A 57671-nucleotide genomic window follows, 5' to 3' on the forward strand; every position below is an offset into this window, starting at 1 on the left:
ATAGATTTCACCACTTAATTTTTTATTGTTTGGTTGTGTTAAGAGCAGTGCATCATTGATTTTATAGCTCTGTTGATTTCCGCGGAAGGCACGCAGACTCCTGCGGGAGTACGGGGCAGGGGAGACCCCGCAGGAGCATAGCGACGAGGAGGCTCCCCGGCACGCCCGCGGAAAGCGAAGTGCCTAGAGCGGAAATCAACAGGCCCATTAGCAGGTACAATGAATAATTAAATGCTGAGAATAAAAAATTGCCGAGAAAAATACTCTTTCTCGACAATCTGAGTCTACTCTCAATTGTGAGAGTAGGAAGCCAACCTATCGAAGTGAAGACGGAATAATTATTGAAGGAAAATACTGGTCTATTAAGCTTATAACAAAAGGTAAAGTCTATGAGAGTGAAGGAACCGAAAGCTTTCCGGGAAATTGGAATAAGTTTTGTCATGCCGTAGAAAATTTAACAGGTACACCATTTCACTAGTAGAAAAAATATGGACAACAAGCAGAATTCCCAGCTTCTTGAAAGCTAGTGATATTTCCTGTATAATGGTGTTTATACTTTATTAAGAAAATAAATTCCCATGATATTTACTTTTCTGAAACTTCCCGTTGTGGAAGTTTTGTTTGTTTTCATTAGATATGTTATTTTTCAGATAATATTAAATTTTATAAGGAGCGTAGATGATATGAAGGAAATGACGGTTGAAGAACTTTTTACGACAAAGAACCCAGTAATCATTGATATACGCTCACCGATCGAGTTTAAAGATGGCGCAATTCCGGGAGCAATTAATGTTCCCTTATTTACAAATGAGGAACGACAAGTAATCGGAACCATTTACAAACAAGAAGGGGCGGCGACTGCGAAATGGAAGGCAATGGAAATTGTCTCGCCTAAAATTCCTGAACTCCTTCAAACAATAAAAAAATGCCTTTCAGACGATACGGAACTTATTATCCATTGCTGGCGTGGTGGAATGCGAAGTAAGGCAGTTGTTACATTTTTAGAGTTTGCCGGAATTTATTCTTGGCGACTCGTAGGCGGTTATAAAGCATACCGCCACTATATTCTTGAACAATTGCCTATAATGCTTCCTAACAAAGCAGTCGTCCTCCACGGACTGACCGGTGTTGGTAAAACAGAGGTATTAAAGATATTGAAAAAGAAGGGATATCCAATCTTAGACCTTGAAGAGATGGCGGGCCATCGCGGTTCGATATTTGGAACGATTGGTCTTGGTGACGGTCATAACCAAAAAACATTTGACTCCCTTCTATTTAAAGGTCTTCAAGAAATAAAAGATGCTGATTATTTTCTGGTTGAAGCGGAAAGCAAAAGAATTGGAAAAGCTGTCCAAACTGAAGAATTAATGGATAAAAGAATGCAAGGTATTAACATCAATCTCAACACCCCCATTAATCAACGGGTAAAGCATCTTGTCGCCGAGTATGTACAGCCATACAAGGAAGAACCCTGGTATTTCGAAAAGATTTCTGATGGTATTGAAAAGGTGTTAAGACGTGTTAAAGATCCAGACATTAAAAAATCGCTCATCCAAACGTTAACAGATCGTAATTATCCTGATATGATTCGAATTTTACTTGAACATTATTATGATCCACGCTACGTCCATGCAAAACAAGAGTATGAAGGGGAATTCTTTGAAATATCTGCAGAACACCCTGTTGATGCAGCAGACAAAATTGCTTCAAAACTTAATGGGTTAGGCTTTCGGCCAATTAGAGAGTTAAATAACCAACTTTAATTTAGATTATTTCCAATCGTGATCTTGAATAAATACATGCTGTAAGCTAAATGAAGATAATTTTATTATTGAAAAACCGCTGAATCCTTTCAGCGGTTTTTTCATGGGGTTTATGCTAACGATTTTTAAATGGTTTTAAACCACGCCGTTTGATTTCATCCTTTAAGATCTTAATCCATTCTTTTTCCTTGTCAGACTTTAATGCATCCCGATACGAAACAACCAATTGCTCATTACTCATAATTTTCATTTTTTATGAATGCCTCCTTGGTAAATGGGTTGAATATTCAGTTTTTATAATTGTAATGGTTTACAGTCTTTTTGAGAACCCAAAATTAATAAAATTTGAAAAAAGTTCAAATTTCTTAAATTAAAAACAGATATTTTAGAATTGGTGAAAATAAAAAACTAATACTCTTGGAATTCACGCATGATATGGTTGCACAGAACCGGCCCGATTGATTATACTAGAAATTGGACATTGATCGAAAGGAACGGTGGCAACAATGATTCATCTATCATGGCGTGATCGTGAAACAGTAAAAAAAATAAAATGCGTTCACACGGATGCAAAAAAATACCTTGTCAATAACGCCTTAACGGCTGGGAAAGTCTATGATGTGAAAAATGAGACTGAAGAATTTTATTACATTATTGACAATACTGGAAAAGTAGGCGGCTTCTACAAGGAATATTTCCAAGATGTATAGATAAACAGGACTGTGGAGCATAGCCCGCAGTCTTTTTATATGGAAAAAGTGGTAAAGATACGGCAAATAAAGGGGAGATATTAAATAATGGATAAATTGTGGAACAACCTTTTTTCGTTACAAGGGGAAAATGTAAATTTGATTCCAATCAGTATGGACCATTTAGAGAGCTTATGGGAAGCGGCCAAACCCGATGAAATTTGGACGTATATGGCGACCAAGGTTCGATCGAAAAATGAAATGGAACAAATGATTAAAGCAGCATTGAAAGCTAGAGAAAATGGATCAGAATACACTTTCACCGTTGTAAATAACGAATATCAAGTGATTGGCAGCACCCGATTCTTAGACATATCCCCGCGACATAAAAGTGTTGAAATTGGTTCGACATGGTATCACCCAGATGTATGGCGGACAAAGGTAAATACAGAATGTAAATTCCTGTTATTAACGCATGCCTTTGAAAATTGGAACCTCACGCGCGTTCAATTAAAAACAGACTCTCGAAATAAAAGGTCCCAGCAAGCTATTGCTAGAATTGGAGCAGTAAAGGAAGGGATATTACGAAAAGATCGGATTATTTCCGATGGATACACTAGGGACACGGTCTTTTTTAGTATTCTTTGTCATGAATGGGACAATGTAAGAACTGAGCTTAAATTGAAACTGCAGTGAAGAGTAAGATGCCTAGTCAATTTGCAAGCATTTTACTTCCCGTCCCACTTTATATTACTTCGCATTAGGAAACACTCTGCGGATGGTATCGGAAAACTCATCGATAAAACCTGAAACCGGTCTTCCATTTCGAATATTTCTTGAATAGGTATTCATTCGATCATAAAAATCAGGATTAACAGAAATATAAACATTGTCAATGTCCCGATCAACAGATTTAACTGCTCGAGCAATCTTTTCTTTAATAGCTGAAGTCAATTCATTACGAGCTGAAACGTCCAATTTAGCCGCAACATAAGCATTATTATCGTTTACAATGACTGTTGCGTTGTCTACTTCAGTTAAGTTGTTTACTTTATCAGCAGCTTTGACCGCTACTCTAGTATTGGTTTGATTGCTTCCAACATTGTTATTATTGCGTCCATTGGTAATAGTGTTATAATTTCTGTTACGATCTAATTCCGGATCACTAGTATCTGCACTTGAAATAGCTGGTCCGACCTGATTAGGGTTATTAAAATTCACTCTAGTTATTTCATTTGTATTTCGTTGCCGGGTTGCTACATCACCATCGATATTATTCTTTGCACAACCTGTTAAATAAAGACTCGAAACGAGGGTGGCAATGACGAATAAGCTGTTTCTCATGTTGTATTAACACTCCTTTGTCAAAGTACTACAATTAGGTTGCCATTTTTGTAAAAATCTATCCTAACCAGTCTAAGTTGATAATTATAAAAAGGAAAATGTTTAGGGGTGTGTGCTTTGATTTATTTCTTAGTTGGATTGGGCGGAGTCGTTGGAAGTTTGCTCCGTTATTTATTATCAGTTTTTGCTGTAGTGGTATGGGGGAAAGAATTTCCAATAGGAACCCTTTTAATAAATTTAACAGGTTCCTTTGTATTGGGTTTTATGACAAATCATTTTGTTAGTTCCAATAAGCTTCATCCGTATTTGTTTACCGCACTTACCACTGGTGTCATTGGTTCGTATACTACCTTTTCAACTTTTTGCTTTGAAACGGTTCATTTACTCGAAACAGGAAAATACATATTTGGCTTCCTTTATTTAATTGTTAGTTTATTTGGAGGTCTATTTTTGGCTAAGGCAGGAATGTTACTTAGTGAACAAGCAAAAAAATCGAGGAGACTTATATGATTGAGATTATATTTGTTTCAATTGGTGGTTTTTTTGGAGCAATTAGCCGCTTTGCGATTAGCAGAAACCAAAATAAAACGGGCTTTCCCTCGGCTACCCTAACAGTCAATTTAATTGGTGCTTTTTTATTGGGGTTACTCCTCGGGCTGAATGTAAAAGGGTCATTATATTCCTTAATAGGTATTGGATTTATGGGGTCATTTACGACTTTTTCGACATTAATGCTTGAATCGGTAAAACTTAAAAGGGAAAAAAAGAAAAAGCTTTATTACAGCTATTTGCTAAGCAGTTTCACGATAGGAATCATTCTCGCCTTTTGTGGGCTATTGTTAGGAAGGTGGATCTAAAAAAAGAAGCATCAAAGGATGCTTCTTTTTTACAATCTGATTATTTTTGTTTGACTTGGACTTTTGGTGTTTTATTTATCTGATAAAGACTTTTGCTAATCATAGTTTGTACAATTAGGAATGTACCGCCAACTACCCAATAAAGAGGCAGGGCAGCTGGTGCATTAAAAGAAAACATGACAATCATTAATGGAGATAGCAAACCCATGTATTTCATTTGGTCTTGCTGTGTTGTTGGCATATTGGACTGGGAAACTTTAAACTGAAAGTAGTAAATAACCCCGGCAATGATTGTAATAATAATGTCTGGATTTCCGAGACTAAACCATAAAAACTCGTGGGTTTTAATTTCTTCTGAACCGCGAATCGCATAATAGAAGCCAGTAAGAATAGGCATTTGAATGAGCAATGGCAAACAGCCCATATTTAATGGATTTACCCCGTGCTTTTTATATAGGCCCATCATTTCCGCTTGTAGTTCTTGCTTTTTCTTAGGATCCTTTTCTGTTTTCATCTTTGCTTGAATAACGTCCATTTCGGGTTTTAATACATCCATCTTTTCCTTCATACCCATTTGATTTTTATACTGTCTGAGCATTAACGGCATTAACGCTAGTCTGATAACTATTGTAACAATAATTATGGCCAAACCATAATTTCCGTTAAAGAATTCAGCAACGGAATGGATAGATACAGAAAAAGGATTGACAACATAATGTTGGAAAAATCCAGTATTGTTAGTTCCTTTTTGTGTTTGAGATGAACAAGCCGATAGTAATAATGTTATTAAGCCAAGTAGTGAGAATAATAGTAGTGAAGATCGTTTTGTTTTCATATTTCCTCCTAGAATGTTGTAAATATATTGTTAAGTATAGAGGAAGGAAATAGGCTCTTCAGTATCATCCTGAGAATATTCTTTTCTACGAAAATATATAACAATTCTTTTCAGAATATAGCTTCCATTTAAACAACTTTTCTTACGGTAAAATGCCAATGGGTGAATAATTTCTGTCCTTGCTTGATTAGATAAGGAGCCAAGAAAAGAATATTCCACACTCCAAGCCCATAAGAATTTTAAAGTAATTCCTAAATAAATACTGACGTAAAGGGCATTTAGGGCATTGATATCTGATATATCTATAAGCAATTGAAACAAAAATTATCACCTCACTTAATTGTCAATGATATGAGTATATAGGAGAAAGGGTAAAGAATCAATTTAATAATTGTGATTATACCATATTTTGAAGACATTACTAATTGGACTAATAAGTTCTTAAAAAAACACTGATTCAGAAGTGAATCAGTGTCCAATCGGTGCCTTCCAGTTTGCAGTTATCATTTTATAAGCAAACTCGACTTTTTCCTCTGTAGGTGGTTCGACAGAGTTTAGTTGATATTCAAGTCCTAGAGCTTCCCATTTATAAACACCGAGCTTGTGATACGGCAGGATTTCAATCTTTTGGACATTTTTAAGCGTTCCGATAAATTCACCGAGTTTTTCCAGATCTCCAGGATCATCCGTAACCGTAGGGACAAGCACATGGCGTACCCAAACCGGAACTTGATGGTCTGATAAAAATGTTGCAAATTCAAGAATATGATCGTTGGCCATTCCAGTTAACTGGATATGTTTTTTTCGGTTAATATGCTTCAAATCGAGAAGGATTAAGTCAGTATACTGTAAGAGTTCTTCAAGCTGTTCAATAAAAAGCTTGGAATGGGAGAAACAGCCACCAGAAGAATCAATGGTAGTATGAATCCCTTTCTTTTTGCATTCCTTGAACAATTCTATTAAGAAAGGAATTTGCAACAGTGGTTCTCCACCGCTTACTGTAATACCGCCACCCGACGATTGAATGAAGGGGAGGTAAGACATTAGATCATCCATGATATCGGAAACAGCCATTTCTTTGCCGCTGCCGATTTCCCAAGTATCAGCATTATGGCAAAACTGGCACCTTAATAGACAGCCTTGTGTAAAAATTACATATCGGATCCCTGGTCCGTCGACTGTCCCTAATGTTTCGATTGAATGAATATTTCCGTTCATGATGATGATCCCCCTTTAATTTAATAGGAGCCCGATAAAAAGGGCTCAGGAAATTACAAAATAATTATTTCTGGAAAACACTAAACTTGTTCTCTGAATCCAGCTCCAGCGCCCAGCGGCTAGTGGACTTCGCTCTCCGCCCTACGATAAGTCAACATCGAATCGCTACGCTCTCCGTGTTTCCTTTATCTCAGGCGGAGAGCTCCAGTCCATACGCCGCTAAACGGGCACTTCCGCCTTTTGTCCTTATAATGATTCGTGGAAAGTACGATTAATAACGTCTAATTGCTGTTCTTTTGTTAATTTAATAAAGTTTACTGCATAACCAGATACACGGATTGTTAATTGTGGATAAAGCTCTGGGTGTTCCATTGCATCAATTAATGTTTCTCTATTAAAGACGTTAACATTTAAGTGATGACCTGATTTGATAGCATATCCATCTAGGATGGATACTAGGTTGCGCACTTGGCTTTCTTCTTCTTTACCTAAAGCTTTAGGCACGATTGAGAAGGTATTTGAAATTCCATCCATTGCATAGTTGTAAGGAAGTTTTGCAACAGAAGAAAGGGAAGCTAATGTTCCTTTTGTGTCACGTCCATGCATTGGGTTAGCCCCTGGTGCAAATGGTTCTCCCATTCGACGGCCATCAGGTGTGTTACCAGTTTTCTTACCATATACCACATTTGATGTAATCGTCAAGACTGAAAGTGTATGAACAGAGTCACGGTAAGTCTGGTGCTTGCGAAGCTTTTTCATAAAGGTTTTAAGAACTTCAACAGCAATCGCATCCACACGGTCATCGTTGTTTCCGTATTTAGGGAAGTCTCCATTCGTTTCAAAATCAACCGCAAGACCATTTTCATCACGGATTACCTTAACTTCACCATATTTAATGGCACTAAGTGAGTCAGCCACAACAGATAGGCCAGCAATACCAGTTGCCATTGTGCGAAGGATCTTGGTATCATGTAACGCCATTTCAATTCTTTCATAGCTGTACTTATCATGCATATAGTGAATTACATTTAACGTGTTAATATAAAGACCAGCAAGCCATTCCATCATAAGATCAAACTTTTGCATGACTTCTTCATAATTTAATACTTCAGAAGTAATTGGCTGATATTGTGGTCCAACTTGGATTTTTAATTTTTCATCAACACCGCCGTTAATGGAGTAAAGAAGTGCTTTTGCTAGGTTTGCACGAGCTCCGAAGAATTGCATCTGCTTACCAATTTCCATAGCGGATACACAGCAGGCAATCCCGTAGTCATCGCCATATTCTGGACGCATAATATCATCGTTTTCATATTGAATGGAGCTAGTTTTGATTGACATTTTTGCACAATACTTTTTAAAGTTCTCAGGTAACTGCGGTGACCATAAAACCGTTAAGTTTGGTTCTGGTGCAGCACCTAAATTATCTAATGTATGAAGGAAACGGAAAGAGTTTTTCGTTACAAGAGAACGACCATCATTTGCCATACCGCCAATTGACTCAGTTACCCATGTAGGGTCACCGCTGAATAATTCATTATAATCTGGTGTCCGCGCAAATTTAACGAGACGAAGTTTCATAATAAAATGGTCAACAATTTCTTGCACAGCTTCTTCAGTTAATGTACCGTTTTGTAAGTCTCTTTCTACGTAAATATCTAAGAACGTTGATACACGACCAAGGCTCATCGCAGCACCATTTTGTTCCTTGATCGCTGCTAAGTAACCAAAATACACAAACTGGAATGCTTCAGCAGCATTTTTAGCAGGCTGGCTGATATCAAATCCATAGCTGTTTGCCATTTCCTTCAGTTCTTTTAACGCACGAATTTGTTCAGCGAGTTCCTCGCGAAGACGCATGTTAACTTCAGTCATTACTTTGCTTGTGTTCTTTTGATCCTTGTGCTTTTCTTGGATTAAGAAATCAACACCATAAAGGGCAACCCTACGGTAATCACCGATAATACGACCGCGGCCATATGCATCAGGAAGTCCAGTTATGATTGCAGCTTTACGTGCAAGCATCATTTCATCGGTATAGGCATCGAAGACACCTTGGTTGTGAGTTTTACGGAACTCTGTAAAGATTTTTTCAATTTCAGGGTTTAATTCGTAACCATAAGCCTCACAAGCTGCTTTCGCCATGCGAATGCCACCAAATGGCTGCATAGAACGATTAAAAGGTTTATCAGTTTGTACACCAACTATTTTTTCAAGATCTTCATTAAGATATCCAGGACCATGAGATGTAATAGTAGAAACGGTTTCTGTGTCCATATCCAATACTCCGCCATTTTCCCGCTCTTGCTTTGTTAATTCCGTTACTTGATCCCAAAGTTTAGTGGTTGCTTCAGTTGGACCTGCTAAGAACGAGTCATCTCCTTCAAAAGGAGTAAAGTTTTTTAGGATAAAATCGCGAACGTTAACTTCTTTTGACCATGCACCTTTGGTAAATCCATTCCATTGTTCCATCATATTTCACCTCATATTTTTTATAAAAGCTATATAACAGTTTTGGTATTTACTTTATGAATAGAGTATAACAGATGTATTGTGAAAAAAGGTACGTATAGTAGTAACTAATTGTTAAGGTTTTGTGAAGTCTGATTTAAAGGGATATTTTTCATTATCATAGGCTGATTAGTTCTGACATTTAGATTAAGAAATATAAACTGTACTATAATTATTAAGGGTAACAGACAAACTGTTATATAGAAAAAATCCAATAATAACAAGGTGTCAATGGTATTAATTAATAAAACAGAACTACAATTGGAATAAAAAAAGCAGGAGAGAGATCTCCTGCGTTAATCTACCACAATATAAGCAATCATTGGGCCATTTTGTGACCGGTCTGAATGAATCTCACAAATCAATCGATAGGTTCCCTCTTTTTCAAACTGGAGCGGAACAATGGTTTCTTCTCCTTTTTTCACTATCCCTTTTATTTTTGTTCCTTCTATATAAAAAGGATGCTCTTCACCGTTAATCCCATTAATAAATAACCTTACTTTTTCGTTTTTTTCTAAGAAAACTGTACCAGGATCCCAGCGGTAAGCCTCCATTTCTTTTCCATTTTTCATTTTTGTACTGAATTCCGCAGTGACCATGTGAATTTCACGGATTTTTGCTTTTCCTTGCTGATTAAAGACAGTTGTATCTCCAGCTTTTAACATGAACCATGCCGATAGCGAAACAAGTACAACACCAATAGCTGCAAAAAATAGTAGTGTTTCTTTTTTAAATACTACAAATTTCATTTGCTACCCCCTCGTATATTTGTCCTACTTTATTCATATGCCTATTAGGTGAGCAAACTTGTCTCTTTTTTATTATTTTTGTACTTTTTTTGATAAATAAATCTCTTTACTCTTGATCCTCTATCGATGGTTGAACATTTAAAAAAATGTCTACAATGAGTATTAATACCCAGCAATGTGAGGAAATATTTCTTTGTTTTTCCTATAGAAAAGTTTATAGTAAAATCAGGAATTAAAAGAACACTTGCGGAGACTAGGTTGAATTAGCTGAAAAATTAGGTGGTTAGCTTGTTGGGGATTCGAAAAGAAAAGATTTTAAAAATCGCTAAATTTATTTTCCCGTTGTTACTGTTAATCTTTGCAATTATTGAAATAAAAAAATTCACCCAAAACTTAAATATGCAGTTACTGAAGGATGAACTAAATCATCTTAATATCGGACTTCTTCTATTAATAATAGCAATTACCTTTGTCGCTGTTTTACCAATGTTGCTATATGATGTGATATTAGTCAGGATATTAAAATTGAAAGTCCCAATTCGGGATCTTTTGGAACAATCATTCATTGCGAATTCCTTTTCAAATTTAATCGGCTTCGGTGGATTAATAGGGGGAATGTTAAGGACGTACTTCTTTCATAAGCTCGAACAGGACAAGCGAAGGCTTTTGGGGGTTATTGCTTCTGTATCCTTATTTTATTTAACTGGGGTATCAGTTTTATCATGGATCGTTATAATAAAACATCGAAATTTTCCACTATTTGTTGATACAAGATGGCTCTATTTTGCAGTTCTTGGGGTCGGTTTATACTTACCGATTTTTATAATCATCCATATGATTAAGTCAAATAAGGGCAGTCAGTCACTATTAAGTACAAAAATTACTTTGAAGCTTATCTTGGTTTCAATTATCGAATGGCTCGCGGTCTTTTTTGCAATTTTGATCTTATGCAAGATTTTAGGGATTTCAATTACTGCAGAAAGTCTATTTCCTGTCTATATTGTAGCTGCTTGTGCAGGCATCATTAGTATGATTCCAGGAGGGCTAGGGTCCTTTGATTTAGTGTTTATTTGGGGGATGCAAGAGTTATTTATTCCCGAAGAAAAAGTGCTTGTTTTGCTTTTATTTTATCGGATTGGGTATTATTTTTTACCATTCCTTTTAAGCCTTGTATTCTTTGTTAAGCTTTATTGGGAAAAATGGAACCAAACCTGGAATGATCTTCCTAAAGCTGTTGTCCAAGGATTTAGTCATGTCTTGTTAACGATGCTTGTTTTTTTATCAGGTTTAATCTTGCTTTTATCTGCAAGTATCCCTGGAATTATGTCCAGACTAAAGGTAGCCCAGGAGCTTTTGTCGTTTCCAATCATTAACGTATCACACCAATTATCGGTGGCTGCAGGGTTCTTGTTACTAGGATTATCTCGAGGAATTGAATATAGTGTGAAGAGAGCGTATGAGTTAACAATGTTCGCTCTAATTCTAGCGGCATTGTTCTCTATTTTTAAAGGGATTGATTATGAGGAAGCGATATTTTTAATTATCGTCGCCCTTTTACTTAGGATGTCAAAAGGTCAATTTTATCGTGAGAGTTATGTACTGACATGGGGAAAAACGATCTTTGATATTACGATTATTCTAATGATTACTGCAATGTATCTCTTAATAGGGTATGCAAACCTACCGATCTCAAAAATAGAAATCCCTTCCAAGCTTTTGCCTTATGTAATTGTCGATTATCGGGATTTATTTACGAGTGCTGTTATAGGACTTGTCATTGCTTTATTAATACTTATGTTTGGCTATTTAATCAGCTTGCCTAAAAAGTGGTCATTGGAGAGGTCCAATGGTCGAGATAAAGAAATTATTGCTCATTTAACCAAGTATCAAGGAAAGGTACTTTCCCATTTAATTTTTTTACATGACAAATTAATCTTTTGGAACAGTAAAAAGAATGTTTTATTATCCTATCAACAATATGCAGACAAGTTAGTTATTCTCGGCGACCCGATTGGGGAAAAAAACGAATTATCAAATGCAATTGAGGAATTTCAGGAAATAGCCGATTTACATGGTTTTACTCCTGTTTTTTATCAGGTAAGTGACGATATGCTTCCGTATCTCCACGGCCATGGCTTTGTTTTTTTTAAATTGGGTGAAGAGGCGTTTGTTGATCTGAAGAATTTTTCCCTTTCAGGAAACAAAATGAAGGGCTTACGGACATTAAGAAATAAATTTGCTCGAGCAAACTATTCTTTTGAAGTAGTTGGCCCTCCATTTTCACCAGGGCTGGTGGAAGAACTTAGAGAAATTTCTAATGAGTGGCTTCTAGGGCGAACTGAGAAGGGTTTTTCTTTGGGGTTCTTTGATGAAGAATATTTAAATAAGGCGCCGATTGCCATTTTAAAAGATGAAAATATGCAAACACTTGGCTTTATGAGCATTATGTATGTTTACGATGACTATCAGACGATATCTGTTGATTTAATGAGATTTAGACCCGAAGTATCATCAGGTACTGTTGATTATCTCTTCCTCTGTTTATTTGATTGGGCAAAGGAACAAGGGTACGGCCGCTTTAATATGGGGATGGCCCCACTTGCGAATGTAGGATTATCAAGGTTTTCCTTTCTAGGCGAGAAAATTGCTGCGCAAATTTTCCTGCACGGACACTTTATTTATCATTTCCAAGGTCTGAGAAAATTCAAGCAGAAATATACAAACATTTGGGAGCCTAAATACTTGGCTTATCGCAGAAAATCGTCATTACCTTTAATAATGGCTCAAATAACTTTATTGATATCAAAAAAACGAAATTAGAACTAGTACCGGCGGAAGATACCTGCCGGCTTTTCTTTTTTTCTATAATTGAACTTTAATTTATAATTTCTATTTTGAAACTATTATTTTGCAAAACTATCTGGTAATATTAATTAGGAAATAATGTAAAAGTTGGGTGTTATCTAGTGAAAAAGTTTATATCGGTGATTATTTTTATCCTACTTATTTGTTCTAACCATTTAAACACCTTTGCGGCAATAAATGGTCAAATAGAACTGAAAAGTAAGGGGGCTGTTCTGTTAGATTCAGATACAGGTGCTATTCTCTTTGCGAAAAATGCCAATCAAAGAATGTACCCTGCAAGTCTAACGAAAATAGCAACTGCAATCTATGCAATTGAAAAGGGAAACTTGGACAGTATCGTAACTGTTAGTGGTAATGCAGTTAGACAAGATGGAACAAGGGTATATTTAGATGAAGGGGAAAAGATCCCTTTAAAGAAATTGATCCAAGGCATGCTAATTAATTCCGGAAATGATGCAGCTGTAGCAATTGCGGAACATTTAGATGGAAGTGTCGAGCAGTTTGCTGTTCATTTGAATGGGTATTTAAAATCAACGATTGGCGTCAAGAACACCCATTTTATCAATCCCAACGGTTTGTTTGATAAAAACCACTATACGACAGCAATGGATTTAGCAATAATAACTAATTATGCAATTAAGAATCCCATTTTTGCTGACATCTTTGGAACAAAAGTCCTCAAATGGGAGGGGCAATCTTGGAAAACGAATATCCTAACCCATCACCGCATGCTTAAAGGAGAGTTAGCTTATCCAGGAATAACTGGCGGCAAAACAGGGTATACAAGGGAGGCAAAACAAACTCTGGCTACTACAGCTAGAAATGCCAAATTAGGGTTGACAGCAGTCGTTTTAAATTCTGAACAACAAAGAGAGAAATATGATGATACAGCCCGTTTGTTTGATTATGGTTTTAAGAACTTTCAGCATTCAATATTAAAGCAAGATGAAATTTACAAAAAGGATAATAAAGAATTTTGTCCTGAAATGGATACCTTAGTAACAGAGGCTATTAATGGAGCTACTAAAGAGGTAAATAGTGAGGGAAAACTATCGATAAAAAATAATAACGGACAAGTTGTCCAGTTAGTTACACTAAAATATAAGGAGCCAATTCCTGAGAAGGTTTCCATTAAAAGTGAAAAAGTTAGTGTGAAGAAACAACAGGTTTCCCATTTTAATGCGATATATGGGATCATTATCATCGCATTTGCGGGAATTTTTATAGGTGTAAGGAAGAAATTCATAAAAAAATACTAATCTTATCATAAAAGCCACGGAAAGGATGAAACCTTTTCATGGCTATTTTTGTGTTACATTGGTGGCAAGTAACATTAAGGACGAGATAATAATCATCGATATGACTAGAAGCCAGGCTAAATTCATGTTCCCAGATTCCATGGCTATATAAATGGCGGTGGGAGCAGTTTGTGTTTTTCCGGGAATATTGCCGGCGAACATGAAGGTTGCTCCGAATTCACCTAGTGCTCTTGCAAAACTAAGGATAAGGCCCGTAATAATTGATCTTGTAGATAATGGCAGGGTTACAAGTAAAAATACATTCAGTTCGTTTGCACCATCAACTCTTGCTGCTTCTTCTATTCCCTTATCAACAGATTGAAAACCAATCTTTACCGTTTGGTACATTAAGGGAAAAGCAACAATGGTTGAAGCAATCACCGCAGCAAAAGGTGTAAACATAATGGAACTATCAAATAGTTTATTTATTATTGATCCAACCGGACTATTCCCACCAAAAAAGAATATCAGTAAAAATCCAATCACTGTAGGGGGCAATACGATAGGAAGCAAAAGAAAAATTTCAATGAGCATTTTTCCCCTAAAAAGTCCTTTTGATAGTAATCTAGCAAATAAGATTCCAAACACAAACACCAAGGTAACAGAAATAGACGCAACCTTTAGCGATAAAATAATGGGGGACCAGAATTCACTTTGCATCAAAAAGATCAATCCAATACTTTAAAACCATATTTTTTAAATATCGCTCGTGCCCTAGGAGTTTGTAAATAATCATAAAATAGGGAAACCTCTTTCTTTTTAACAGATGACTTTATTATACCTGCAGAATAAATAATTGGTTCGTGAGATTGTTCATCAGCGACAGTAACAACCTTTACTTTATCAGAACCTTTTAGATCTGTCATATAGACGATGCCAGCATCAACACTATTTGTCTCTACATAGGTAAGTACTTGGCGAACATCTTTTGTTTGAATTATTTTTGATTGTAATCTGTCCCAAATATCGAGTTTCTGCAGTGTTTGTTTTGCATACATTCCTGCTGGTACAGTTGCAGGAGTCCCTATGGCCACTTTCTTTATACCGCTTTTATTTAAATCTTTAAAATTGGTTAACGGTGCTGGTTTGCTTTTATTTGTAATTAATACGATTTGGTTGCTCAATAAATCCGTTTGTTTCTGTTCATCAATTAAGCCCTTTATTGCTAGTTCGTCAAAATGATTTTTAGAGGCAGAGATGAAAATATCTGCTGGGGCCCCTTGAATAATTTGTTGTTTTAAAGCACCGGATCCTCCAAGGTTATATAGTATAGCAATTTGTTTATTTCTTTTTTCAAATTGAGTCTTAATTTCCATTAAAGCACTGTCAAGGCTTACCGCTGCAGAAATTGTAATTTCAATTTTCTTAGCCTGCTTGATATCTTTTTCTGGAAGTTTAGTTGAACATGCGGGCAGAAACACCAAAATTACGATAAAAAACCATATCAAACCTTTTTTTTTCATGTAATTCGTCCTTTCAAACATCTTCATTCATAAATCATTATAGCAAATTGATTTAATCATTAAAGAATAGAAACAAAAAAAAGACTAAAGTAAATCCTTTAGTCTTTGAAAAATAACCTGATTATTGTAGTCTACTTTCGACTTGTTGACATACTTCATCAGCAGACAGGCCGTTTGCGTCTATAACTGATCCTTTTGTAAAGGTATCCTGCATACCCATTACATTAGAATCTAGTCCTGTAACCACACAGCAATCACAATTCTGAGCATCCGACTCTTGCTTTAATTCAATCACATCATGTCCTTTTTCACGTAAAGCCTGTTGAACTTGTGCAAGAGATTGTTCCACACCAATTTTTGCCATACAAAACACCTCCTCCTCTAAATTATCTTGCCTAACTTTACCGTAATTATTCGGAATAAGTAGCTATAATCATCCAAAAACTAATAGGGGAGGTGTACAAAAATGGGAAAACGTAAAAAGGATCCATCGACAATCGGGTTGGCTTCCCCGCAAGTAGAAGGTCAGGGAACAACTACAACCGAAACAGGTTCACGGACTGAACCATCATCAAGAAGAAAACAGAAAAAAAGCTAATAAAACAGGCACTCACGTTACAGACCGTGGGTGCCGTCTAATTATTTATTGGTACATCTGTGCAACTTGCTTCTGAATATCATCATTTTCAAGGTATTCATCATAACTCATTTGCTTATCTACTAAGCCTTTTGGTGTTAATTCGAAAATTCGATTGGCGATTGTTTGGATAAATTGATGGTCATGGGATGCAAAAAGCAACGAGCCCTTAAAGTTAATTAGTCCATTATTAAGAGCGGTGATCGATTCTAAGTCTAAATGGTTAGTTGGCTCATCAAGAAGGAGGACATTCGCTCCATTTAACATCATTTTTGAAAGCATACAACGAACTTTTTCTCCCCCTGAAAGGACACTTGCTTTTTTCAGTACTTCTTCACCAGAGAAAAGCATTCTTCCTAAAAATCCACGTAAAAAGCTCTCGCTGTCATCTTTAGGTGAGAATTGACGAAGCCAATCCACTAGGTTTAAGTCACTGTTTTCAAAATACTCGGAGTTATCCTTCGGGAAATACGCTTGAGAAGTAGTAATTCCCCATTTAAAGGTACCACTATCTGCTTCGATTTCGCCCATAAGAATTTTAAACAGTACCGTCTTAGCAGCTTCGTTTGTTCCAACAAGAGCAATTTTATCACCCTTATTAACAATAAAATTAACGTTATCAAGAACCTTTACACCATCAATGGTTTTTGTTAATCCCTCAACGCGTAACAAATCATTCCCAATTTCTCGGTCTGGCGTAAAGCCAACAAAAGGATAACGACGTGAAGAAGGTCGAATATCATCAAGCGTAATTTTATCCAGTAACTTTTTCCTAGAAGTGGCTTGTTTAGACTTCGAAGCATTGGCACTAAAGCGTGCAATAAAGGCTTGTAATTCCTTGATTTTTTCTTCCTTCTTTTTATTAGCGTCTGAAGTTAATCTTGTAGCTAATTGACTTGATTCATACCAGAAATCATAGTTACCAACATAGACTTGAATTTTCCCGAAATCTAAATCGGCAATATGTGTACAAACTTTATTTAGGAAGTGACGGTCATGGGATACAACAATGACGGTATTCTCAAAGTTAATTAAAAAATCCTCGAGCCATTGAATTGCTTTGATATCTAAGTGGTTTGTAGGCTCATCGAGAAGTAAAACGTCTGGTCTGCCGAATAAAGCTTGTGCAAGCAGCACTTTTACTTTTTCTGACCCCGTGATCTCTGACATTTTCTTATAATGAAGATCTTCACCTATGCCTAGGCCTTTTAGAAGAATAGCTGCTTCTGGTTCTGCTTCCCAACCGTTTAATTCGGCAAATTCACCCTCAAGCTCAGCAGCCTTCATACCGTCTTCATCCGTGAAGTTTTCCTTCATATATATAGCGTCTTTTTCCTGCATAACTTGGTAAAGTCTCGTATGACCCATAATGACAGTCTTTAATACTTCGTACTCTTCATATTCAAAATGGTTCTGTTTTAACACAGCCATCCGTTCGTTAGGTCCGAGCTGAACAGTTCCTGTTTGTGCTTCAATTTCACCAGATAGAATTTTTAAAAAGGTTGATTTTCCCGCACCATTTGCACCAATTAGTCCGTAGCAATTACCAGGATTAAATTTAATGTTTACATCTTCGAATAATTTCCGGTCTCCATATCTTAAACCTACGTTACTTACAGTAATCATATTTAAAACATCCTCCAAGAACAAAATATCTACTGATTATACCATTAAAATAGTAGAAGAGCGAATTCTTTCAGATGAAGTTCTTTTTAAAAGAAAAATTTTCTAAAAAAATTTCTCTGATTTCACACTTTATTCATATTTTTGATGTAGAATTGGGATATGAAGCAAGTAAAAGAAGGTGTGAGAAAAATGACAAAAAATCAACTTACTGAACTCGTTAACAAGTTAAAAAAGGCCGGAATAAAAGCGAGTTTAACAAAACCAAAGTCTAATTACCTTTTGTCTTTACAGCAAATAAAAAAATACCCTTCATCCGTGAATTAAAGAAAAAAGTAATAAAAAGCGATTAATCCCAAGTGGACTAATCGCTTTTTTGTTTAGTCTAATTTATCCATTACTGTGTCATAAACTTCTTTTTTATTAAAGTCTTTTCCCATGGGAAACTTGTCGATGAATTTATTGTTTTCATCAACCAGGAAGGTAAAGGTTGAATGGATGAATTGACCATTGCCAGGATCTTTAAATTGAAATTGCATCGCATCCGCAACCTTTTTCATTTCTTGGCGGTCCCTTTTTATGTTTTGCTTGTCTCCTGTTAAGAATAACCATTGTTTGTTATTCTCTATCTCAAACCCCTGCATATAACTAGTTAATATCTCGGGAGTATCTCGATATGGATCGATGGTAATTGTTAAAAATTCAATATCCTTACCAAAAACACCAATCTTTTCAAAATCCTTTTTCAAGTCAATCATTTTTTCGGTGGTTGTTGGACAAATATCAGGACAATGAGTGTAGATGAATTCAACAAGTTTTAATTTGGTATGATCCTTACCAAAATTATATGAATCACCGTTTTGGTCTATCAAGGTAACTTCTGCAGGTATTTTCGCATTTGCATCGCGAATGAGAAAGAAATTCCTGCTGCAATCCCAATAAACACAGTAAGACTGCATATTAAATAGATCTTTTTCATATGTATCCCTCCTACCATTAAGATAAAGAAGTTATTCGAAAAAAGATATGGATATTTTGTGAACAAAAGTTAGTGCAAATTTAAAGTGATTCCTTTATACTGTAGTATTATTGATTATATTTTAAAAAAATTTAGAATATTGCCGATTATACTTTTTTATTCCAGAGAAAAGGAGGGGGATTTAGTGAAAAAAGTGCTGACATTTTCTAGTCAAATATTGATATTAATTGTGATTTATCAGATTGGAAATCAAATTGCACGAATTCTTCATTTGCAAATACCAGGAAATGTTATAGGTATACTACTCCTTTTAGTTTTACTCTGGACAGGTGTAATAAAAGTCGAACAAATAGACGTAGCGACCACATGGTTATTAAAACATTTAAGCTTTTTTTTCATTCCTATTGCCGTAGGATTAATGACATTGGGGCCTATCTTCATACATAAGGGCGTCATTATCTTATTTGTCCTTGTAACAAGTACTTTTATTGGACTTTTATCGGCAGGTAAAGCCACCCAATCAGTGATTATGAAAAAAGAAAAGGTGAAAGTGAATTATCATGATCACAGTTTATAGTATTTTCCTAACAATTGCTGTCTATAAACTATCTCGTGGGTTTGGCCAAAAGTATTCCTCCCCTTTAACGAGCCCAGTATTCTTAAGTACATTCATCATTATTATCCTGCTAGTAGGATCACATATTACTTATCGTGAATATATTCCTGCTAAAAAAATTATGACTTACCTGCTCGGTCCAGCAACAGTAGCCTTAGCAGTGCCAATCTATAAAAATCGGAATTTGATTGCAAAGTATAGGGTTGCTGCTTGTGTTGGACTTTTAATTGGGTCATTTACAACGATTACCACTGCCCTAGTTATTGCTAAATGCTTCTATTTCTCTAAAATGCTACTTCTTTCGTTAACGATAAAGTCAGTTACGGTCCCAGTTGCAACAGAAATAGGGAAAATAATAAAAGCTAACGTATCACTCATCGTTGCTTTTGTTATTCTTACTGGAATGATTGGAGCTATGTTTGGTCCAAAGCTTCTGACTATGTTTAAAATTCATCATCCTTTTGCTCGAGGCTTATCAATCGGGACGATAGCACATGGAATTGGCACAGCTGAAGCAGTCAAGGAGGGAGAAATTCAGGGAGCTGTTGCTGGAGCAGCAATGGGAATTGCCGCCTTATTAATTTCGTTTATCGTACCATATCTAATTCCTTATTTCATATAGAAAAACTAAAGCCTTCCATTTAACAGGAAGGCTTTAGTTTTTTTAAAATTCAAATAGAAAAAATCTCTACTTTTCTTTTTTATTATCAAGGTACATTTCTGCAAGTAGCTTCTTGACTTCATTATAACTTAAGCCTGATTGGCTATTTAACCTCTTAACTTCTTCGATATCCGTTCCAACAATTGTGTATGGGTTTTTATTTGTAAACATTATTTTTCCAACTCCTATGGAATTTATGGAAATGAAAAGCCACTTTTTTGTGCATACTAATAAAAAAGGAGGCGGTTCCCATTTTTTACGGTAAAAGAGCTAAAGAAGAAGAAATTGAAACAATCTTGGTTGATACTGAAATCTATTCTTGTATAGATGAAGCGTGTATAGGTTGGATGAGGAAAGATTTTGTGGCAGATGACTTACTCTGCCCAATGTGTGGCAATGAAATGCTACAGGAAATGAGAGAACTTCCGCAAATTTAAGAATTTATATATTTGTAAAGACTGTCATAGATAAATGACAGTCTTTTCTTATTCACCAAAATCAAAAAAATGTGTATCATATGCCTTTTTTGCTGCATCAGAGCTGCTAAAAAGTGCATCATCCTCTTCAAGGTCAAGAAATTTCTCATTAAGATATAACGCTAAGTTATCAGGGTTATTTGGATGTTGGACAATTTCGGCTGCTTTAATATTTGCGGCAGTTAAAAAAGTAGGATTCCGATAAATAATATAAACTTCATCACCCGGTTTAGCATTAACTATATCAATCATTCCCATATAATTTAACCGCCTTTCTAAAGATTTTCATTTTGCTGTTGAATCTCATCTCCGCTAATTAACGTGTTGGCTTCTTCAAGATTTCTAAGTTTATCCACTGAATCGCCTGAAACAGTTTTCGTACGACCAGCAAAATTTTCTTTTAGAGGGTCTCTAGTGTGTTCTGTTCGGGAATTATCCTTTTTAAACATTCAATTCAACTCCTTATCTAAAGGGTTTGCTTCTCTAAAAAGGTTTATGCCTTCCTAATTCTCTCCAAAACGGAAATAAATTGAATACAGTAGATATCATTAATGATTAATATCAAAAAAACTCTCCACAAATGGAGAGTTTTTTTGAACTATTCCTCTTTTTTAGCTAAACAGCGGTCACATTCCATAAAGTAACTTTCTGCTTGTTCCTCCATGTGCTGACCACACTCTGAACATTCCTTTTTTTGCAAAGTACGAAAAAACTCAACTGGACTCATTAACATAATAAAAATCCCCCTTTATTAATACAGTTTATTTGAATCGCTCTTGTTATAGTACAGTATAGCCGAAATAAATAAAAAAGTGTAGACTTTTTTAAAAAAAATCTGCCCTTATTAAAAAAATAAGTCTTTTATCACAAGAATTAATTTATTCCTTTTTTCTTGTTTTAATTGGACGGTTATTTATCGGTTAAAGTAAAGGGAAATTGACAATCTTCGATATTTGGTGCTTCCATAACATTACGATTTACATTACAATCATAGTAGAAAAGCAATATAGAAAGTGGGGAGATGCTGGTAAATGAATGCAATGATTGGGACTTTTCAACCTTATTTCATTATTATTGCCATTGGTTTAACCATCATGGCATCATATACAGCATTAGATATGTTTACCTTAATTAAGTCGTCTGAAAAAAATAAGAGGCTCCTGTTTTTGGGTGGAACATTATCTATGGGAATCGGGATTTGGATCATGAACTTTATCGGACTCATTTCAGCAGATACAAATCGGTTCGCAAGTTATCAAATTCCACTTACGATTCTTTCAATGGCTATTGGGATTGCTTTTACAGGAATGGCTTTCCTTTCATTTTATGGAAAACAAATTAAATATTATCATTTAATCGTGGGCAGTGTATTTCTAACCTTTGCAGTAATTGCAATACAGGTAATCGGATTATATGCAATGAATGTAAATATTAAATTTAATTTCCTCTTGCTTGTTTTTTCAGGACTTTTAATCTTTGGTTCCTTTTTATTTTCTTTATGGATTCTTTTTTCTTCAAAAAGCTTTACCCAAAGTAATCAGGTTTGGTTAAAACCAATTAGTGCAATCATTATGTCATTTGCAATTATCGAAGGTCATTTTCTTTTAAGGAGAGCCTCATTTACGACACCAAAAGTTCTTGGGGGATCAAGCGCTGATAGTCCATTTATTATTTATTTGGTACTTTTCGTATCAGTATTAATAATCGGCGGACTTATCTTATCGAGTACATTAATTAGTAAACAATTAATGACGGCGGATACAAACTTAAAAGACATCAAAGCTGCACTGGATGCTTCAACCATTGTTGCGATTACAAACCCAGTAGGAAAAATCATTTTTGTAAATGATAAATTTGAAGAAATTTCTAAATATAAAAAGGAAGAGATTATCGGTCAGAACCATAGAATATTAAATTCTGGCTATCATTCTAAAGAGTTTTTCAAAGACCTATGGCATACGATACAAGCTGGACAAATATGGCGCGGGGAAATTCGTAATAAAGCAAAGGATGGGGCGTTTTATTGGGTCGATACAACCATTGTTCCTTTTTTGAATAAAAAAGGTAAACCTGTCCAATATATTGCAATACGTTCAGATATTTCTGATCGCAAAAAGGCGGAAGAACATCTTAAGGAAACAATTAAGGAGAATATTGATATAAAATTTGCGCTTGATCAATCCTCAATTGTCGCATTTACAGATGCAAAAGGAATCATCACCAGTGTAAATGACAAGTTCTGTGAGATATCTAAATATAATCGAGAAGAAATCCTGGGGAAAGACCACAATATTCTAAATTCTGGTTACCACTCAAAGGACTTTTTCAAAAATCTTTGGAAAACTATTGGTTCTGGGAATGTCTGGAAGGGTGAAATTAGAAATAAAGCTAAAGATGGAACTTATTATTGGGTGGACACAACCATTGTTCCATTTATTAATGGGCAAGGAAAGCCATACCAATACCTTGCGATTCGAAATGATATAACAGAGCGGAAGAAAACAGAAGAGGTCCTCCATCGCCAGGATAAGCTCGCGGCTGTTGGACAATTGGCTGCAGGTGTTGCTCATGAAATCCGTAATCCACTAACCTCAATGAAAGGGTACGCGGAATTCTTGCAGTTAGACGAAAAAGATCCGGAGCGGATGGAGTTTTTAAGTATCATTCTTGATGAAATTGAAAGAGTTAATACGATTGTCGAGGACTTTATGGTATTGGCAAAACCAAAGGCAGTGGAGTTGGAAGAAAAAAATGTTGTTCCTGTTATTAAGAATGTCGTCTCCTTGCTTGAATTCGAAGCGAGAAAGAAAAATGTTCGTTTGACCTTTGATTGTAACCATGAAATTATTCAAATTGAATGTGATGAGAATCGCTTAAAGCAGGTATTTCTGAATTTCATTAAAAATGGAATTGAAGCTATGCCTAATGGTGGCGAATTACATGTTAAAACAATCATACATGATAATAATGTCCAAATTTCTATTCAAGACACAGGAGTAGGAATATCCGAAGAAAAATTAAAGAAACTAGGAGAACCTTTTTACACAACCAAGAAGAATGGTAACGGCTTAGGCTTAATGGTTAGTTTCAAAATTATTGAAAGCCATAATGGTAAGGTGTTTGTGGAAAGTGAACTTAATAAAGGAACAACCTTTAATATCTTATTACCGGCAAAAATTGCCTGAAAGCGGGGGATCTAATCTCTCGTTTTTTTTATTCCCAAAATTTTCATTCAAGAAAAAGACAAATATTCTTTGAAAAAGAAATCCACAATCTTATTAAATAGATTAATATGGTAATAGAGGTATTAATGTTTTTATAGGGGAGTGAAAATGGTGGGAGAAGCAAATTTTGTTAAAACGATCTGCGGTTACTGTGGTACTGGTTGTGGCTTAGTCCTTGAAGTACAAGACAACAAAATCATGAAAATCCGCGGTGACAAGGAAGCACCAGTGAACAAAGGGCAAACATGTGTAAAAGGCGCATTTGCCTATGAATATGTACATGCAAAAAATAGATTAACATCTCCACTAATCCGTAAAGCAGGAAAGCTAGTTGAAACCACTTGGGATGAAGCATATCAATTCATTGCTAGTCAATTATCCAACATAAAAACTACGTGGGGTCCAGACTCGATATCCATGTTCGCTTGCGCGAGAAATACAAACGAATCCAATTTTGTAACTCAAAAATTTATGAGGGCGGTCATTAATAGTAACAATATTGATGGCTGTAACCGTACTTGACACGCCTCTAGCGTTGCCGGTCTGGCAACTGTTTTTGGAAGCGGTTCACCGACTAATACACTAGATGATATTGATCGAGCAGAAGTCTTACTTTTGATGGGTTCAAATACAACAGAGGCACACCCCATTATTGCAAATCGTATGAAAAAAGCTGCAAAAGCTGGTTTGAAAATAATTGTCATAGATCCAAGGAAAATAGATATGGTAAAATCTTCCCATCGCCATCTGCAATTAAATGTGGGCTCAGATATTGCTCTTATCAATGCTTTCATTAGAGTCATCTTAAAAGAAGGTTTATACAGTCCAGAGTTTGTCCAACAGGTTACGCTTGATTTCGAGAAGTTAGAAAAGCAAGTTGAGCCTTTTACACTGGAATACGCTGCATCGATTACCGGTTTAAATGCGGATGACATTGCTGCAACTGCAAGAGAGTACGCCACCTCAAACGGTTCAATGATTGCGTACACGCTTGGGATTACGGAGCATCACTGTGGTGTAAATAATGTATTTGATATAGCAAACCTAGCGTTATTAACTGGGAATATCGGTAAACCAGGCTCCGGTGTCATGCCGCTTCGAGGTCAGAATAATGTTCAAGGTGCGGGTGATATGGGCTGTTTGCCAAACCAATTAACAGGTGGAATGAGCATAGCAAATCGTGATTCGCGGGCGCGGTTTGAAAAGGAATGGAATGTTGAACTAAACCCAAGAGTTGGTGACACACAAACGAGAACTTTTGATCGGATCGAGACGGGTGAATTAAAGGCCCTTTATGTCATTGGTGAAAACCCGCTCCTTGCTGATGTTCATATGAATCATACACAAACATTGTTTGAAAAGCTTGATTTATTAATTGTTCAAGATATTTTCTTAACGGAAACAGCAAAAATGGCTGATGTTGTATTACCAGCACGTTCATGGGGTGAGGTGGATGGAACATATACCAACACTGACCGGAGAGTTCAAAGGGTTCGCAAAGCGGTAGAACCACACCCTAATGTGAAAGAAGACTGGGAAATCCTATGTGATCTTTCTACGATTATGGGCTATCCTATTCACTATAACAACAGTGAAGAAATCTGGGATGAAGTTAGAAAACTAGCTTGGGAGATGTACGGGGGCATATCGTATGAAAGACTTGAAAAAGAGTATGGTATTCATTATCCTTGCCCAGATGAAAACCATCCAGGAACACTTATCTTGCACGAGAGGTTCCACCAAATGGAGTCGACATCAACAAAGTCAGCATTTGTACCGGTAGATTATACTGCACCATTGGAACTCCCTGATGCTGAATATCCATTTACACTAACAACAGGAAGACGTTATGAATCTTACAATACACATTCTCAGACGCGTCATTATGCTGCTGGAGTTAAATTAAAACAAACAGAAGAAACTGTTGATATTCATCCAAACGATGCTGCAGCTATAGGTATAACAGATGGTGAAGTGGTACAGGTTCGCTCGAGAAGAGGAGAACTACAGGTAAAGGCGAAGATTACAGAACAAGTAGTCCCGGGGCTCGTTTTTATGAGCTTCCACTGGAGTGAAACACCGACCAATGTCTTAACCTTAAATGAGTTTGATCCTATTTCAGGAACAGCCGAATATAAGGCTTGTGCGGTTGCGATATCTAGGATATAGAGAATTTTTAAATCAACGCAGTTTAATGACTGCGTTTTTTTAATGGCTGTGTTAAGGGTCATTGTTGATTTTATAGCCTAGTTGATTGGAGCGGAAAGCGAAGCGCCTGAAGCGGAAATCAACAGCCAAGTTTAATATAGCCTTATTAAAAAAACAAGTCGGAATTATCCGACTTGTTGTGTAAAGGATTTAGCTGCTGTAGCTTTTCTTTGATAGAAATACCAGTTGAGTCCAAATGCCACTACATAAAAAGCAATAAAGAAGTAAAAAGCTGTAACAGGAGTGCCCGTCGCCTTAACTGACCACCCGAAAAGTTTAGGAATAAAGAATGAACCATAGGCTGCAAATGCCGCTGAAAACCCAATTACAGGTGCTGCTTCTTTAGGAATAAAAAGGTTCGGAATCATTTGGAAAGTCGAGCCTGAACCAATACCAGATGCAACGAACAGAATTAAGAAGGATAATAAGAATCCAGCAAATTGTTTTCCATTTAGGAAATAAATAACCCCTGCAGCGCCAATTCCCATGATGACTAAAACATAGGAAGTTACCTTTGCACCCCCAAGTTTGTCTCCCATCCAACCACCAACAGGTCTTGAAGCTGCGGCCACTAATGCACCAAGAAAGGCAAGTGATATATGCTCAGGGAATTGTGATCTTAATAAAAGCGGAAATGCCGCTGAATAACCAATGAATGAACCAAAAGTCGCTACATATAAGGCTGTCATAATCCAAGTATGTTTCCGTTTTACAATCACAAATTGTTCCGAAACTGATTGCTTTGCACCTGGTACATTATCCATCTTAAACATTGCCAAAACTGTCAAGATGACAATAGGAATCACCCAAATAAATGCGGCGTTTTGTAACCAAACTTCCTGACCATTTGCCAAAACTTGTTTACCGCCAACTAATGCAAAAGTTCCTGAGGTAACGATTAATGGTGTAACGAATTGAACGACAGATACACCCATGTTTCCTAAACCGCCATTAATACCAAGTGCTGTCCCTTTTTCCTTTTTCGGAAAGAAGAAGCTAATATTTGCTGAAGAAGATGAGAAGTTACCGCCGCCAAGTCCGCAAAGGGCTGCAAGCAATAACATGATAGAAAATGGTGTTTCCGGATTTTGAACTGCAAAGCCAATACCAATCGCTGGAATTGCTAAGATTGCTGTTGAAATTACCGTCCAGTTTTTTCCGCCAATGGAGCCGACAGCAAATGTGTAAACAAAACGAAGTGTCGCACCAACAAGACCAGGAACTGCTGCAAGTGTAAATAATTGTTCTTCGGTGAAATGGAAACCGATGTCGTTAAGTCTAACAGCAACGACTGACCATATCTGCCAAACGATAAAAGCGATCATTAATGATGGTACAGATATCCACAGATTTCGTCGTGCATGTTTTTTTCCTTCTGCGTTCCAGAATTTTTCGTCCTCTGGATTCCAATAATTAATTCTAGCCATAATATTTCCTCCTAATTTGTGATCAAATTTTAATTTTTATAAAGTTAGAGTTGTTTGTGTAATTACTATAAAACAGATGGTAACATGAATTTTGTGACGTACGTCACAAAAACAGTGAAGGAACTGTGAACATAACCTAGTTGACAAAAAGTTGTAATAATTTATAACTAGTTAACGAAAAAAAGAGATCTTCCACGGGGGAAGATCTCCTTTTTTTATGCCTTTTTTAGGATTTTTCGTTATCTTCATAGAACATACCTACAAAGTTTTTTGTTTCACCTACGTCATCTTTAATGGCTGTAATAGTTAGCCATTCTCTGTAAATTTCATTGTTTTTGCGTTTGTTCCAAATATAACCTTCCCAAACCCCGTCTGTTTTTAAACTAAACCACATTTTTTTGTAAAACTCGTTGTCATGTTCACCGGATTGAAGAACACTTGGGGTTTTACCGATTACCTCTGCTTGACTATAGCCAGTGATTTTTGTGAATGCAGGATTAACGCTTTGAATAATGCCATTAACATCGGTTACACAAATACCATCTAAGGCATGGTTTACAATCTTTGCAGAAATATCCAACTTATCTTGATAATATAGCCATACTACGATAACCAGACTTGCTAAAGAAAATTCAGATAGGGACATAAAGCCAATCGCATAATGACCAGTCCAATCAAAGAGAATCGTGAGAATGATTGGAGGGAAAAAGCCACCCAGTCCTCCCATGGCAGAAACAATGCCATTCACAATACCCGCTTGATTGGAAAAATATAAAGGGACTAGTTTAAAGATAGCGCCATTTCCAATTCCCGCAAAGAAAGCAACTAATAAGCAACCAAAGGAATAAATCGGCAGCGATGGAGTAAATGACAAAAGAAATCCTGCAAAAGTTAGGCTAAAGAAAACAGCCATTAAAATAAGAAAAGGATTAACTTTATCGCCTAACCATCCACCTATGGGTCTAAAAAAGGTTGCCAAAGCAATAAAACCTGCTGTCCTGAGTCCTGCATCGACTTTATCTAATTCAAAGTGATTAACTAAAAACGATGGTAAATAAATGGTGAAAGCAACAAAGGAACCAAACGTGATAAAATAAAATAAACTTAGAAACCAAAGTTTTGGATTTTTATATACCCCTTTGATTTGTTCGAGTAAGGAAATGTTAACTTTTCGTTCCTTTTTGTCCCCAAATATAAAGTTTAAAATAGCAAAGATTAATACAACTATCAGGAAGATTTTAATGGTGTTTCTCCATCCATAGGTGGTAGCAAGTACGGGTGCGGAAAAGGAAGTGATTGCCGTACCAATATTTCCTGCCCCGAAAATTCCGTTAATAAACCCATGCTTTGTTTTTTCATAATACTTGGGAAGAGAGGTAACACCGATGGAAAAGACAGCACCGCCAATCCCTAGTAAAAATCCTCCTAAGATTAATGTTAATAAGGAATTAGCATAGCTTAACAACGCAATTGGAATGAGCAGTATAATAAAGCTGATTGTAAATAAAATTCGAGCGCCATAGCGATTGGTCCAGTAGCCAATCGGAACTCGAAGAAGTGAACCGAGGATAACAGGGACCGCCGTAGTCCAAGCAATTTGAGATGAAGTAAGTTGGATATCTACTTTAATAAACGGCATTAGTGATGATATCAGTACCCAAACCATAAAACCTGCTACCAGACTTCCAGTTTGTATAATTAGTTGTTTTGACCCTTGTTTCATAAAAATCCCCCTTCAATTCCCATGCTATTTTATTATTTCTTCAAAAAGTTGTTATATATTAAGAAAGAGTGTTAATGAACATGGAAAATTTTACTTCTTGTATTATAGAACAACATATAGTCAATCAACAGTGAGTTATGACACACATTTGACACACTCATGGTAAAAAATTTTCTAAGGTGTACCAATTCACATTTTTAATTTACATGTTTTGTTCGTAATTGTATATTTTTCCTGTATTATAGATTTACGAATATTTAAAATTAGAGGCATGAACAAGGAGAAAAAAATTAAAATCATAGATAACACATGATTATTAATTGTTTGTTAAAAATAACATTAAAGTAGTAAGGGAGAAAACTATGCTGCGCAAAAAAATATATCTAGATCCTCCAAAAATTCTTGTTCTAGGTTTTGGTTTGATCATATTACTAGGAACATTTCTACTAACCATGCCGGTTTCGACTACAAATGGGCAAGGTTTGTCATTTTTAAACGCTCTGTTCACAGCAACCTCTGCAACATGCGTAACAGGTTTAGTTGTAGTAGATACAGGGACCACATTTTCGATATTCGGTCAAGTGGTTATTTTATGTATGATTCAAGTCGGTGGACTTGGATTTATGACGTTTGCAACGTTTTTTGCCTTCCTATTAGGGAAGAAAATATCTTTAAAAGAAAGGCTTCTACTTCAAGAATCATTAAATAATTTATCAATGGAGGGGATTGTGCGGCTAGTAAGACGAATTTTAATTTTTACAGCGGTGATTGAGTTACTTGGTGCTGTGCTTTTATCTATCCGTTTTTCCTTTGACATGCCGATAGGAAAAGCGATTTATTATGGAATTTTCCATTCAATTTCCAACTTTAACAATGCGGGATTTGACTTAATGGGGGAGTTTCATAGTTTAACGAGTTATGTTGACGATCCAACCGTTACGTTGACCGTTAGTGCATTAATTATCTTAGGTGGGATCGGCTTTATCGTTATGAACGAACTTTTTGAATATCGTGTTTCAAAACGGCTATCATTACATACTAAGATTGTCTTAATGACGAGCAGCGTTTTAATAGTAGTAGGTACAGCTGGTATATTCCTGCTTGAATATTCCAATGGATTAACGCTAAAACCATTGTCGTTTTCAGGGAAAATCCTTGGGTCATTATTCCAATCTGTTACGGCAAGAACAGCGGGGGCTAACACATTAAATATTGGTGATCTAACTCAATCATCATTATTATTAATTGTGTTACTCATGTTTGTTGGTGCATCGCCTGGGTCGACAGGCGGGGGGATCAAAACCACCACTTTTACAACGCTCATTGGAGCTGTTTGGTCACAAATTCGCGGGAAAGAGGATGTTATTTTTTACCGTCAGCGGATAGAATATGAAACGATTTATAAAGCATTAACCGTCACATTTAGCGGGTTATTTCTCGTCATGCTAATGACACTCATTCTAACCATTTCTGAACACGGACAAGATTTTTTAACAATAGTATTTGAGGTAACTTCTGCCTTTGCAACAGTCGGGCTATCGATGGGATTGACACCGGAATTATCACCACTTGGCAAGGCATTGATAATTTTTACTATGTTTGCTGGCAGGGTAGGACCATTAACTATTGCTTATGCGGTGACAATACGCAGAAAACCTGATGCATTCCGGTATCCAAAGGGAAAAATCACGATTGGGTAGTTTTTTACACCAAGGAGGTACAAGGAGACAGTGGCTAATCAATATGCAGTGATTGGATTAGGTAGGTTTGGACTAAGTATTGCCAATAAGTTATATGAATCTGGGCAGGAAGTGCTTGGAGTCGATGTGAATGAGGAACGAGTTGAAGAATCCCATCCATTCGTTACTCATTCCGTGATTGCCGATTCAACAGAAGCTGAGGCATTAAAATCGATTGGCATCCGTAATTTTGATACAGTTATTGTAGCAATCGGAAACGATATTCAGGCAAGTATCCTATCTGTTTTATTATTGAAGGAACTTGGTGTAAAAAAGGTGATTGCCAAAGCATTAAATAAACTACATGGTCAAGTATTAAAAAAGGTTGGGGCAGACTGGGTCGTCTTTCCTGAGCGAGATATGGGAATTCGAGTCGCCCATCAGCTGTTATCACCTAATGTCTTAAATTTTATTGAGATATCGAAGGATTATAGTGTAGAGGAAGTAAAAATCCCCGATAGGATGATGGAGAAAACCTTAAGGGAACTAGATTTAAGGGCAAAGTTTAATTTGAGCGTCATCGCAATTCGGCATGAAGATGAAATTAACATTTCACCATCTCCTGATGAAAAAATTAATTACGGTGATGTACTAGTAGTAATCGGTGAAAACCGCAATTTGGAAAAATTCGCTAATTTAGAATAAGAAACAAACCCCTGGTTAATGAGACTAGGGGTTTGAATGATTTTTTGTTAATGGGATAGGAGAGATGAGAGATGAACTTTCGAGAAAAAGTTACATTAGATGAACGAATAGAGTTAATGAGAATACTTTCAAAACAATTCCTATTACGAGCACCTCAGGTAGATATAGAAGGTAGTTTCCCGTATGCAAATATTCAGGATCTAAAAAATACAGGTTACACGGCATTAACTGTTCCTTCGAGGCATGGTGGAGAGGATATCTCGCTTTATGAACTAATTCGACTCCAAGAAATGATTGCGGAAGGTGACGGGACAACAGCACTTTCGATTGGATGGCATATGGGAATTATTATGAATCTAAATGAAAAAAGCTCATGGGATGAGTCGATCTTTAAGTATCTTTGTAAACAAGTGAAAAATGGAGCATTAATAAATAGTGCTCAAAGTGAACCGAAGACTGGAAGTCCTACACGAGGCGGCAGACCGGAAACCTCGGCAGAAAAAAGTCAGAATGGCTGGGTTATTAAAGGGAGAAAAACATTTACTACCATGTCCCCCGTCCTAGATTACTTTATAGTTAGTGCAACAATCAAAGAAACCAATGATGTGGCCAATTTTCTACTTCCACGATCCACAAAAGGATTGGTTATTGAGGAAACTTGGGACAGTATCTCGTTAAGAGGAACAGGAAGTCATGACTTAATTTTGGATAATTGTTTGGTAGATGATGAATATCTTGTGGAAAAGTTTAGTTCGAACGGAAAAAGAGCGAATGGATGGCTACTTCATATTCCAGCATGTTATCTCGGCATAGCAAAAGCGGCCCAAAGTTATGCTATTCAATTTGCTAAGGAATATTCCCCGAATAGTATTGTTGGACCAATTATCGATTTACCAAATGTTCAGCAAAAACTTGGAGAGATTGAGTTGAAATTAATGCAGTCCGAGTATTTCTTATATGGGGTAGCAAAACAGTGGGATCATTTAAACGATCAAGCTAGGGAAAAAATGGGGGCTGCTTTAGGTGCAGCAAAATTAACAGTTACCAATAACGCAATCGAAGTTGTTGATTTAGCAATGAGAATCGTAGGTGCAAAAAGTCTTTCATTGAAAAATCCGTTACAGCGGTATTATCGAGATGTAAGAGCAGGCCTTCATAATCCACCAATGGATGACATGACGATACAATTACTAGCCAAGGATAGTATATTAAACCACTAACAAAATTTAGAACTTATTTTTTTATGTTATTTTTCCGCCATATTGGAAACCTTAACATAAAGGAGTGAGGAATAATGCCTAGAGGTAAAGAATTGGAACAACTTCCAATGTCGAATATCGCACCAGGTGCAGGAAAAGATGCAAGTCTGAACAACAGAGAAGTACTTGGGGGTATTGTCCAAGGAGAACAGCCAGAACCAAGTGATATAGAAAAAGAGAATGAAGATATGGTGTAAGGCAGGAATTCAATCCTGCCTTTTAAGTTGTAAAAAAAGACGATCTTTTCAATGAAAAGATCGTCTGAAAAAATTATTCCTCGATAAGTTCTCCAATTTCAACAACTGAACGTTCTTCCAATGGGCCTCGTAAATGTACTGTTGCTGTATGTCCATCTTCATTTAATTGGTCAATCCAAACCGATGTACCATTATATTTTACTTCTATATCAGCAGATGATGACAAAATTTGTTTTACACGGTTAATATTCATTATTATCACTCCTATAATATAGTCATTTAATGATCTTCATTTCATTCCAATAAAATACATTCGCAACCGCGTTCTTCCATTATATAATGGGCATTAAAAATTCTTACGGGTAGTTGATATGTATACCATTGATAGTTCCTGGCTTGTCATCATCACCCAAGCTATTAAGATAATTTTCAAGCTCGACTTGGAGATCTTTTGGAGCGCCAGGCTTTAAATGCCAATTTCCTGGTTCATCAACAAAATATGGGCTTTTTGTAAATTCAGGCCTAATTCTGGGCATCGTATTCTCCTTTTAAATTTTTTCTACATTCCTCTGTGTATATGCTATCCAATGTTTAAGGAGTTCATTCAAGTAATCTTTCTACTTACCGTCTGTTAAAGATAAGTCTAAATTCATATTGCTCCTTCATACGTTCGGGTTTATGATATGTAGAATTGATGCCTCAAGGATTGTTCCGACTAAGATATAATTTATGGAAGAATAGAAAATTTAACAAGAAAAAAATTTGAAACTAAAATAAAACTTATTTCGTCTTATATTATTGAAGATTGAAAACTGTCATGTCCCAAAGAGAACGGACATAAAAATAAAAGGTATATCTCAATTTTTAAGAACTGACCAAGCTGTTGAAGGTAATGATTTTGCTTGCCCGAGATGGCGGGGAAAAGTGTAGAATGTTGTAGAAAAGTATAGATAATAATAGCAAGATTTATGTTTTTATTTTTTAAAGAAATGTGATATAGTGAGTGAGGTTCGTTTACCGAAGCTTAATTGGTAAGTGAGAGGAGAATTTAAAGATGAATAAAATTAGACTACCAAAAACATTAACCAATAGTCATATTACATTCTTTATAGCAGCTGTTTTATTATTTTGGATCAAAACCTATGCTGCATATCAAATTGAATTTAACTTAGGTATTGAAAATAGCCTACAGAAGTTTTTGCTTTTAATAAATCCATTAAGTTCAGCACTTTTCTTCTTTGGATTTGCCCTGCTTTTTAAAAAGCATTCAAAATTGATAATGATATTAACCAATTTTCTATTATCATTCTTATTGTATGCAAATATTGCCTATTATCGCTTTTTTAATGATTTCATTACGGTTCCAGTTCTAATGCAAACCAAAACAAACGCTGGTCAACTTGGAGACAGTGCACTTTCATTAATGTCTCCGTTTGACATTTTTTATTTTACAGATATGTTTATTTTAATCGCGTTAGCATTAACCGTGTTCAAAAAAGTTACGGTAACGAACAGAAAGACCTTTAAGATTGTTCTATTATTTTCAATTACTACTTTTCTATTTAATTTAGGTTTAGCAGAAAAGGATCGTCCGCAGTTACTTTCACGTTCATTTGACCGAAATTATTTAGTAAAATACCTTGGAGCGTATAACTTTACCATTTATGACGTCATCCAAAATATAAAATCATCGAGTCAGCGGGCTTTAGCGGATAGCAGTGATATTACAGATGTTGAGAACTATCGTAAAGCAAACTACGCTGCACCAAATCCAAAATATTTTGGTAAAGCAAAAGGTATGAACGTAGTTTATATTTCGATGGAATCCTTTCAAAGCTTTATGATTGATTATAAAATGCCTAACGGACAAGAAGTAACACCATTTTTGAATTCATTAGCACATGACAATAATACCTTCTATTTTGATAATTTCTATCATCAAACAGGACAAGGGAAAACATCGGATGCCGAATTTCTAATGGAAAATTCATTATATCCAATGGCACAAGGTGCTGTTTTTGTTAACAAAGCCCAAAACACATATCAAGCTATGCCTTCTATTCTAAAAGGACAGGGATATAGTTCTGCTGTGTTACACGGGAACTATAAGACCTTCTGGAATCGAAATGTTATCTATAAAGCATTTGGATACGATCAATTCTTTGATGCAGAATACTACAGCATGTCAGATGAAAATACAAAAAACTATGGAATGAAAGATAAACCTTTCTTTAAAGAATCTATTCCATTACTTGAAAGCTTAAAGCAGCCGTTCTATACAAAGTTCATTTCACTATCTAATCATTTCCCATTTGAAATGGATCCGGAAGATACTAATTTTCCTGCTGGGGATTACGGTGATACGGTTGTAAACCAATATTTCCAATCTGCAAACTATATGGATCAGGCATTTGAGCAATTCTTTAATGATTTAAAAGCTAATGGTATGTATGACAATACAATAATTGTAATGTATGGTGACCATTACGGAATATCTGAGAACCATAATGATGCAATGGCGAAGGTTATGGGTGTGGACGAAATTACACCTGCAATCAATGCAAAATTACAGCGTGTACCATTATTTATTCACGTACCTGGTGTAAAGGGTGGAATTCAACACCAAGTTGGCGGGGAAGTCGATGTCCGTCCAACAGTTCTCCATTTATTAGGTATTGATACGAAAGATTATATGGAATTTGGTTCAGATTTACTTTCAAAACAACACCGTAATTGGGCATTATTCAGAAACGGTGACTTTGTAACATCTGATGCTATCCAAATAAATGAAAAATGTTACTCCTCTTTAACAGGTGAGTTATTAGAAGATAGTACTATATGTAAGGATGTAGATAGCAAAGTTAATACAGAGCTAAATATGTCCGATGAAATAGTTTACAAAGATCTGCTGCGGTTCTATAAACCAGAAGGATATACACCGATCAATCCTAACGATTATGAATATCTAGGACCAAAAGGTGACAAATTAACAGAAGAAAAGTAACAAGGTCAAAGAGAGAGGAGCATTATTAACTTCTCTCTTTTTATTTTGTTACAATAAATAAAGTAAATAATTTAAAGGGGCACTATCTATGAACAACAGAATTCTCCAATTAATAATATCGTTTATCGTAATTATTCCTATCATTCTCTCAGGGTGTTCTAGTAGCGAACCATCTAAGCAGAAAAGTGACTCTAAAACTTCCTCTGTTGTAAAAAACAATGAAGTTCATACGAATGAAACGAGCGATCCAAAGACACCTTCACTCTCTCAAACAGAAGTACCTCAATCGAAAACCGGTAATAAGAATTTACTTCCCGCAACTATCGTCAAGAATGTCGATGGTGATACTATTAATGTTAACCTTAATGGGAAGATAGAAAAGGTAAGAATGCTCTGTGTGGATACACCTGAGACACATCATCCCCGCTTAGGGGTACAGCCATTTGGACCAGAAGCCTCCGAGTATACAAAGGAAATTCTCTCCGTTGGTACTAAAGTTGAAATTGAACCTGGAATTGGAGACGGACGTGATAAATATGGGCGCCTACTTGCCTATATTTATGTTAATGGAAAAATGTTTAATGAAATGCTGTTGGAAAAAGGCCTTGCTCGTGTGGCCTATATTTATGCTCCGAACACCCAATATGTTGATGAATTTTATGCGATTCAAAAGAAAGCACAAGAAAAAGGTGTAGGAATCTGGTCGATTGAAAATTATGCTCAAGAGGATGGGTATAATACTGAAAATGTCAAAGAAACGGAAGAAAAAGGTACAAATTCAAAAGCATCTTCAGGGAACAACTATCAAAATAACCCAAGTGATGATCAAGAATCAAACTTAGATTGCAAAGGGAAGATCAAAGGGAATGCAAATTCTCATATCTATCATGTACCCGGCGGTAGTTTTTACGACTCCACCACCGACAACATTGTTTGGTTTTGTTCAGAAAAAGAAGCGCAGGATGAAGGGTACAGAAAGTCAAAACGCTAATATCATTTGTTTAAAAGAAGCGGCGGGCCTTCGAATGCCTTCTGTTTTTTTTATATAAAAAAATAGCCATGTACCATTTGTTATCATATAATAAATGAAATATATTATTTTGAAAAAGTTAGGAGAGATCGCATGAGAGACGTTAGCTTATTGAATATATTTGAACATCATATTGCCCAAAAATATTTGAACCGTTCTGGTCTTGCCCATGCGATTGCTGTAGCCTACCATGCCTTTCAATTAGGGAAGGAGCATCAACTGGATGTTGACATTGCTGCAAAAGCAGGGCTCCTCCATGACATGGGCCATTATACATGGTATAAAAATGGAAAATGGGATTATGACTTATACAAGCAAAATGACATTCACCCAATTAAAGGGGCTGAGCGGGCTCACAAGCTCCTAATTCGTCTTGGAGAAAATCCAATCAAAGCTAAGGCGATTGCACTCGCCATTTTATTTCATACTGACTCCTTTCTACCATCAAACGATATCGTTCGGACACCATTACAACAAATTGTTAAATGGGCCGATGAAAAGGATGAGGAAGAAGGCGGCATGCACCATTACCGAACCATTGAATACGAACGTGCAAAACAAAGCATTATCCGCCTAGACGAATGGATCGACAAAGAAGGTGAATAAAGAAAAGGCGGTGCAAATGCACCGCCTTTGTTCAATCAATTTACTTCCTAGTAAAGCCTTCTTCTTGCAAAAACGCCTCAGCTTCCTCATAGGTATCAAAGGTAGCATCAAGATTTAACCCAAAATAGATATTCCAGGATTCATTTTCTTCAACTAGAATAAGGACATTATTTTCACTATCGACCCAACGCTCCTCTTTTGAATCTCCAATAATGGCTTCTTCAGCAGCCGTTTTTTCGACTGATGATAGGGATTGAATCGATTGTTTTAACAATTTACGGAGTTGGTCTTCCGAGAAATCACGGATATTGACCATTCCTTTTTCATCCGTATCATAATTGTCCAGCTGTCCAGCATAAACAAATCCATTCCCATTTGGGTGTAAGTGATAAACAATGTTTTTCTTATCAGAGATACTGCCTTCGAACTGAAAATTGACTCGTCCAAGTGAAACATTCTTTCGTTCCAACTCTGAAAATGATTCGATAATCGCTAATTTTTCATTATATGTAAGCATAGTTTCCTCCGTCTATTTAAGTAAATCCTCTTATATCATACAGATATTTTACCCAAACGTAAAATCTTTAAAAAAAGTGTTGCAGAGTTCATGTTTTTTTGAGAATATATTGAAAATATTGCATAATTGTGTAAAATTACACTATAGAGGAAAAATTTGTATGATTGCCATTTTGGTATGATTGTGGGGAGATTTCATGGGTTCGAATATGAGAGAAGAGCAGAGGAAAATTTTTAGAAAAGAGTTATTCACTTTACGTGAAGAAGGGTACCTTTCTGAGGCAATTGTCGACACCGTAGCAAGGGCACATTCTCAATATCATATGGATTTATTAGAAATGGAAGCAAAACCCCCATCCACTGAAAATAATACGCCGATTAAAAAAGCTGCACCGCCAAAACCGCAAAAAGTGAAAAAAACGTTAACACCAGAAGAAATCCGTGAAAGGAATATTACCTGGTTATTAAACATTGGGGTAATCTTTTTATTAATAGGTGGATTGTTTGTTGCGACGAGCAATTGGGAATCATTGACAAGTTTCATGAAAAGTGGATCAATAGCAATTGTTGCCCTATTATTTTACGGTATTGCTTTTTTAACGAAGAAAATATTAAAAATTGAAAAGACGGCCTTTGCCTTCATTGTTCTTGGAAGTTTGTTTTTGCCAATTTTTATCCTATCGCTTGGATGGTTTGGGTTATTAGGACCATATTTTTCAATATCAGGGGAGGGACGTTATCTACTCGGAACGCTCGGGAGTTTGCTGCCAATTATTGTTTACTATTTATTTGCAAAGAACTTAGTTTCTAGATTATTTGTTTGGTTTACCTATGTCTCAATAAGCATAGGAACTGCCTTTCTCTTAGCCAGCTTCCATCTAAAAATTGATTTCTTTTACCTAGGTTTAATGGTTTTTAATGCTATCTTTATTTTTGTATATCATCAGTTAAAACACAAGGAATCATTCAAATTATTTACGAATGAATTTATTCCGTACGTCCAAGTAAATCTTGTTCTTTGTACTTTATTTATGCTTTTTTTATACGATAATGAGGTCTTATACAGCTTCAACCTGCTGTTAACAGCGATTATTTATTTATCAATGATGTATGTGAGCGGTCGAAAAGAATATCATTTCATTTTTAGCGTCATGATCGTTTATGGTGCCTATCAGTTAATTGAGCATAGCTTCCTCGATAGTTTTGGGGAGATTGTATATGCTTTAATCGGATTTGGGATTGTATTCGTTCCAAAGGCTTTGGATGATAAATTCACATTAAATAGAGCCTTCCAATATACAAGTGCTGTTATCTCAGGTTTAGCGTTTATTTACATTAGCCTGGAGGGAATTCTCCTTCGTGCAGGCAATCCATCGATTGTGCTTTTGCTTGCTTATTTTATCATTGCAGTTAACTTTATTTATTTATCCTATCAGGGTTCTGGACGATTATTTCCGTATTTAAGCGCAGTTTTTGCAGCTTCTGGCATTTATGAAACGATTGCATTAGTAAACCAGCCTTTCGATATGGTCAATTTTTCTCTTCAGTTGTCTTTAGCAGGTTTTATCCTATATTTTGGGTTAGGCATTGCGCTACTATCAAAGTACGTAAAGGTCATTCAGACTGCCTCCAGAGATGTCGGCTTATCGATAATGGTGCTGGCAATTTTGTCTGCAATTTCTTGGTTATTATGGTGGGAACTAGGCGTTATGTTATTACTATTGGTGGTTGCTTCCTTTCTACTGTACAAGAAGGAAACACGGATTTATCTTCAGGAGGCCGCTTTATGGAGTATTCCTGGTTTACTTGGTCTTTCCATCGTAGCTTTTGGAGAAGAAATTAATACAAATTTTTTTGTTTATCTTAATGAATATGGTTATGCAATAAATTTTGCGGATGGGGCAATTATGGTTTTATTATTTAGTTTTGTATGGAAAAAGGTTGGGGAAAAGGAATTAGGTATTATATCAATATATACCTCACAGGTACTCTATACATTTGCCATTTTCCATGCTTTGCTAAGTCCGATTAACCATTTATGGGTTCAGCCGCTTGTTTTGTTGGTTGGAATCGGCATGTATTTTTATTTATATAAAAAAGTTGGTACGAAGTGGGTCCCTTTTATTGTAAGTATCTCAGTACTGCTTACGTATTTTTCGATTATCCAAGCTGTTACGCTTAAATTTTCATTAAGTCATACAATTAATTCACTAATTGCTTCAACAAGTGCAGTGGTCATGATTCTAATCGCTTATCTCAGTCAGAAAAATGACTTGAATCTTTCCATTGCCTTTGCATGGGTAGGACACAGCATTTATCCACTAGCGCTATTCTTCACATGGTTTGCATATCAGTCAGACTCGATTTATAGCTTTATCTTGGCAGTGTTTGTATATGCTTTTAGTACAAAGTTTACTAAGGTAGAATGGAAGATAAAAGTTTTTCTTTATGGGAGCTTTACGTCCCTCTACTTTATTGTTTCAACTGGGTTAGATCAATTAATCAATCGATATTTTGGAAACTATGAATTCCCAATCACTAGCGGTTTCATTCTTCTATTTGCATTTTTCGCTAAGAATGAATTTAAGAAACGGACAGCTTATTTTTTCGTCCCATTTTCAACAATCGGAATTGTGTTTACATTAATTACCTATCCGTTTGATTTGCTGCCGTATCTGGTCACGCTTGCCTATATTGTTGGGACACTGTTTTATATGCATAAAATCAAATGGGATCTTTTAGGGGTAATCCCATTATTCTTAGCATTTATTGCAACGATTGAATACTCTTATCTTGGTAAATTAGATGAACTTGATAAAATGCTTCTGTCTGGCGGCTTAGGGATGGTTCTGTTGATTATTGGCCAATTCGTTTATAAAAAGCTAGTTGAATATGGATCGAACATTCAGCAAACAAAATTCGATGGATTTACGCTAGTTTCATTCTTGTTTTTCTTTCTTATGTACAGTTTCGAGAATCAATACATCTGGTGTCAGGCACTGCCAGGATTGCTTATTTCAGCTTCCTTGTTGTTGCAAAGGAAAAGGGTGCCTGTGAGGTTCTCTGCCCTTTTGACAATACTTGGTGGAGCCTATTTGTTACAACCATACTATTCCATAATGGCTATGCTTCATATTCCGTCATTATGGGAACGTGAAGTGATTGTCCTTCCGTTTATAATTCTAATCATTTTCATTCGACGTTGTTTAAAGGGAAGATATTCTGATATAACGAAGGCTGTTCAATGGGGAGTCCTAATAATCGTATCCCTGTTATTAATCCAAGATGGTTTAGCAAGCAACACGATTTATGATGCAATTATTATAGGAACACTCTCATTGTTAGCGATGATGGCAGGTATGTTCCTGCAAATTAAATCCTATTTCTTTGTTGGGGCAGGTGTATTATTATTAAATGTCTTCCTGCAAACTAGACCATACTGGGGGAATATGCCATGGTGGTTCTATTTATTAATTGCTGGTCTTATCTTGATTACCGTAGCAAGCTTTAATGAATGGAATAAGCAAAAAGTAAATAAAGGTGAATCGACATTTATCACCAGTTTCAAGGAAAAAGTAATTGATAAAATGAAAAAGTGGGACTAAAGGGGAAAGACCTCCTGCAATTAATTCTCATTGAATAAAAACATAAAGTTTGTTATAATAGTAATAATTAAATAAATCATTTATTGTTTTTGGAGGAGCCTGTCACCAAGGGATATCTATGTCCCGTGGTTGACAGGCTTTTTTTGTTTTCTCCCAAAAAGGGTCTGATTTTTATAAAGCAGACCCTTTAATTTTTTACGAAGGAAAGGTGATTGGATGGAATTAATTTTTGAATTAGCGATTATTTTATTTGCATCTAAAGTTGCTGGGGATATTTGCGTTAAATTGGGTCAGCCCTCGGTTCTAGGGAAGTTGTTAATAGGGGTTATTTTAGGTCCAGCTGTGTTAGGCTTCGTTTCAGATACGAAAACATTAGCAGACCTAAGCCAAATTGGTGTCATCTTGTTAATGTTTATAGCAGGTATGGAGACTGATTTAAATGAATTTAAACGCACGTGGAAGGCATCAACCTTCGTTGGAATCAGTGGAATCATTGTTCCTTTAGTTTCAGGTTACTTAGCAGGAATTTTGATGAATATGACAACATTTGAAGCCTTATTTTTAGGATTATTACTTTCTGCAACAAGTGTAAGTATTTCCGTTCAAGCACTTAAAGAGTTAAATAAGATGAAATCTAAAGAAGGGACCGCGATTTTAGGGGCTGCCGTCATTGATGATGTTCTTGTGATTATCGCCCTGGCCTTTTTAATGAGTATGGCCGGTGGAGAAGTGAATTTAAGCATGATGATTATTAAAAAGGTCCTCTTTTTCATGAGTGCTATTTTAGTAGCTTGGAAGGTGGTTCCATGGGTTTTAAAGAAATTTGCCCCATTAAAAGTCACAGAGCCGCTCGTCACGGGTGCATTAATCATTTGCTTCCTGTTTGCCTATGTAGCCGAAATAACAGGTGTTGCGGCGATTATAGGGGCGTACATCGCTGGGGTTGCTATTAGTCAAACAGAATATAAACTTAAAATATTTGAGAAAGTGGAAACAATCAGCTATTCCATTTTTGTACCTATATTTTTTACCTCGATAGGGGTGGCAGTAAGCTTTGACGGAATATCGAAAAATTTCGGGCTAATTATCGGTTTTAGCATCCTAGCAATTTTAACCAAGTTAATCGGTGCTGCAATGGGAGCAAAAATAGCTCATTTTTCCTGGAAGAGTTCACTTGGAATTGGAGCTGCTATGGTTTCACGTGGAGAGGTTGCCTTAATTATTGCCTCGATTGGTTTGGAGACAAAATTAATCAGTCAGGAATTATTTGCTGTTTTAGTGGTAGTAGTACTAGTTACTACCATCGTTACACCCCCAATGATGAAGTATTTTTTCAGTGAAGGTAATAAACAAACAGAAATGAAAAAAACAGTATTAAGTAAAATAGGAGGCTAGCTTAAAAACAAAAATTTTATGAAAAATTATTAGTGAAATATATCATACTTTCACTAGTTAGTTACAAATAAGTTCAAGTACTTTTTCGTTTTATAAAGATTGATTGAAATTGTACCCCCATTATTCCAATGGATTAGTCGAATATTATATTAAAGAATACAGACTAACATTCAGGAGGTTAGAAATGGGAATCGTGATCATTGATATCGACAAATTACTAGAAGCAACGTCAAATCTAACATCTGAGAAAAGCAACAATAAAATGAAAAAGGTTGAAATTGACCTCTTGCTTGAAAATACCCGTGATTGGTAAAAATAATATTATCCAGATAGTTTTCTAGAATGCCTTCCATTTAAAAGAAGGCATTTTTTGTTGTTTAAAAAGAAAATGAAGGTTTTAATAATGTCAAGATTTCCTATTAAATTATGCTGCTTTAAAGCGAAAAAATATTTTACGCATTTCTATTGCTTTTCGTGCAAAAAAATACTAGAATAATTTTTAATATATTAAATTTTATGAAAATTAGTATTTTATTATTTAAGGGGGATTTAGCTAGATGAAGAAAAAAGTTAAAGTATTGTCGATTGCCTTAGCAGGAATGATGTTGCTTGCAGGCTGCGGAAGTAAAGAAAAAGCAGGGGGTTCTGAAAAAGAAGGAGCGGATAAGGAGTTCAAAGTAGGAATTACCCAGTTTGCCCCACACCCATCTCTAGACGCTGCTACAGAAGGCTTTAAAAAAGCCTTAAAGGATAAAGGGATTAAGGTAAGCTATGATGAACAAAATGCTCAGGCAGATATGAACAACACTCAAACAATTGCCAATAATTTTGTCGGTGACAAAGTGGATTTAATTTTTGCTAATGCCACTCCAAGTGCAACGGCAGCATTGAATGCAACAAAGGATATTCCGATTATCTTTACATCGGTGACAGATCCTGTGGGAGCAGGTTTGGTAGAGGCTTTTGATAAACCAGGGAAAAACATTACTGGTACAACCGATAACCATCCAGAAGCAACGAAAAAAACAATAAGCTTTATTACGGACGAAGTGAAAGCAAAAAATATTGGTGTCATCTATAACTCTGGTGAACAAAATTCAGTGGTTCAGGTGAAAGAAGTTAAGAAAATTGCTGAAGAGAAGGGTGCTAAACTTGTTGAAGTATCTGTTTCAACTACAGCAGAAGTGAAGCAGGCAGCTGAATCATTAGTTGGCCGTGTTGATGCGATTTATGTTCCAACTGACAATACCGTAGTTACTGCTCTTGATACGGTTATTGCCGTTGCAAACAGCAAAAAAATTCCACTTTTCGTTGGTGAACTTGATTCCATGAAAAAAGGAGCAGTTGCTGCCAGCGGGTTCAGCTATTTCGATCTTGGCTATCAATCTGGTTTAATGGCTGCTGATATTTTAAGTGGGAAGAAGAAGGTATCTGAAATTCCAGTAGAACTTCCAAACAGCTTAAAGCTTGTCATTAATACGAAGGCTGCTGAAGCTCAAGGCTTAACAGTAAATGATGCTTGGAAAAGTTTAGGCGAGTTTTTCGAAGGTAAATAAAATTATATTTTTCATGAATGGAGCCTTCGTTTGAAGGCTCCATCCATGAACCAAACATTAGCTTGAAATAGGTTATTGCATCTTAGAAGCAGGCTTAATGATTTAAAGAAAGGATGATCTCAATGTTTACAGCCATATTTGGATCATTTGAAGCAGGTATTATCTATGCGATTATGGCACTAGGCGTCTATCTTTCCTTTCGTATTCTGGATTTTCCAGATTTAACGGTGGATGGGAGTTTTGTGACGGGGGCAGCAATTTCAGCTGTAATGATTGCGAATGGAACCGATCCATTTTTAGCAACAATCATGGCGTTATTCGCCGGTTTTGCAGCTGGATGTATGACAGGTCTTCTCCATACATTTGGGAAGATTAATAACTTGCTTTCCGGAATTTTAATGATGATTGCACTTTATTCAATAAATCTTCGAATCATGGGACGCTCAAATATCCCATTATTAAATACAGATACTGCTTTTACGAAAATTAGTGGATTTTTTGAAAAGACAGGAATTGATTCATTTTTCGATAACATACTCTCCATGGTGGGTCTCGGCGACAGCTTGCCGGAAACATGGGGAATTCTTATTTTTATGATTATCGTAACATTTGTGATTAAATTCTTTACCGATCTGTTTTTGAAAACCGAAATTGGGCTTGCCGTCAGGGCTACGGGAGATAATAAACGGATGATTCGCAGCCTTTCTGCTAATACCAACCTCCTTGTTGTCCTTGGCTTAGGTCTTTCAAATGCTCTTGTAGCTTTCTCAGGTGCTCTGATCGCCCAGCAAGGTGGATTTGCAGATGTAGGTATGGGGATCGGGATGATTGTGATTGGTCTAGCCTCCGTTATTATTGGTGAAGCCTTATTTGGTACAAAAACGATTGCTAGAACCACTCTCGCTGTTATTGGAGGATCGATTATTTATCGAATTGTTGTTACTTTAGCATTACGGGTAGATTTCTTGGACCCTGGTGATATGAAGCTGATTACTGCTCTCATTGTTATTCTTGCTCTTACTACTCCAAAGATTATTGAAAGTTCCAAAGAGAGAAAGCGGAAAGCCCGCAGAAGATCTGAAAGATCAAACATCATTCAGACTTCTGGCCATGCGAAGGGGGACAATCATGTTACAATTAAATCAGATTCATAAGATATTTAATGAAGGGACACCTGATGAAAAAATCGCCATTGATCATGTGAACCTAACCCTGCAGCCTGGTGATTTCGTAACGGTAATTGGCAGTAACGGGGCGGGGAAATCAACCTTAATGAATATCATTTCAGGTGTGTTAATCCCGGATATAGGGGAAGTACAGATAGGCGGAAAAAATGTCACTAATATGTCAGAGTTTAAACGGTCAAAAATGATCGGACGTGTTTTTCAGGATCCAATGGCCGGTACGGCTCCAAGTATGACGATTGAAGAAAATCTTGCCATGGCTTATTCTCGGAATAAAATGAGAACACTTCGACAAGGAGTTACAAAAAAGCGACGTGATTATTTTCGTGAGGTATTGGAATCCCTGCATCTGGGCCTCGAGAACCGCCTAAGTGCAAAGGTAGGCCTGTTATCCGGGGGAGAACGTCAAGCACTATCCCTGTTAATGGCTACCTTCACAGAGCCTTCCATCCTCCTTCTTGATGAACATACGGCAGCACTTGATCCATCAAGAGCGGAATTAATTACGAACTTAACGAGAGAAATTGTAGACAAATATAAACTGACCACATTAATGGTTACTCATAACATGCAGCAAGCCATTGACTTAGGAAATCGATTAATCATGATGGATAAGGGCCAAATTATTTTAGAGGTCAATGAGGAAAATAAGAAACAATTAACAATTGAAGGTTTACTGATGGAGTTTAAAAGGATACGTGGGGTACAAATGTCAAGTGATCGTGCCATTCTTTCCTAATAGGAAAAAATTTTTTTTGAGTGTCTATTTTAGATTTGCTTTTATAAAAAGTATTTCCAATATCATTAAAGGAGAAACTGCCTGTTTTGGGTAAGTTTCTTTTTGTATTTTGGGAAATAATTCGAAGATATCTAAATTACTTTAGTACAAAAATGCGTTATTGCTTTACTTCCCATCCTTGAAAGGACAAGATTCTTTCATTTAGAATTAATTCAGAATATTATTACTCTTAAACTAATGGGGGTTTCTAAATGAAAGAAAATAGAGTAAGGGCAGACCAATTAGTTGATGATTTTTTCCCCGTTCGAGATGTTGATTATATTGAAATTTACACAGGGAATGCCAAGCAAGCATGTCACTTTTTTTGCACTGCCTTTGGATTTCAACCAGTAGCTTACGCTGGTCTTGAAACTGGTAATCGTGAAACCGCTTCCTATTGTTTAAAGCAACGGAATATTCGCCTCGTCCTAACAGGCTCCTATACCGAAGACAGTGAAGTTTCCCAATTTGTTAAAAAACACGGTGACGGTGTGAAGGACATAGCCCTGTTAGTCGATAATGTCGAGAAAGCTTTTGAAGAGGCAGTGAAAAGAGGAGCCATTGTGATTGCTGCCCCATCTGAAATCAAGGATGAAACAGGTGTGATTAAAAAAGCCGTTCTTGGTACATATGGGGATACCATCCATACGTTAATTGAACGGAAAAATTATCAAGGGGCATTTTTACCCGGGTATGTCGCATACTCGGCGCCACTTCCGATTAAAGATGCCGGGTTAATTGGGATCGATCATGTAGTGGGTAACGTGGAGAGGATGGAGGAGTGGGTCGAATATTACGCTAAGGTAATGGGCTTTAAGGAAATGAAACATTTCTCTGACAAGGACATCACGACGGAATACTCAGCTCTAATGTCAAAGGTCATGCATAACGGAGGGCGGATTAAATTCCCAATCAATGAACCGGCAGTCGGAAAACGCAAATCACAAATACAGGAATATCTAGAATTCTACAATGGTCCGGGTGTCCAGCATTTGGCGATATTAACGGAAGATATTGTATCAACTGTCGCTATTTTAAAGGAGAATGGGGTAGAATTCCTAAATACTCCACCAGCATATTATGAATCCTTAGGTGAACGCATCGGTAAAATTGATGAAGAAATTGAAAAGCTTCGCGAACTAAATATTTTAGTAGACCGTGATGATGAGGGGTATTTACTGCAAATTTTTACAAAACCAATCGTAGACCGTCCGACATTATTTGTTGAAATTATTCAACGAAAAGGGGCACGTGGTTTTGGTGAAGGAAACTTTAAAGCTTTATTTGAGTCAATTGAACGGGAGCAGGAAAGACGAGGAAATCTCTAATATAAAGAGCAAGGGTTTAAAGGACAAAAGTATAGAGCGGAGTAGGAAAAGGGAGAGATATTACTCCCTTTTTTTAAAAGTTAACCTGTAGGGGTGAATATGTTATGGAGATCTCGCCGAAAACACTGGAATGGAGAGAGGCATATAAACTATTAGTTGGTTCGATCCTTCCCCGTCCAATTGCTTTTGTTTCGACCATAGATGGAAATGGGGTAGCTAATGCAGCACCATTTAGTTTTTTTACTGCGATTTGTGCGGAGCCCATGCTTATCTGTTTTTCACCGATGAGAAGAGGAACGGATGGGGCTAAGAAAGATACACTTGTAAATATTGAAAGCACAGGTCAATTTGTCATTAATATTGTAAGTAATAGCATGGCTGAGCAAATGAATGACTGTGCGATCGAATTCAACCCGGATATCGACGAAATAGCAGAAGTGGGTTTAACGAAGGAACCAAGTTTAAAGGTGGGTGTACCGCGTATCAAGGAATCACTCGTTCATTTAGAATGTGAATTAGATCAGGTATTACATTTTGGTAATAAGCCCGGTGCAGGGAGCCTTGTAATAGGAAAAGTAGTTCATGTCCATGTGACCGATGAACTATTTGATAAAGGGAGAATTGATACGGCCAAGCTGAACCCAATTGGACGGATGGCTGGGAACATCTTTACTGACCCGTTAGCTAAAATGTTTGAAATGGATCGAAAAAAGTAGAAAAGGTGAGTGTCGTGAAATTTGTAACTTTTGAAAAAAAGGATGGGACAATCCGAGCAGGCTGGTTACTTGACCAACACTATGCCGTTGATATGTATGAGGCATCAGGCGGGGTGCTGCCAAGTAATCTATTAGCTTTTCTTGAAAATAGTGACGCCCATCTGGAAACAGTGGCTAGTTTAATCCCATTTACAAAGGGACAAAAAGGCGTTTATCCATTGAGTCAACTTTGTTTAAAGGCACCACTACCTATTCCTAGGAGTTTTCGTGATTTTTATGCATTTGAGCAGCATGTGAAAACAGCGAGGGAGAATAGGGGCCTCGAGATGATTCCAGAATGGTACGATATCCCTGTCTTTTACTTTTCCAATCATCTTGCAATTAAGGGAACAGGAGAGGAAATAATCAAGCCCGTAAATTGTAACTGGCTTGATTATGAGCTGGAAATCGCATGCATTATTGGCAAAGAAGGCAGAAATATTTCCGCAGATGAGGCAGATGAGTATATTTTTGGCTATTGTATTTTAAATGATTGGAGCGCAAGAGACCTACAAAGGAAGGAAATGAAGGTTGGACTGGGGCCCGCAAAAGGGAAGGATTTCTCGACATCGATTGGACCGTGGATTGTCACAAAAGACGAGTTAGAACCATTTAAATTAGGGAAGGGCTTCAATCTTTCGATGAAAGCCCGTGTCAATGGGGCTCTCCTTTCCAAGGGGAATATGAAAGACTTATATTATTCATTTGCTGAGATGATTGAGAGGGCTTCTGCTGGCGTGACTTTATACCCTGGAGAGATGATTGGTTCAGGTACAGTTGGATCTGGATGTATTCTTGAGCTTGGAGAGAAGGTTCATCGCTGGCTAATGCCAGGTGATCAAGTCGAACTAGAGATTGATTATCTTGGAGTGTTACAGAATGAGATAATCGCTGAAGAGAGGTGAGAAGATGTATTACCGTCAAATGGGTAAGATTCCGCATAAACGGCATACGATGTTTAAAAAGGAAGATGGGAGTCTTTACAGAGAGCAGGTAATGGGGACTCGTGGATTCTCTGGAACCCAATCTATTTTGTATCATCAATATATGCCGACAGAAGTGGTGAAGGCAGAAGTGGTAGGAAATTACTTGCCCGTATATGAAGACCAGCAAGAGCTCAAACATCGTCATTTTTTTACAAGTAAAGTACCAACCAAAGTAGATGCCCTGAAAGCGCGGGAATATATTTTGGGTAATCAGGATTTATTAATTGGAACAGCCAATGTGACAATGCCGATGCCAAGTTTTTATCGGAATGGTGATGGAGATGAAATGCTTTTTATCCACTACGGCTCAGGAAAATTAGAAACGATGTTCGGGACTCTGTCATATCGGCCGGGCGATTATGTGATTATTCCGATTGGTACCATATACCGTGTCATACCGAATATAAATGAGGAGACAAAAATGCTTTTTGTTGAATCCTTCAGCCAAATAACAACTCCTAGACGGTACCGAAATGAATATGGTCAACTTTTAGAGCATAGCCCATTTTGTGAAAGAGACCTTCGTGGACCGGAAGAATTGACGACATTTGATGAAAAGGGTGAATTTGAGGTTTTAACGAAATCAAGAGGGAAGTTATCCTCACATACCATTGGACATCATCCACTTGATGTGGTTGGCTGGGATGGGTATTTATATCCATGGGCCTTTAACATCGAGGATTTTGAACCAATCACAGGAAGAGTTCATCAGCCGCCTCCAGTCCATCAAACCTTTGAAGGTAATAATTTTGTCGTTTGCTCATTCGTCCCAAGGCTGTATGATTATCATCCAGAATCGATTCCTGCTCCCTATTATCATAGTAACGTTAACAGTGACGAACTCCTTTATTATGTGGAAGGAAATTTTATGAGTCGTAAAGGAGTACAGGAGGGCTCTATCACGCTTCATCCAGGCGGGATCCCACATGGACCTCATCCTGGGAAAACGGAAGCGAGTATTGGAAAAAAGGAAACTCTTGAACTGGCCGTTATGATCGACACCTTTCATCCTCTAAAAATCGTAAAAACCGCACAAAAAATAGAAGATGCCAACTATATGTATTCTTGGTATGAAAAGAAGGATTAATGATTTTTCCAGAACAATCCAACGTATTACTAGTTGGATTGTTTTTTCAATCTAAGGTAAAAAGTGGTATGGTAGTAATAAGAAAAAACTGTAAATGAATAGAGGTGAAATCATGGAACTGGAATCAATAGTAACTAAATTAAAAAGCCATACTCCTAAAATTCTTGGAAGTGAGAAATTTTCAAAATATGCTGTCATGGTACCACTCATTGAAAAAGAGGATGGGATTCACGTGTTGTTTGAGGTTCGTTCCCTAGAACTAAGGAGGCAGCCTGGAGAAATATGTTTTCCAGGGGGGAGAATTGACGCACAGGATATCGATGAAAAAGATGCAGCTATCCGAGAAACGGTTGAGGAATTAGGAATTAACAAAGAGCAAATTGCAGACATTAACCCACTAGATTATATGATTTCACCATTTGGAATGATTATCTATCCTTTTGTTGGATACATTAAACATCCGGATAGGATCGTTCCAAATCCATCAGAAGTCGGGGAGATTTTTACTGTACCACTATCTTTTTTTATAAATAATGAGCCAGAGATATATCATATTGAATTTAGGGCAGAACCTGAAGAGAATTTTCCCTTTGACCTAATTGTCGGCGGGGAGAATTATAATTGGCGGACTCGAGGGGTCGAGGAATACTTCTACCGGTATCAAGGAAAAGTAATTTGGGGATTAACCGCTAAGATTCTTTCCCATTTTATTGAACTTATTCGTTAGTGTCTATAAGAGCATATCCTTGGTTATTTTAAGAAACAATGATTATAGTTATATTGCAGCTTGAAATTCAAGGATAAGGAGTTTATTTTTATGAAAATCGTAGCAATCGTTGGCAGTAATAGAAAGCAATCAATTAATAAAAAGCTGGTAGAATTACTGAAGGAACGTTATCTTGAAAAGGTTGACATTGAGATATTACCGATCGAAGACCTTCCAATGTACAACCAGGATGATGAGTTAACACCAGCAGAAGTTGTGATTCAAATCAAAAAAATAGTGGCAGCAAGTGATGGTGTATTAATTGCCACTCCAGAATATAATCATGCCATTCCTGCATTTTTGAAAAATGCACTTGATTGGTTTTCGCGAGTGGATAAAGTAATGATGAAAAAACCAGTAATGATTGTTGGCGCCACACCAGGTGTTCTTGGAACGGTGAGAGCACAGGTTAATCTTAGACAAATATTAGCTGCTATGGGAGCATTAACGCTTCCTGGAAATGAAGTATTTATCAATGCTGTCCATGAAAAAGTGGATGAAGCCGGGAAATTAACACATGAACCTACACTTGGATTCCTAGATACTGTGATGAATAACTTTATCGATTGGGTAGAAAAAACAAAACATTTGTAAACGAACATCTAAAACAGTGGATTTCGAGAGGAAATCTACTGTTTTTTTATCTCGCTGTCCACTGGTGGTGTACAAATGTCTTTGCATAAAAGAAATAACTTGATTATTTTCTGAATATCGTTAAAATTAAAATTATATTTTTAGATATTAGGGAGATGTAGGGATGAAGGTCGTAAAGTTTGGCGGGTCCTCGTTAGCATCCGGAAAACAAATTGAGAAGGTATTTAAGATAGTTGTTTCAGATTCCGAGCGGAAGGTAGTTGTAGTATCTGCGCCAGGAAAAAGGTTTTCGGAAGATAACAAGGTAACTGATTTATTAATTGAATGTGGAGAGTTATGTTTGCAAAATAAAAATCCAAGGGAAAAATTTGATGCAGTCATCGATAGATATTCCACTATCGCCGAAGAATTATCCCTACCTTTAGAAATTATTAACGAAATTCATGACGATTTAACAAAGAGGTTGAGTAGCGACAAAACAAAACCGGATCGTTTTCTGGATTTATTAAAAGCAAGCGGTGAGGATAATCACGCCAAATTGGTAGCGGCTTATTTCCAGGAGCAGGGGCTTGAGGCCTATTATGTCGACCCTAAAGAAGCCGGTCTCCTCGTCAGTGATGAGCCTGGCAATGCTCAAGCACTACCAGAAGCCTATAGTCAGTTATATTCGCTGCACGAGCGTTCTGGGATCTTAATTTTCCCAGGATTCTTTGGATATAGCAAACAAGGAGAGGTTTTTACCTTTTCGCGAAGTGGGTCCGATATTACTGGTTCAATCCTTGCAAATGCTCTGAAAGCAGACTTATATGAGAACTTTACGGATGTAGATGCTGTTTATTCCGTGAACCCTTCTATTGTAAAGGAGCCGAAGGAAATAAAGGAATTAACCTACCGGGAAATGCGCGAGCTTTCATATGCAGGATTTACCGTGTTACATGATGAAGCACTTGTTCCAGCATTCAGAGCGGGAATACCTGTTCAAATCAAAAATACAAACAATCCAAGTGCACCAGGAACGAGGATTGTTTATGAGCGAGACAATACGAATGGGCCTGTTATTGGAATTGCAAGTGATCAAGGTTTTTGTAGTATATATGTAAGCAAATACTTAATGAATAGAGAGATAGGTTTTGGCCGCAAGCTTTTAAGTATCTTAGAGGACTTCGGACTATCCTATGAACATACGCCTTCTGGAATTGATGATGTTTCTGTTATCCTCCGTGAAAATCAAATGGATGCAGAAACGGAAAAGGCGATTAAAGAACGGATTGAAACTGAATTACATGCCGATCAAGTAAAATTTGAACATAGCCTAGCTCTCATTATGGTTGTCGGAGAGGGCATGCGCCATAATGTAGGAACAATGGCAAGAGCCTCCAAAGCATTGGCGAAAGCTCGTATTAATATCGAGATGATTAACCAGGGCTCATCCGAGGTGAGCATGATGTTTGGGGTTAAAGTAGTAGATGAAAAAAGAGCAGTTCAAGCTCTTTATGAGGAATTTTTTGTGGCTGTAACAGTTTAATTTACACTCATCATTCTTTTGAAATAAAGCAGTAATTTGATAGTTCCGCTGGTATAGATGAAAAGGTCTTATTTAATATATACTACGATGCAAAGAAGAGAAATTTGAACGAAAAAGCATCCCTTTTGAGGTGCAAACATTACAAATCACATCATATTTTTTGTCACTAATATCAATGCAATTCTCAATGGAATTCTCTGAGTAAATAACATCAATAAACGCAAAGAAGGGATAGCTTAATGGCTATCCCTTAAATTCTCTAACGACTCCCGTTAAATAAATTTGTTGTCTGTTTTTATTGAGTGTCTTCGTCGCTTTTGTACACCAAAATATCACCTGGCTGACAATCCAAAGTCTTACATATCCCTTCTAATGTTGAAAAACGAACCGCTTTTGCTTTCCCATTTTTCAGAATGGAAAGATTCGCCATAGTAATTCCAACCCTCTCCGAAAGCTCCGTTACGCTCATTTTTCGTTTTGCTAATATCACATCAATATTAATAATAATTGCCATATCCTCCACCTCAGACCGTCAAATCATTTTCTGATTTTATGTTAATCGCTTCTTGTAGAAGCCGTTGGAGGATAGCAGCAAAAACGGCGATAACCAACGAAGCAAAAATGATGATGAGTCCTATTAATCCAATAGGAGGGTCAACTTTCTTCGCTATAAAACGAAAGAGTGGCAAACCTAATACATACAAACCACTGATTGCAATCGCACAGCACTTTATGTTCTTTAACGCCTTTACAGATAATTCCGAGAACGCTGTGTTCTCGTCAATATACCGTAAAAGAGTGAAAGCCTGATAGAGAGCAAAGTAAAAAGGCACAGCCGCTCCATACATCACGATGAAAACGAGATATTTCATTAGTGTAATATTTGGATACATTTTTGCTGCGAAATTCGCCATAGGGGGTACTAAAAATATACATAAAGCAAGCACTGCAATTCCAGCCAGAAAAATAATTACCTTTAAGAAAGTGGTTGAGCCTCGTTTAACATTCATTTAAAACACCTCACTTATTTAATGACAACATGATTTTAGCATATTATTTATTGTTTATCAATAAATTCGTATTGTTTTATATTATATTGTTATTGTTATTGAAATATCCTTTAATTTTGACAAAAATAAATTAATGATAGGGGACTCATTATTTGGAATCAAACATGAAATAAAGAACCCCAATTCTCCTATTTATGAGCAGAATATCATGGAAATTTTAACTATGCTAAAGGATAGAAATGGGCCGGAGCGTTTTCTCGATTTTTACCTTCGTGTCGGGCCTTACGGAGAACACTTTGGAAGAAATCCGGAAGGACTTAGCTTAACTGTCTTAGAGAATCATCCACATGGGATGGACGTTGGAGCTCTTCAATCGAGAATTCACGAGATATTGCAAACAGCTTCAGGAAAAATTGAATTGGCAGCACCAATTTTAATAAAAGATGTAGATCGTCTTCGTCAAACGCTTGATTCGAAATCCGATACGATACTTTTGGTTGGGAGAAGAGACCTACGAAGCAATAATTCCTGGCTACACAATCTCCCGGTACTTGTAAAAGGAGAAGACAGATGTTCGCTCATGATTCATTCCAGAGATGCTGAATGAATGGGCATTTTACGGGGAGATAATGCGCGGGTGAAATCTCGAACAGGAAAGATTGAAGTTCCAGTAGTAATCACGGATGATATCATACCGGGAACAGTTAGTCTGCCACATGGCTGGGGACATAATCTTATTGGAACTCGTCTAGGGGTAGCCAGCCAGTATGCGGGTGTTAATGTCAACCTGTTGACGGATGAACAAGTGATTGATCCTATATCCGGAAACGCAGTGCTTAATGGAGTACCTGTAATAGTCGAAAAGGTAAGATAAGTCAGGATAATGAACAATGCCGATAAAAGGGCTCGCCAATTAGCGAGCCTTATTTATAACTGTTTTAACTTAATCTTCGTTCGTAAACCTGCCCACACAGCGATAACAAGTCCGCCAATCGTATCAGCAATTAAATCTGTCATCGTATCCTTATTTCCGCCGCCTTGTAAGGTCATATCGAAGAATTGGTCTGAGCTAAATTCATAAATTTCCCATAATACCCCGCCGAGTGCTGCAAAGGATAACGTAAATAAAAATACAAACCACGGTGATATCTTATTTCCCGCATTTCGATGGACCAATCTTTCATATAAAGCAATTCCAGAAAAAGCAAGGATGGCCCCACTGACCACATGCATAAAGGTGTCCCACCAACCGAGTCCATACCAGCCTAATATGGAACCGAGATATTGTGAACCGACTAAGAAAATTAAATAAGAAATGACAATGGGCAAATTGAATTGGAGCTTAGTAAATAAGGCCAATAATAAAGGGACTGCTCCGCAAACAATTCCTCCAATGGCAACTGTTCCTTTAAAGGTTACATCGTTTGAAAAGTAGTAGACGGCTAATGCTGCCATAAAAATGACATAGATTAAACTGAAAATGATGACAAGCTTTCGATTCATAAATTTCCTCCTTTCATACTTTAGGCTTTCGCACAAAGGCGTAAAAGGAGACTAGGAGTCCCCCCGTAAACCCACAGAGTAAGTCATACATTGTATCTTTATTTCCGCCTCTTTGCATGGTGTGAGTTAACGTTTGATCACCCACAAACTCATAGATCTCCCAAAGTGCACTTGCTAGGACTGAGAGTGAAAGAACAAAAAGAAATAAAATCCATCTTGAAGCATCATTCCGCACATCTTTCGGGATGAATAATTTAAATAAAGTTATACCAACAATAGCTACATACATACCCTTAAATATATGAATGGTAGAGTCCCACCATTTATAATGAAGGTAAAAACTCACGATCGATCCTAAAAATAATGTACAGAAAATTAACATATAATAACCGATTATTATCGGGAGGTTAAAAGGATTCTTTTTCTTAAATATTAGTAGGAGGGGCAATCCACTCACAAGAATGCCGCCAAGGGCTACTTGCCATCTTGAGGAATCCCCTTTAATAAGGTAATAAACAAATAAGGAAGACATAAATAGAATAAAAACAACACTTAAAAGGATAATTACTTTCCGTTTCAAATACTTCACCCCATTAAACAAGTTTCCTTACAATTATGTCCAATAAATACAAATGAAATCATGGAATGTAAAACTGAGTGAAACTGAAATATTTGTTCTCGCATAGATACATCCAAAAGAGTATATTTGATAAGTAACCCTATACAGTGAAGCAGGGACTGGCCAAGATTAAGAAATGGTGGAGGAAGTTATGTTAAAGGCACAAATACCGACTTACGAGCGAATTGCGATTGATTTAGCAAATAGAATATACGATGAGAAATTTAAGGTAGGAGAGAAGATTCATGGCAGATCGACATTAGCAAGTGAATACAAGGTTTCCCCTGAAACTGTAAGGAGAGCCATTAAGATTCTTGAGGATGTTGAGATCGTCCATTCCACTAAAGGTAGTGGAATCGTCATATCTTCTCGAGAAAATGCTTATAAATATATTCAACGTTTTTCGAATCTCGCGAGTATAAAAGATCTTGAGAAGCAAATGAACTCACTTATTTCCGAAAGGGACAAGCTCGATGAGCAGCTGTTTGACACACTAAGAAAAATCATGGACTACTCTGGAAAGCTTCGTCACACGAACCCATTGGCTCCAATTGAGGTAGAAGTATATCCGGATTGTATTCACATTGGAAAAACCATTTCGGAAGTCAAGTTTTGGCAAAATACCGGGGGAACTGTTATTGGTATGAAACGGAACGGTGAATTAATTATCTCTCCGGGACCGTATGCATTAATTCTTGAAGGGGATGTCCTGCTAATCATAGGTGCTGAAGAAACTCATGACAGGGTGATTCACTTTATGGAAGAGTAAAAACGGCTTGGAATATGCGAAAAAACCGGATGTTGAGGTCCGGCTTTTT

General features: G+C 36.7%; 61 protein-coding genes. 36 read left to right on the plus strand and 25 right to left on the minus strand.

Features of this window, described 5'->3' with window-relative positions; translation table 11 throughout:
- Positions 1-683 precede the first annotated feature (683 nt).
- Positions 684-1763, plus strand: a complete 1080-nt coding sequence (gene mnmH, locus J7E63_RS00005) for a tRNA 2-selenouridine(34) synthase MnmH (protein WP_215009752.1) — start codon at positions 684-686, stop codon at positions 1761-1763.
- A 115-nt stretch (positions 1764-1878) separates the two neighbouring features.
- On the opposite strand, the gene sda is transcribed toward mnmH, so the two are convergent.
- Positions 1879-2013, minus strand: coding sequence for a sporulation histidine kinase inhibitor Sda (gene sda / locus J7E63_RS00010; RefSeq protein ID WP_088088631.1), 135 nt, complete (start codon positions 2011-2013; stop codon positions 1879-1881).
- A 256-nt stretch (positions 2014-2269) separates the two neighbouring features.
- Here sda and J7E63_RS00015 point away from each other — a divergent pair, with 256 nt between their 5' ends.
- Both J7E63_RS00015 and J7E63_RS00020 read left to right on the plus strand, forming a co-directional pair.
- Positions 2270-2473 carry a DUF6501 family protein gene (locus J7E63_RS00015; RefSeq protein WP_168244777.1) on the plus strand — a complete coding sequence of 68 codons (204 nt, stop codon included), beginning with the start codon at positions 2270-2272 and terminating at the stop codon, positions 2471-2473.
- 87 nt (positions 2474-2560) lie between these two features.
- The gene (locus tag J7E63_RS00020; RefSeq protein WP_215009753.1) at positions 2561-3148 is read left to right on the plus strand and encodes a GNAT family N-acetyltransferase; all 588 of its coding nucleotides are present in this window, start codon (positions 2561-2563) and stop codon (positions 3146-3148) included.
- 54 nt (positions 3149-3202) lie between these two features.
- On the opposite strand, the gene J7E63_RS00025 is transcribed toward J7E63_RS00020, so the two are convergent.
- Positions 3203-3796: a YhcN/YlaJ family sporulation lipoprotein gene (locus J7E63_RS00025; RefSeq protein ID WP_215009754.1), complete on the minus strand. Its 594-nt coding sequence runs from the start codon at positions 3794-3796 to the stop codon at positions 3203-3205.
- Positions 3797-3913: 117 nt separating this feature from the next.
- Here J7E63_RS00025 and crcB point away from each other — a divergent pair, with 117 nt between their 5' ends.
- Positions 3914-4306, plus strand: coding sequence for a fluoride efflux transporter CrcB (gene crcB / locus J7E63_RS00030; protein WP_215009755.1), 393 nt, complete (start codon positions 3914-3916; stop codon positions 4304-4306).
- Positions 4303-4653, plus strand: a complete 351-nt coding sequence (locus J7E63_RS00035) for a fluoride efflux transporter FluC (RefSeq protein ID WP_215009756.1) — start codon at positions 4303-4305, stop codon at positions 4651-4653. The genes crcB and J7E63_RS00035 overlap by 4 nt, the downstream gene beginning before the upstream one ends.
- A gap of 40 nt (positions 4654-4693) precedes the next feature.
- Here J7E63_RS00035 and yidC read toward each other — a convergent pair whose 3' ends face one another.
- The 5 genes from yidC to J7E63_RS00060 all read right to left on the minus strand — a co-directional run bounded on the left by yidC (position 4694) and on the right by J7E63_RS00060 (position 9966).
- Positions 4694-5488 (minus strand): membrane protein insertase YidC, encoded by a 795-nt coding sequence (yidC, locus tag J7E63_RS00040; RefSeq protein ID WP_168244772.1) that lies wholly within the window; start codon positions 5486-5488, stop codon positions 4694-4696.
- A gap of 30 nt (positions 5489-5518) precedes the next feature.
- Positions 5519-5809, minus strand: coding sequence for a hypothetical protein (locus J7E63_RS00045; RefSeq protein ID WP_088088624.1), 291 nt, complete (start codon positions 5807-5809; stop codon positions 5519-5521).
- Between the two features lie 147 nt (positions 5810-5956).
- Positions 5957-6706 (minus strand): pyruvate formate-lyase-activating protein, encoded by a 750-nt coding sequence (gene pflA / locus J7E63_RS00050; protein ID WP_215009757.1) that lies wholly within the window; start codon positions 6704-6706, stop codon positions 5957-5959.
- Between the two features lie 246 nt (positions 6707-6952).
- The gene (gene pflB / locus J7E63_RS00055; RefSeq protein WP_215009849.1) at positions 6953-9178 is read right to left on the minus strand and encodes a formate C-acetyltransferase; all 2226 of its coding nucleotides are present in this window, start codon (positions 9176-9178) and stop codon (positions 6953-6955) included.
- A gap of 335 nt (positions 9179-9513) precedes the next feature.
- A complete protein-coding gene (locus J7E63_RS00060; RefSeq protein WP_215009758.1) occupies positions 9514-9966 on the minus strand; it encodes a cupredoxin domain-containing protein in 453 nt (150 codons plus the stop codon).
- A gap of 291 nt (positions 9967-10257) precedes the next feature.
- Here J7E63_RS00060 and mprF point away from each other — a divergent pair, with 291 nt between their 5' ends.
- Positions 10258-12786 (plus strand): bifunctional lysylphosphatidylglycerol flippase/synthetase MprF, encoded by a 2529-nt coding sequence (mprF, locus tag J7E63_RS00065; RefSeq protein WP_251033283.1) that lies wholly within the window; start codon positions 10258-10260, stop codon positions 12784-12786.
- A gap of 146 nt (positions 12787-12932) precedes the next feature.
- Positions 12933-14090, plus strand: a complete 1158-nt coding sequence (locus J7E63_RS00070) for a D-alanyl-D-alanine carboxypeptidase family protein (RefSeq protein WP_215009760.1) — start codon at positions 12933-12935, stop codon at positions 14088-14090.
- 42 nt (positions 14091-14132) lie between these two features.
- Here the strand turns inward: J7E63_RS00070 and modB are convergent, their stop codons facing one another.
- The 3 genes from modB to J7E63_RS00085 all read right to left on the minus strand — a co-directional run bounded on the left by modB (position 14133) and on the right by J7E63_RS00085 (position 15956).
- The gene (gene modB / locus J7E63_RS00075; RefSeq protein ID WP_215009850.1) at positions 14133-14789 is read right to left on the minus strand and encodes a molybdate ABC transporter permease subunit; all 657 of its coding nucleotides are present in this window, start codon (positions 14787-14789) and stop codon (positions 14133-14135) included.
- Positions 14790-14797: 8 nt separating this feature from the next.
- Positions 14798-15592 carry a molybdate ABC transporter substrate-binding protein gene (modA, locus tag J7E63_RS00080; protein WP_215009761.1) on the minus strand — a complete coding sequence of 265 codons (795 nt, stop codon included), beginning with the start codon at positions 15590-15592 and terminating at the stop codon, positions 14798-14800.
- A 121-nt stretch (positions 15593-15713) separates the two neighbouring features.
- Positions 15714-15956, minus strand: a complete 243-nt coding sequence (locus J7E63_RS00085) for a YkuS family protein (protein ID WP_026563751.1) — start codon at positions 15954-15956, stop codon at positions 15714-15716.
- A 102-nt stretch (positions 15957-16058) separates the two neighbouring features.
- On the opposite strand from J7E63_RS00085, the gene J7E63_RS00090 reads away from it, so the two are divergent.
- On the plus strand, positions 16059-16190 hold the full coding sequence (locus tag J7E63_RS00090; protein ID WP_168244763.1) for a YuzL family protein: 132 nt from the start codon (positions 16059-16061) through the stop codon (positions 16188-16190).
- Between the two features lie 45 nt (positions 16191-16235).
- Here J7E63_RS00090 and J7E63_RS00095 read toward each other — a convergent pair whose 3' ends face one another.
- Positions 16236-17855: an ABC-F family ATP-binding cassette domain-containing protein gene (locus J7E63_RS00095; protein ID WP_215009762.1), complete on the minus strand. Its 1620-nt coding sequence runs from the start codon at positions 17853-17855 to the stop codon at positions 16236-16238.
- A 377-nt stretch (positions 17856-18232) separates the two neighbouring features.
- Positions 18233-18724 (minus strand): SCO family protein, encoded by a 492-nt coding sequence (locus J7E63_RS00100; RefSeq protein WP_308161853.1) that lies wholly within the window; start codon positions 18722-18724, stop codon positions 18233-18235.
- A gap of 291 nt (positions 18725-19015) precedes the next feature.
- Between J7E63_RS00100 and J7E63_RS00105 the strand changes: the two genes are divergently transcribed.
- Complete coding sequence (locus tag J7E63_RS00105) at positions 19016-19408, plus strand: CidA/LrgA family protein (protein WP_215009763.1); 393 nt, start codon at positions 19016-19018, stop codon at positions 19406-19408.
- Positions 19392-20069: an LrgB family protein gene (locus tag J7E63_RS00110; protein WP_214712620.1), complete on the plus strand. Its 678-nt coding sequence runs from the start codon at positions 19392-19394 to the stop codon at positions 20067-20069. The genes J7E63_RS00105 and J7E63_RS00110 overlap by 17 nt, the downstream gene beginning before the upstream one ends.
- Before the next feature lie 66 nt (positions 20070-20135).
- On the opposite strand, the gene J7E63_RS00115 is transcribed toward J7E63_RS00110, so the two are convergent.
- Entirely contained in the window at positions 20136-20279 is a 144-nt protein-coding gene (locus J7E63_RS00115; protein WP_215009764.1) for a hypothetical protein, read from the minus strand.
- A gap of 47 nt (positions 20280-20326) precedes the next feature.
- On the opposite strand from J7E63_RS00115, the gene J7E63_RS30030 reads away from it, so the two are divergent.
- Positions 20327-20545 carry a cold-inducible protein YdjO-related protein gene (locus tag J7E63_RS30030; RefSeq protein ID WP_251032777.1) on the plus strand — a complete coding sequence of 73 codons (219 nt, stop codon included), beginning with the start codon at positions 20327-20329 and terminating at the stop codon, positions 20543-20545.
- A 48-nt stretch (positions 20546-20593) separates the two neighbouring features.
- Here J7E63_RS30030 and J7E63_RS00125 read toward each other — a convergent pair whose 3' ends face one another.
- From J7E63_RS00125 to yhfH, 3 genes are all read right to left on the minus strand, one after another.
- The gene (locus tag J7E63_RS00125) at positions 20594-20842 is read right to left on the minus strand and encodes a transcriptional regulator SplA domain-containing protein (RefSeq protein ID WP_215009765.1); all 249 of its coding nucleotides are present in this window, start codon (positions 20840-20842) and stop codon (positions 20594-20596) included.
- A 17-nt stretch (positions 20843-20859) separates the two neighbouring features.
- Positions 20860-21033: a hypothetical protein gene (locus tag J7E63_RS00130; RefSeq protein ID WP_215009766.1), complete on the minus strand. Its 174-nt coding sequence runs from the start codon at positions 21031-21033 to the stop codon at positions 20860-20862.
- A gap of 149 nt (positions 21034-21182) precedes the next feature.
- The gene (gene yhfH, locus J7E63_RS00135; RefSeq protein ID WP_088088609.1) at positions 21183-21317 is read right to left on the minus strand and encodes a protein YhfH; all 135 of its coding nucleotides are present in this window, start codon (positions 21315-21317) and stop codon (positions 21183-21185) included.
- A gap of 298 nt (positions 21318-21615) precedes the next feature.
- Here yhfH and J7E63_RS00140 point away from each other — a divergent pair, with 298 nt between their 5' ends.
- Both J7E63_RS00140 and fdhF read left to right on the plus strand, forming a co-directional pair.
- Entirely contained in the window at positions 21616-23769 is a 2154-nt protein-coding gene (locus tag J7E63_RS00140; protein WP_215009767.1) for a PAS domain S-box protein, read from the plus strand.
- A 147-nt stretch (positions 23770-23916) separates the two neighbouring features.
- Complete coding sequence (gene fdhF / locus J7E63_RS29440) at positions 23917-25977, plus strand: formate dehydrogenase subunit alpha (RefSeq protein WP_374193686.1); 2061 nt, start codon at positions 23917-23919, stop codon at positions 25975-25977.
- Between the two features lie 164 nt (positions 25978-26141).
- On the opposite strand, the gene J7E63_RS00155 is transcribed toward fdhF, so the two are convergent.
- Both J7E63_RS00155 and J7E63_RS00160 read right to left on the minus strand, forming a co-directional pair.
- Positions 26142-27443, minus strand: a complete 1302-nt coding sequence (locus J7E63_RS00155; protein WP_215009768.1) for an MFS transporter — start codon at positions 27441-27443, stop codon at positions 26142-26144.
- Positions 27444-27669: 226 nt separating this feature from the next.
- A complete protein-coding gene (locus J7E63_RS00160; protein ID WP_215009769.1) occupies positions 27670-29166 on the minus strand; it encodes a nitrate/nitrite transporter in 1497 nt (498 codons plus the stop codon).
- Between the two features lie 362 nt (positions 29167-29528).
- Between J7E63_RS00160 and J7E63_RS00165 the strand changes: the two genes are divergently transcribed.
- From J7E63_RS00165 to J7E63_RS00180, 4 genes are all read left to right on the plus strand, one after another.
- On the plus strand, positions 29529-30866 hold the full coding sequence (locus tag J7E63_RS00165) for a TrkH family potassium uptake protein (RefSeq protein ID WP_215009770.1): 1338 nt from the start codon (positions 29529-29531) through the stop codon (positions 30864-30866).
- Between the two features lie 30 nt (positions 30867-30896).
- A complete protein-coding gene (locus J7E63_RS00170) occupies positions 30897-31550 on the plus strand; it encodes a potassium channel family protein (RefSeq protein ID WP_215009771.1) in 654 nt (217 codons plus the stop codon).
- Between the two features lie 71 nt (positions 31551-31621).
- Complete coding sequence (locus J7E63_RS00175; protein ID WP_215009772.1) at positions 31622-32770, plus strand: acyl-CoA dehydrogenase family protein; 1149 nt, start codon at positions 31622-31624, stop codon at positions 32768-32770.
- A 74-nt stretch (positions 32771-32844) separates the two neighbouring features.
- Positions 32845-33006: a hypothetical protein gene (locus tag J7E63_RS00180; protein WP_214712141.1), complete on the plus strand. Its 162-nt coding sequence runs from the start codon at positions 32845-32847 to the stop codon at positions 33004-33006.
- A gap of 73 nt (positions 33007-33079) precedes the next feature.
- Here J7E63_RS00180 and J7E63_RS00185 read toward each other — a convergent pair whose 3' ends face one another.
- A complete protein-coding gene (locus J7E63_RS00185; protein ID WP_214712142.1) occupies positions 33080-33259 on the minus strand; it encodes an H-type small acid-soluble spore protein in 180 nt (59 codons plus the stop codon).
- A gap of 103 nt (positions 33260-33362) precedes the next feature.
- The gene (locus tag J7E63_RS00190) at positions 33363-33542 is read right to left on the minus strand and encodes a hypothetical protein (RefSeq protein WP_215009773.1); all 180 of its coding nucleotides are present in this window, start codon (positions 33540-33542) and stop codon (positions 33363-33365) included.
- A gap of 518 nt (positions 33543-34060) precedes the next feature.
- Here J7E63_RS00190 and ltaS point away from each other — a divergent pair.
- From ltaS to J7E63_RS00205, 3 genes are all read left to right on the plus strand, one after another.
- A complete protein-coding gene (gene ltaS, locus J7E63_RS00195; protein ID WP_215009774.1) occupies positions 34061-36010 on the plus strand; it encodes a lipoteichoic acid synthase in 1950 nt (649 codons plus the stop codon).
- An 88-nt stretch (positions 36011-36098) separates the two neighbouring features.
- On the plus strand, positions 36099-37001 hold the full coding sequence (locus J7E63_RS00200) for a thermonuclease family protein (RefSeq protein ID WP_215009775.1): 903 nt from the start codon (positions 36099-36101) through the stop codon (positions 36999-37001).
- A gap of 132 nt (positions 37002-37133) precedes the next feature.
- On the plus strand, positions 37134-37646 hold the full coding sequence (locus tag J7E63_RS00205; protein ID WP_215009776.1) for an HD domain-containing protein: 513 nt from the start codon (positions 37134-37136) through the stop codon (positions 37644-37646).
- A 40-nt stretch (positions 37647-37686) separates the two neighbouring features.
- Here the strand turns inward: J7E63_RS00205 and J7E63_RS00210 are convergent, their stop codons facing one another.
- Complete coding sequence (locus tag J7E63_RS00210) at positions 37687-38163, minus strand: hypothetical protein (protein ID WP_215009777.1); 477 nt, start codon at positions 38161-38163, stop codon at positions 37687-37689.
- A gap of 196 nt (positions 38164-38359) precedes the next feature.
- Here J7E63_RS00210 and J7E63_RS00215 point away from each other — a divergent pair, with 196 nt between their 5' ends.
- From J7E63_RS00215 to J7E63_RS00270, 13 genes are all read left to right on the plus strand, one after another.
- Positions 38360-41767 carry a hypothetical protein gene (locus J7E63_RS00215; protein ID WP_215009778.1) on the plus strand — a complete coding sequence of 1136 codons (3408 nt, stop codon included), beginning with the start codon at positions 38360-38362 and terminating at the stop codon, positions 41765-41767.
- Positions 41768-41983: 216 nt separating this feature from the next.
- A complete protein-coding gene (locus tag J7E63_RS00220) occupies positions 41984-43162 on the plus strand; it encodes a cation:proton antiporter (protein ID WP_215009779.1) in 1179 nt (392 codons plus the stop codon).
- Positions 43163-43346: 184 nt separating this feature from the next.
- Positions 43347-43475 carry a hypothetical protein gene (locus tag J7E63_RS30035; protein ID WP_285289902.1) on the plus strand — a complete coding sequence of 43 codons (129 nt, stop codon included), beginning with the start codon at positions 43347-43349 and terminating at the stop codon, positions 43473-43475.
- A 244-nt stretch (positions 43476-43719) separates the two neighbouring features.
- Complete coding sequence (locus tag J7E63_RS00225) at positions 43720-44718, plus strand: ABC transporter substrate-binding protein (RefSeq protein WP_215009780.1); 999 nt, start codon at positions 43720-43722, stop codon at positions 44716-44718.
- 122 nt (positions 44719-44840) lie between these two features.
- Positions 44841-45872 carry an ABC transporter permease gene (locus J7E63_RS00230; protein ID WP_215009781.1) on the plus strand — a complete coding sequence of 344 codons (1032 nt, stop codon included), beginning with the start codon at positions 44841-44843 and terminating at the stop codon, positions 45870-45872.
- Positions 45847-46641 carry an ABC transporter ATP-binding protein gene (locus J7E63_RS00235; protein ID WP_214998386.1) on the plus strand — a complete coding sequence of 265 codons (795 nt, stop codon included), beginning with the start codon at positions 45847-45849 and terminating at the stop codon, positions 46639-46641. Before J7E63_RS00230 ends, J7E63_RS00235 begins: the two co-directional genes overlap by 26 nt.
- Positions 46642-46892: 251 nt before the next feature.
- Positions 46893-48008 carry a 4-hydroxyphenylpyruvate dioxygenase gene (hppD, locus tag J7E63_RS00240; protein WP_215009782.1) on the plus strand — a complete coding sequence of 372 codons (1116 nt, stop codon included), beginning with the start codon at positions 46893-46895 and terminating at the stop codon, positions 48006-48008.
- A 104-nt stretch (positions 48009-48112) separates the two neighbouring features.
- Positions 48113-48724 carry a flavin reductase family protein gene (locus J7E63_RS00245; RefSeq protein ID WP_215009783.1) on the plus strand — a complete coding sequence of 204 codons (612 nt, stop codon included), beginning with the start codon at positions 48113-48115 and terminating at the stop codon, positions 48722-48724.
- Between the two features lie 14 nt (positions 48725-48738).
- On the plus strand, positions 48739-49668 hold the full coding sequence (locus J7E63_RS00250; protein ID WP_308161857.1) for a fumarylacetoacetate hydrolase family protein: 930 nt from the start codon (positions 48739-48741) through the stop codon (positions 49666-49668).
- A gap of 4 nt (positions 49669-49672) precedes the next feature.
- Entirely contained in the window at positions 49673-50836 is a 1164-nt protein-coding gene (locus J7E63_RS00255; protein WP_215009784.1) for a homogentisate 1,2-dioxygenase, read from the plus strand.
- 112 nt (positions 50837-50948) lie between these two features.
- The gene (locus J7E63_RS00260; protein WP_215009785.1) at positions 50949-51563 is read left to right on the plus strand and encodes an NUDIX hydrolase; all 615 of its coding nucleotides are present in this window, start codon (positions 50949-50951) and stop codon (positions 51561-51563) included.
- 90 nt (positions 51564-51653) lie between these two features.
- Positions 51654-52196 (plus strand): NADPH-dependent FMN reductase, encoded by a 543-nt coding sequence (locus J7E63_RS00265; RefSeq protein ID WP_215009786.1) that lies wholly within the window; start codon positions 51654-51656, stop codon positions 52194-52196.
- Positions 52197-52359: 163 nt separating this feature from the next.
- Entirely contained in the window at positions 52360-53721 is a 1362-nt protein-coding gene (locus tag J7E63_RS00270) for an aspartate kinase (RefSeq protein ID WP_215009787.1), read from the plus strand.
- Positions 53722-54016: 295 nt separating this feature from the next.
- On the opposite strand, the gene J7E63_RS00275 is transcribed toward J7E63_RS00270, so the two are convergent.
- Both J7E63_RS00275 and J7E63_RS00280 read right to left on the minus strand, forming a co-directional pair.
- Positions 54017-54235, minus strand: coding sequence for a helix-turn-helix domain-containing protein (locus J7E63_RS00275; protein ID WP_215009788.1), 219 nt, complete (start codon positions 54233-54235; stop codon positions 54017-54019).
- 10 nt (positions 54236-54245) lie between these two features.
- Positions 54246-54731, minus strand: a complete 486-nt coding sequence (locus J7E63_RS00280; RefSeq protein ID WP_215009789.1) for a DUF2975 domain-containing protein — start codon at positions 54729-54731, stop codon at positions 54246-54248.
- Between the two features lie 208 nt (positions 54732-54939).
- On the opposite strand from J7E63_RS00280, the gene J7E63_RS00285 reads away from it, so the two are divergent.
- The gene (locus tag J7E63_RS00285; protein WP_215009790.1) at positions 54940-55338 is read left to right on the plus strand and encodes a hypothetical protein; all 399 of its coding nucleotides are present in this window, start codon (positions 54940-54942) and stop codon (positions 55336-55338) included.
- Entirely contained in the window at positions 55339-55605 is a 267-nt protein-coding gene (locus tag J7E63_RS00290; RefSeq protein ID WP_251033284.1) for a molybdopterin dinucleotide binding domain-containing protein, read from the plus strand. It begins immediately after the preceding gene.
- A 53-nt stretch (positions 55606-55658) separates the two neighbouring features.
- Here the strand turns inward: J7E63_RS00290 and J7E63_RS00295 are convergent, their stop codons facing one another.
- Both J7E63_RS00295 and J7E63_RS00300 read right to left on the minus strand, forming a co-directional pair.
- Positions 55659-56234, minus strand: a complete 576-nt coding sequence (locus tag J7E63_RS00295; RefSeq protein WP_215009792.1) for a DUF2238 domain-containing protein — start codon at positions 56232-56234, stop codon at positions 55659-55661.
- 13 nt (positions 56235-56247) lie between these two features.
- Positions 56248-56814: a DUF2238 domain-containing protein gene (locus J7E63_RS00300; RefSeq protein ID WP_215009793.1), complete on the minus strand. Its 567-nt coding sequence runs from the start codon at positions 56812-56814 to the stop codon at positions 56248-56250.
- A gap of 190 nt (positions 56815-57004) precedes the next feature.
- On the opposite strand from J7E63_RS00300, the gene J7E63_RS00305 reads away from it, so the two are divergent.
- Positions 57005-57622: a GntR family transcriptional regulator gene (locus J7E63_RS00305; protein ID WP_215009794.1), complete on the plus strand. Its 618-nt coding sequence runs from the start codon at positions 57005-57007 to the stop codon at positions 57620-57622.
- Positions 57623-57671: the final 49 nt, after the last annotated feature.

The sequence above is a fragment of the Bacillus sp. ISL-75 genome (assembly GCF_018613095.1).

Bases quoted from the DNA above. Each gene is read 5' to 3' on its own strand.
- mnmH (WP_215009752.1), top strand. From the start codon at position 684: ATGAAGGAAATGACGGTTGAAGAACTTTTTACGACAAAGAACCCAGTA.
- sda (WP_088088631.1), bottom strand. From the start codon at position 2,013: ATGAAAATTATGAGTAATGAGCAATTGGTTGTTTCGTATCGGGATGCA.
- J7E63_RS00015 (WP_168244777.1), top strand. From the start codon at position 2,270: ATGATTCATCTATCATGGCGTGATCGTGAAACAGTAAAAAAAATAAAA.
- J7E63_RS00020 (WP_215009753.1), top strand. From the start codon at position 2,561: ATGGATAAATTGTGGAACAACCTTTTTTCGTTACAAGGGGAAAATGTA.
- J7E63_RS00025 (WP_215009754.1), bottom strand. From the start codon at position 3,796: ATGAGAAACAGCTTATTCGTCATTGCCACCCTCGTTTCGAGTCTTTAT.
- J7E63_RS00035 (WP_215009756.1), top strand. From the start codon at position 4,303: ATGATTGAGATTATATTTGTTTCAATTGGTGGTTTTTTTGGAGCAATT.
- yidC (WP_168244772.1), bottom strand. From the start codon at position 5,488: ATGAAAACAAAACGATCTTCACTACTATTATTCTCACTACTTGGCTTA.
- pflA (WP_215009757.1), bottom strand. From the start codon at position 6,706: ATGAACGGAAATATTCATTCAATCGAAACATTAGGGACAGTCGACGGA.
- pflB (WP_215009849.1), bottom strand. From the start codon at position 9,178: ATGGAACAATGGAATGGATTTACCAAAGGTGCATGGTCAAAAGAAGTT.
- J7E63_RS00060 (WP_215009758.1), bottom strand. From the start codon at position 9,966: ATGAAATTTGTAGTATTTAAAAAAGAAACACTACTATTTTTTGCAGCT.
- modB (WP_215009850.1), bottom strand. From the start codon at position 14,789: ATGCAAAGTGAATTCTGGTCCCCCATTATTTTATCGCTAAAGGTTGCG.
- modA (WP_215009761.1), bottom strand. From the start codon at position 15,592: ATGAAAAAAAAAGGTTTGATATGGTTTTTTATCGTAATTTTGGTGTTT.
- J7E63_RS00085 (WP_026563751.1), bottom strand. From the start codon at position 15,956: ATGGCAAAAATTGGTGTGGAACAATCTCTTGCACAAGTTCAACAGGCT.
- J7E63_RS00090 (WP_168244763.1), top strand. From the start codon at position 16,059: ATGGGAAAACGTAAAAAGGATCCATCGACAATCGGGTTGGCTTCCCCG.
- J7E63_RS00095 (WP_215009762.1), bottom strand. From the start codon at position 17,855: ATGATTACTGTAAGTAACGTAGGTTTAAGATATGGAGACCGGAAATTA.
- J7E63_RS00110 (WP_214712620.1), top strand. From the start codon at position 19,392: ATGATCACAGTTTATAGTATTTTCCTAACAATTGCTGTCTATAAACTA.
- J7E63_RS00115 (WP_215009764.1), bottom strand. From the start codon at position 20,279: ATGTTTACAAATAAAAACCCATACACAATTGTTGGAACGGATATCGAA.
- J7E63_RS00125 (WP_215009765.1), bottom strand. From the start codon at position 20,842: ATGGGAATGATTGATATAGTTAATGCTAAACCGGGTGATGAAGTTTAT.
- J7E63_RS00130 (WP_215009766.1), bottom strand. From the start codon at position 21,033: ATGTTTAAAAAGGATAATTCCCGAACAGAACACACTAGAGACCCTCTA.
- yhfH (WP_088088609.1), bottom strand. From the start codon at position 21,317: ATGTTAATGAGTCCAGTTGAGTTTTTTCGTACTTTGCAAAAAAAGGAA.
- J7E63_RS00140 (WP_215009767.1), top strand. From the start codon at position 21,616: ATGAATGCAATGATTGGGACTTTTCAACCTTATTTCATTATTATTGCC.
- J7E63_RS00155 (WP_215009768.1), bottom strand. From the start codon at position 27,443: ATGGCTAGAATTAATTATTGGAATCCAGAGGACGAAAAATTCTGGAAC.
- J7E63_RS00160 (WP_215009769.1), bottom strand. From the start codon at position 29,166: ATGAAACAAGGGTCAAAACAACTAATTATACAAACTGGAAGTCTGGTA.
- J7E63_RS00165 (WP_215009770.1), top strand. From the start codon at position 29,529: ATGCTGCGCAAAAAAATATATCTAGATCCTCCAAAAATTCTTGTTCTA.
- J7E63_RS00175 (WP_215009772.1), top strand. From the start codon at position 31,622: ATGAACTTTCGAGAAAAAGTTACATTAGATGAACGAATAGAGTTAATG.
- J7E63_RS00180 (WP_214712141.1), top strand. From the start codon at position 32,845: ATGCCTAGAGGTAAAGAATTGGAACAACTTCCAATGTCGAATATCGCA.
- J7E63_RS00185 (WP_214712142.1), bottom strand. From the start codon at position 33,259: ATGAATATTAACCGTGTAAAACAAATTTTGTCATCATCTGCTGATATA.
- J7E63_RS00190 (WP_215009773.1), bottom strand. From the start codon at position 33,542: ATGCCCAGAATTAGGCCTGAATTTACAAAAAGCCCATATTTTGTTGAT.
- ltaS (WP_215009774.1), top strand. From the start codon at position 34,061: ATGAATAAAATTAGACTACCAAAAACATTAACCAATAGTCATATTACA.
- J7E63_RS00200 (WP_215009775.1), top strand. From the start codon at position 36,099: ATGAACAACAGAATTCTCCAATTAATAATATCGTTTATCGTAATTATT.
- J7E63_RS00205 (WP_215009776.1), top strand. From the start codon at position 37,134: ATGAGAGACGTTAGCTTATTGAATATATTTGAACATCATATTGCCCAA.
- J7E63_RS00210 (WP_215009777.1), bottom strand. From the start codon at position 38,163: ATGCTTACATATAATGAAAAATTAGCGATTATCGAATCATTTTCAGAG.
- J7E63_RS00215 (WP_215009778.1), top strand. From the start codon at position 38,360: ATGGGTTCGAATATGAGAGAAGAGCAGAGGAAAATTTTTAGAAAAGAG.
- J7E63_RS00220 (WP_215009779.1), top strand. From the start codon at position 41,984: ATGGAATTAATTTTTGAATTAGCGATTATTTTATTTGCATCTAAAGTT.
- J7E63_RS30035 (WP_285289902.1), top strand. From the start codon at position 43,347: ATGGGAATCGTGATCATTGATATCGACAAATTACTAGAAGCAACGTCA.
- J7E63_RS00225 (WP_215009780.1), top strand. From the start codon at position 43,720: ATGAAGAAAAAAGTTAAAGTATTGTCGATTGCCTTAGCAGGAATGATG.
- J7E63_RS00230 (WP_215009781.1), top strand. From the start codon at position 44,841: ATGTTTACAGCCATATTTGGATCATTTGAAGCAGGTATTATCTATGCG.
- J7E63_RS00235 (WP_214998386.1), top strand. From the start codon at position 45,847: ATGTTACAATTAAATCAGATTCATAAGATATTTAATGAAGGGACACCT.
- hppD (WP_215009782.1), top strand. From the start codon at position 46,893: ATGAAAGAAAATAGAGTAAGGGCAGACCAATTAGTTGATGATTTTTTC.
- J7E63_RS00245 (WP_215009783.1), top strand. From the start codon at position 48,113: ATGGAGATCTCGCCGAAAACACTGGAATGGAGAGAGGCATATAAACTA.
- J7E63_RS00255 (WP_215009784.1), top strand. From the start codon at position 49,673: ATGTATTACCGTCAAATGGGTAAGATTCCGCATAAACGGCATACGATG.
- J7E63_RS00260 (WP_215009785.1), top strand. From the start codon at position 50,949: ATGGAACTGGAATCAATAGTAACTAAATTAAAAAGCCATACTCCTAAA.
- J7E63_RS00265 (WP_215009786.1), top strand. From the start codon at position 51,654: ATGAAAATCGTAGCAATCGTTGGCAGTAATAGAAAGCAATCAATTAAT.
- J7E63_RS00270 (WP_215009787.1), top strand. From the start codon at position 52,360: ATGAAGGTCGTAAAGTTTGGCGGGTCCTCGTTAGCATCCGGAAAACAA.
- J7E63_RS00275 (WP_215009788.1), bottom strand. From the start codon at position 54,235: ATGGCAATTATTATTAATATTGATGTGATATTAGCAAAACGAAAAATG.
- J7E63_RS00280 (WP_215009789.1), bottom strand. From the start codon at position 54,731: ATGAATGTTAAACGAGGCTCAACCACTTTCTTAAAGGTAATTATTTTT.
- J7E63_RS00285 (WP_215009790.1), top strand. From the start codon at position 54,940: ATGGAAATTTTAACTATGCTAAAGGATAGAAATGGGCCGGAGCGTTTT.
- J7E63_RS00290 (WP_251033284.1), top strand. From the start codon at position 55,339: ATGGGCATTTTACGGGGAGATAATGCGCGGGTGAAATCTCGAACAGGA.
- J7E63_RS00295 (WP_215009792.1), bottom strand. From the start codon at position 56,234: ATGAATCGAAAGCTTGTCATCATTTTCAGTTTAATCTATGTCATTTTT.
- J7E63_RS00305 (WP_215009794.1), top strand. From the start codon at position 57,005: ATGTTAAAGGCACAAATACCGACTTACGAGCGAATTGCGATTGATTTA.